Raw genomic sequence first — 45351 nt, forward strand, 5'->3', positions numbered from 1 at the left:
AATATGTCGAGGGGTTATTGGAAGTGCCCACATTGTTACAGCCCAGTTACCCCGCATCCGCCGCGATGCAAACTAGGTCTTAGTTACACCCACCAAAGGATGCGTCAGCTTTATTTCCCAGAAATATGCCCCCAAATCACCCAGGCATTAGTTACGGTGTCTTACCCCCTGTTAGAACGGCACGTCGTCGTCGAGATCGTCGGGGAAGCCGCCGAAATCATTGTTCGATTTGGCCGGGGGTGACGAGCGTCCACCGCCGCCGCCGCCGCCGCGCGAGGACTGGCCGGCGAACTCGTCGCCGCCGCCACTGCCCCAATCGCCGCCGCCGCCGCGGCTGCCACCGCCCGAACCACCGCCGCCGCCGCCCGAGCCGCCCTGCGGCCCGTCGAGCATCGTCAGCACGCCGTTATAATTTTGCAGCACGATCTCGGTCGAATAACGGTCTTCACCCTTGGCATCCTGCCATTTGCGGGTCTGAAGCTGGCCCTCGATATAGACTTTCGAGCCCTTGCGCAGGAAGCGCTCGGCGACGCCGGCAAGGCCTTCTGAAAACACCTTCACCGTGTGCCACTCGGTCTTTTCCTTCTTTTCGCCCGAGTTGCGATCCTTCCACGATTCGCTGGTCGCGATCCGCAGTTCGACGACCTTGCCGCCGTTTGAAAACGTCCGTGCTTCGGGATCGCGCCCCAGATTTCCGACGAGAATTACCTTGTTGACGCTGCCGGCCATGATCCGCTCCGAAAGATTGCGGCACCCGATGGGCGGGCGCACATTGCAGCGCTATAGCAAAGCGATGGCGCAAGTCACCAACCTGAACCGCTTCCGCAAGGCGCGCGACAAGGCCGCCCGCGCCACGCAGGCCGATGCCAACCGCGCGCAATTTGGCCGCACCAAAGCACAAAAGGCAGCCGACGCTGCCGACGTGGCACGGCGCGAAGCCGCGCTCGACGCCGCCAAGCGCGACGAATAAGCGCCAGCCGCGCGGGCGATCAGTCCTCGGCAGCGATCCGAACGCGCATGCCGTCGAGCGCGTTGGTGACCTGTACCTGGCACGCCAGCCGCGAATAGGCGTCGCGATCCGACGTGCTGTCGAGCAAATCGTCTTCGTCGATGCTCATCGGCGCAAGTTTGTCGGCAAATTCCGGGTCGACATGGACATGGCAGGTGGCGCACGAACAACAGCCGCCGCACAGCGCCAGCAGCTCGTCGAAACCGTTGTCGCGAATGACTTCCATCATCGAAAGGCCAGCCTCGCCCATGACTTCGCGCTCTTCTCCGTTCCGGGTCACGACGATCAGCTTGGGCATTGCGGTCTCCTGTACGAACGGCTCAGTCCATGCCGCGTCGATGCGCGCTTCGCAAGGTGCCCTTGGGTGGGCTTGAGCGCCGATCGGCTGCGCGCCGATCTCGATTCGCTGGCGGCGATCGAACCTGCATTTGGCGAGGCGATCACGCGCGCAGGCTATCCCGAGCCGCGAATCCGCCCGCGCGGGCACGAAACCTTGCTGCGCACGATCGTCGGCCAGCAGGTGAGCTATAAGGCTGCCGACGCGGTGTGGAAAAAGATCGAGGCGACGCTGGGCGGCGATGCCGGCGACACCGCCGCCTGGGCCGCCGCCAGCGACGAGATGCTGCGCGGGGCCGGCCTCTCGCGCCAGAAAATGGGCTATTCGCGCAGCCTTTGCGAACTGGTTGCCAGCGGCGAGCTGGACCTGGCGAACCTGCCCGCCGATGATGAAGCGGCGATCGCGCAAATGGTGAAGGTAAAGGGGATCGGCCGCTGGTCGGCCGAAATCTACCTGCTGTTCGCCGAGGGCCGGCCCGACATCTGGCCCGCCGGCGACCTGGCGGTGCAGATCGAAGTCGGGCGGATATTGGGCATGGATGCGCGGCCAAGCGAGAAGCTGACGCGCGAAGTGGCCGAGGCATGGCGTCCCTATCGCGGCGCGGCGGCGATCTTTGCCTGGCACCATTACGGCACCGACATGGCGGTGATTTGAGGCTCCGGCCCTCTTCCGCCAAACGGGAGAGGGTTTGAAAGCAAAGCGAGATGGTTGTTACGCCGACTCAGTGGTCTTTTCTTCGTCATTCCCGCGAAGGCGGGAATCCAGAACCACTGCACTGGCATATGGATTCCCGCCTTCGCGGGAATGACGACCAGAAAAGCATTGGTATCCAGTTGCCATGCTTTAGGAAGAAATAGCTGTCTTCCCGCGCCAGCCGACCCCGGCCGCCGCCTTGCGCTGTCGTGCGGCATAGCTGTCCAGCGCGATCTGTAGCCCGAACCACATGTAAAAGAACGACTGGAACGCCAGGCTAAGGAACAGCGATCCGACCAGATAGATCACATGCGCCGCCTGCAACGCTGCCGCCAATTGCCAGATCCAGCGGTCCTGCGGCGGTGCCTTGGCATAGCGCCAGCGCAGCATCTCCATCCGCACCAGCCCGACCAGGTTCAGCAGCGCCCACAGGATGAACCCCGGCCAGCCAAGCTCGCCCAGCACCTCGAAATAGCTCGAATGCCATGCCCGCCCGGCATCGACGGTCTTTAGCACTTCGACCGGGGCGCTTGCACCGCCCTCGGTCGGTACGGTGGTGTCGACCATCAGCCGGTTCTGGCGATACGCGCCGAAGCCGCCGCCCGAAGGATTCTCCTTCACGAATTCCCAGGTCCAGGCCCATACCAGCACCCGGGTATTGGCTGACTGGTCCTTTTCATATCCCTGGATTGTGTCCATCCGCTTGGTAAAGCTGTCGGGCAGCAGCGGCACCGCCGCCAGGCCAGCCACCGCCAACAGCCCCATATACAGAAACCGCCGCTTGGTATCGCGCAGCAGCAGCACCGCCAGCACGCCGATACACACCAGCCCGGTGCGGGCCTCGGTGCCGATCGGAATCAACAGGCAGGCAAAGATCAGCGCCCAGCCGAAGGTCTTTACCTTCCAGTCCTGCGGGAAGATCGTCTGATATTGCATCGTCCACAGGATCAGCGGGATCATCGCGATCGCCACCGCGCTGATCGTGCTGCCTTCATACAGGCCGGCATTGTTGGTGACGCCAAGGTTCAGCACGCCATAACCGCCGCCCGACCCAAGCGTCTTGATCCCGCCGGTGATGATGATCGATCCAGCGCCCAGGATCATGAAGATCAACAGCGCCTCCATCCGCAACCGCGTTCGCAGTGTCAGCGGCAGGAATATCGCAAAGACCAGGGTCTTCCACACCCAATCCCATTTCTCGGCGGCGTCGAGCGGGAAATCCGAATCCTTGAGCGTCCATCCCGCCCAGCCAAGCAACAGCGTCATCAGCACCTGCCGCCCGCTGAAGCGGGTGCCGTCCTTGGGATCGATCGCGATCCAGGCGAGCAATGCGGCGGCGAAAAAGATCAGCGAGATCGGGACGCTCGACAGCAGATGATAGGAAAGCCGCTGCGGCGACACCAGGTCGATATAGACATAGCCGAGCACCAGGATGAACGGCCGCTTCAGCCCGAAGCCGAGCAGCACCGCCAGGAACGCGACGAAAACCAGATCGCGCATCGCTCAGGCGATCGAAAGGGGGGCGGGCCGGCGCATCGCCTTGGCGTTAGCGCGGCAGGCGTTGAAGCGGCGTTAAGCCGCCTGTCCCCGCGTCACAGCCAGCCCAGCCTTTTGAAACGGGTGTATAGCGCGGCGCAGACGATACCGATCACGCCGAGCACCACGAAATAGCCATAGCGCGTCTTCAGCTCGGGCATGTAATCGAAGTTCATGCCGTAAATGCCGGCGATCGCGGTCGGCACCGCCAGGATCGCCGCCCAGGCGGCAAGCTGCCGCGTGATCGCGCCGGTGCGTTGCTGTTCGAGCAGGTTGCTGAATTCGAACACCGACGTCAGCACTTCGCGCAGGCCTTCGGCGGTCGTCGATACACGCCGGATATGATCGAGCACGTCGCTGAAATAGGGCCGAGTCTCGCTATCGATGCACGGCAGATCGAGCCGTACCAGCTTGCCCGCGACTTCGCCCATCGGGCCGAGCACGCGCTGAAAGCGGAACAATTCGCGGCGGAGCGCGAAGATGCGGTTGATTTCGTGCCGCTCGAGGAAATGATCGACGGTGCGCTGTTCCATCGCCAGCACTTCGTCCTCGATCGGCTCGACCGCCGGCAAATAGCCGTCGACGATGAAATCGAGCACCGCGTGCAGCACATAATCGACGCCTTGCATCAACAGGGTAGGCGATGCCTCGAGCTGCTGGCGAAGCGCGCTGTGCGCCCGCGTCGATCCGTGCCGCACTGTGATGATATGGCTATGCCCGACAAAGATCGCGGTCTCGCCATAGGCAATGTCGCCGTCGATCAGATTGACGGTGCGCGCGGCGATGAACAGCTGATCGTCATAGACGTCGATCTTGGGCAATTGATTTGCCTTCATCGCATCCTCGACCGCTAGTGGGTGCAGGGCATAATGCGCCTGCAACAGCTGCATTTCCTGCGCGCTCGGATCGGCGATGCCGATCCATACGAACTCGGAGGCGTCCCCCGGATTGTCGATCTTCTCATCGATCGACACCTCGCGCACGCGCTTGCCGTTGCGATAGAGATAAGCGGCGACGACGGGCATGACGGCAATCCTGATTGGCAGGTGCAGCGCCTTGGCACCGCTGCGCGCAGGCGGCAATGCCGGTGGCTGCTATTCAGGCAAAAGCTTGCCGTCACCCGCCATGGCAACGCGCATTAGTTGCCGTCGGACACGGTGAAGCCAGGCTGAAGCCGAATATCGGCTGCTGCGCGCAATGCCTCCAGCTCCTGATTGATCGCGCTGTCGATGTTCTGCCGACCAAGACTTTGCCGCGCCAATATCCGGCGGTTGCTCCGGCTCAGCGCGACATCGGTTTTGTCGATCACGGTCGCCGCGATCAAGGTGTCGCCGTTGCGGTGGAAGAACAGCTTGTCCGGCGGCAGTTGGCGAAGGCGATCGGCCAGCGCTGCCGACATGAACCTGCTGTTCCACTCGGTCCTGCTGCGCTGTCCCACCAGGCCCGCCTGCGTCAGCAGCCGGTCGACTTCGGCGAGCGACCCGGCATTCGACAGCCGCTTGGGAGCGGTGCCGCCAGGGGGGAGCGGCGCATCGATCTGGTCGATCTGAAACACGGTATAGCTGGCGAATGCCCCCGGGTCTTTCCGAAGGATCTGATCGATTTCGGCATCCGACAGCGGCATCACCGCATTGCCGATCCGCCGCAGCTGTAAATCCATCAACAGCCGTTCCTCGGCGCGCCTACGCGCCAGGACGAACTCGATCTGCTGGTCCAGCTTGGCGCGTCTTGCCTCCTGCGCCCATAATTTGCGGTCGATCACCTCGCGCAGCAACACCGGCGGCGCCACCGCTTCGGCGTTGGGGCCGCGACTGCGGGCGGCAGCTTCGGCCCTGAGTTCGCCGAGGGTGATTTCTTCGCCATTCGCCACGGCCACCACCTGCCCGCTCGGCACCTTGTCGCCGCACGCCGACAGCGACCAGGCAACCGCGCACCCAAGCACCAAAAGTCTAAATCGAATGCTCAGCGCTTTTCTCCCGGACCATGGCGGCGTAGCTGCAACAGGCAACAAGGACGGTCGCCATGCAGACGGTATATGATTGGGTGACGGTGGCAATTTTCTGCGGCCTGATCACGCTGTATCTTCATCGTTCGGTCGATGAGGACGAACCGGGCGATTCGCTTTGGCAATATCTGGTGGCGTCGACCGGCTGCGCCTTCACCAACTGGCTGGGTAATGAGGGCTATCAACTGGCCGCGATCGGGATGCTGGCGCTTACCCTGGGCTTTATCCACTATGTGCTGGCGCCGTTTCGCTCGATGGGCGGCGGCAAATCCTGACCGGCTCATGGCTGCTGCCCGAACAATGCTCGCTTCGCCTCAGGAGACGCGATCGCCAGCAGCGCGGTCAGGAAACCGCGAAATGCCTTGGCCGCCTGCACGCGGTCACGGCCGGGCACCGACAATCGCACCAATATCCCATCGGGCGCGTTGCCCCTGATGTTCTCTTTCAGAAACGCCCCCACCTGCGCGACATTGGTCCTGGGGAACGCATTGCCCACGCGGGTCCAGTATAACAACTGCTCGGAACGCATCGCCGATTCGGCCAGCACCATCTGCGCAGCGATCAGCGGGGTATCGGCGAACCGCAGATCGACCGGCTCGCTGTCGCTCAGTTTGAAACCCGCTGCGGGATAACAGGCTTCGGGCCGATGCAGCCGCACATCGGCGCGCTGCGACCCGACATAGGCCACCAGCAAGGTCACCGGCGGCGCGACACTCGATTGATAGATTCGCGTCAACAAATCGTCATACGGCCCGCGCGCATTTTCCCCGGTTTCGGTCACCACCACGCCATAGGTGGTCGCAAGCGTCCAAGTGCCGATCTGCGCCGGAATCAACGCCTGCAGCCCGCCGGCGGGCAGTGCGCGCGGCGAACTCCACAGCGCGGTCGAACTGCCCAGCACCGCCCCCGCACAGCAAATGCCGCCCATCAACAGGTCGCGCCGCCCCAGGGTTCGCGCCAAGGGCAGCTCCGTCGCATCGGTCGATTGCAGATCGCTCATCGGGGCTGCGATGCCTTTCGCTGCAAGGCACCGAACACGCCATCGGCGGCGAACATGCACAGCATCGCCACGCAAAACATGATGATCCCCGCCATTTCGTGCGCGACCCCCTGCCCAACCTCAGCCCCGAAATACCAGGTCAGAAGGATAATGATCAGCACGCGGACCAGATTGGCCAGCACCGCGATCGGCACGATCGCCAGCAACAAAGCCGCGCCGAACCGCACCCCGGCATTGCTGCGAAGATGGACATAAAAAAGACCGACCGCACACAGCGTCAGCAGCGAACCCAGCCCGGCACAGGCCTGGCGAACCAGCAATTCATACTGGCCGATCTGAATCGTCGCTCCCGACAGCGCCACCGGATACCCCAGGAAGTGCAGGAAATTGACCGACATCGCTGAAATCCACAGCTTGATCGGCTGAGTCAGGTCGGCAGTAAGGATCACCGGCGGCACGATCAGGAAGCCAAGATACAGGAACGGAAACCAGAATCTACGCACCAGCCGCGGCCCCAGGTAGATGACCGCCGTCAGTACCCCCAGCAAATACACCGCCAACGTTTCCAGCGGCAGCACCTGATAAATCCGCGCAAACACATATGACATCACCAGCGGCAGCAGCAGGATCGGCCAGGCTGCGTTTTTCAGCGGGGCCGCCTCGCGGTACAATATCGTCCGCAATCGCCACAAAAGCCAAATGCCGGTCGCCAGGATGATCGGCCCCTGGGTGCCCTCTTCGGAAGACCAATGATTGCGCGCAACCGAGACGATTGTGGGGACGACAAGCGCAAGCACGCCACCAATGGCGAACCAGCGTCTGCCAGAGATGCGACGATACCAGCGACCGTCTTGAGCATTGTTCATGCGAAACCGGCGTCGATCCCCAGGGCCATGCACAAGATTATGCCGCCGCTACAGCGCTTTGCGACCGCCCAATCGCCTGTGCAAGCCATGTTTGGTTAATGTGCCGTTTCAGCGCACGCCGCAAACGAGGTTTGCAAATTTGGCCGCTAAGTGACACATATTGATTAGCAAAACGTTAACGATTCCTCCGATGGCGCGGAATAAGCGTTGCTGATGTTGGCTTTCGTTTAGGAGTATGGGCAGATGATGGTCGTAACAACCAGGCCGAAACGGCTCTGCGGGAGCTATTCGGCGTGACCACGTCAGCAACCGCAACGTCCCTGACGGACGATCAGACCACAGACATCATTGCCGCGCCCGATTCGCCTGAATCCGGCAAGCTGGCACTGTGGGTTCGCCGGGTCGCGATGGCGCTGGTCGCATTTTCGACGCTGCTCATTGGCTATGCGCTGTTGCCATCGGACGGAAAGGCGTTCGTCACCGGACAGACGCAAAGCGTCCTTTCGATGCTGAGCCTGCGTTCGCCGGGGATGCGCGCCGAAGGCAATCTGCTGTCGACGAAGCCGGTTCGGGCAGCGGCAGCACCGCAGCAGCGGGCACTGGGCAAAGTGTTCGGTGAGCCGAATCAGCGCGCCTTGGGCAAGGTGTTCGCGCCGCCCGAAGACGTCGCCGTATTTGGCGGTGAACCCGCTTTCGCGCCTCCGTTTCAGCCTGGCGCAGCCAATTTCGCCGGTTTGCCAGCCCCCGTGGGTGCAGCACCCCTGGGCGTTGGCGGCCCCGGCGGCGGCGGTGGCATTGCCAATGGCGGCGGCGGCGGTGGTGGCCCCGGTGGCGGTGGCGGTGGCGGTGGCGGCGGCGTCACCGATCCGGTTTCGCCCGAGCCTCCCGTGGCGGCAGTGCCTGAGCCGGGCACGTGGCTGATGATGATCATCGCCTTCGGGTTTAGCGGCTTCATGCTGCGCCGTGGGCGCCGGATGGGCCGGAGCGGTGCAGCGTGTCCTTCGGTGGCCTGAAGCTATCGCTTACGGCGGCGGTGCTGGTCGGGGTTGCAGCGGTAATCTGGCTCTATGCCGCAACCTTCCCCGTGGAAACGCCCGCCACCGGGGCCGCCATGCCCAAGGCTGTAGTCGTTTCGAACGGACGGATTAAGCTCGATCCGCAGCAAGTGGCGCAGACGCGCGACGATCGCCTGTGGCCGACCAAGATTCAGTCGCTGCTGCATGTCGATCATCCGCTGGCCTATGGCGAATGGGTCTGGAACGACCGGTCGGTGCCTGCGGGCAAGCAAAGCATTCGGGTCGATCTGACGACTCAGATCATCTCGGTACTGCGCGATGGCCATGAAGTCGGAACCGCCGTGATCCTGTACGGTGCCGACAACCACGAAACGCCGCTTGGGCGGTTCCCGATCCTGTCGAAGTCCGCCGATTATCGCTCGCGTGCTTATGACGTGCCGATGCCGTTTGCGATGCAGCTCACCACCGACGGGGTGTTCATCCACGGCAGCAACGTCCGATTGGGTAGCGCAACGCATGGTTGCATCGGACTTCCCCAGGAATTTGCCGAAAAGCTGTTCGAACAGGCCCAGCGCGGCGACGAGGTACTCATCGTCCGGTCGTAACAATCAATATCATTAGCGCCGCGCTAACTAGTTTCCGGAACGGCCCGGTTATCTGCCGTCAGTAATGATCGCCTCCTTGGATCGGAGGGATCATGGCTGTCTTTGCAAAAGGGATTCGGCAGGCGCTGTGCGGCTTGCTGATATTGTCCTGGCCGCTACTGGCCGGCGCGACCGACGACCGGGCAAATTTCGATGCCCGGATTTTGGCCGCGCATAATCGCGAGCGTGCTGGGCTTGGCCTGCCGATGCTGCGCTGGAACGTCGACCTGGCGGTTGGTGCCAAGCAATGGTCGGACACGCTCGGGCGAACCGGCCAGTTCATGCACTCCCCCGATGATCCCGATGATGAATTGCTCGGTGAGAATATCTGGGGCGGCGACGTCGGCTTTTTCCAACCAGAGGCGATGGTGGCGTTGTGGGTCTCGGAAAAGCAGCAATTCCGCCAGGGCACCTTTCCCTATACCAGCCGTACCGGCGACGTCATGGACGTATCGCACTATACTCAGATCGTCTGGCGATCGACCACCGACGTAGGCTGCGCGATCAGCCGCGGCGCGAATGAGGAAATTCTGGTCTGCCGCTACAAGAATCCGGGTAACATCATGGGGCGGCGCGTTTACTGATCGCCTTCAGCGCGGTCGGTGTTGTTGCAGAACCCAGCGCGCATCGCCCTCGAAGCCCATCGCAGTCAGCGTACCGAAGTGATAAGCTCCGGTGTCTATCCCGATCCCCCCCGCGCGCTCTTCGACCTGTTCGAAAATCGTGTGTCCGTGGACAATCACCTTGCCGGGGATCGGCGCCCGGCGGCGGTTTCGCAGGAATTCCTCGCGTATCCATCGCAGATCGCTTTGCCGCTGCGCATCTAGCGGTACGCCGGGGCGAACGCCGGCATGCACGAACACATAATCGCCCTCGACGATCATGTGCTCAAACCCCTTCAGGAACGCTTGATGCGCTTCGGGTACCGATACCCATAGCATCGCCGCCAATTGGCCCAAATCGACCGCATCGGCGTCACGGGCGGAAATACCATAGCTCATCATCGTCTCGATGCCGCCGGTGCGCTTGAAGAAACGCAGGACGTCGCGATCTCCAGCCTCCAGCGCCATCAGAAACGTCTCCTCGTGATTGCCCAACAGAAACCGCGTGTCGGGACGCTCCTCGCGCAGCGCAATCAACCGGTCGATCACTTGCGCCGACTCCGGCCCGCGATCGATCACGTCACCAAGGAAGATCATCTGGCCGCGCGGGCCGCCGCGCTGGGCATCGTCCTCATCGATTCGGGCCAGCAATCCCTCTAGCAGCCCCAAACAGCCGTGCACGTCCCCGATGGCATATATCCGCCGCCCCTCGGGTACATTGGCGGTGGCCGCAGCGCTCGATCGGGAAAGCAATCGCGAAAAGAGCGTCATCGTCCTTCATGGCCTCCGCACCAGCCTGCGCGGCTATGGTTAACTACATATACGCAACGACAACGCAACGGGTGTATATGCAATAGCCGAGGTTGGCCCCAACGCCGGGCGACCCTCACGCTTTATAAAAGATTTCCCATTTAGGAACGACGTCGGCCACTAAAGGATTTTCAATGTCGGTGCAGCAATCCCAACCATCCGATCGCCGCACCCGGGACCGCCGCGCCATCGGGCAGGACACGACGATCCGCCTCGATGCCAGCCCGCTCACCGCGTCGGCGGAGAATTTGTCGATGTTCGGGATGGGGCTGATCACCGACGCACCGCTGAAGCCCGGCACGACGGTGTCGATCGGACTACCTGGCTTGGGACAAGTCAACGCCACCATCGCATGGCGCGACGGTCCGCGGGCAGGTTGCATCTTTCATGCGCCGCTCAGCCCCGAGATGCTGGCGCTGGCGTTTAATGGCGAGGTCGTGACCACGCCGGTCATAGAGATATGGCAGCGGCCGTTGCCGGGGATCGACGACAATGACGGCGCGAATGAGTCACTGTCGTACCGAAATCGGCTGTTGCTGATCGTCAGCCTGGGCGCAGCTATGTGGGGTTTGATTATACTGGCCACGCAAGCACTCTGAGTACCACGCCGACCGGCGTAAGCTGGTTGCCGGGGCCTTACTTGCAAACACCATGACTGGCAGCGATCACATCGGCAGCGTCGGATCAGACCCCACTAACTATAGCATCAGGTCCAGACCGCCCGCCGCCGACGTTATCGTCGCGATCAGATGCCGTAATTTACCCCGATCGTACCGCGCACTTCCTGGAAGTCGCCGATCAGCCCCTGCCGGTTCTCACGCCGCGAAACACCGACATTGGCATTCAGCCGCCAGCGCTGGTTCATGAGGTAGCGCGCCGTAACATCTGCCACCGCGCGATCGGACGAACCATCGGCAGCGATGAAGTCGGCGAACTGATAGCCAACGCCGCCGCTGACGATCAAATTCCGCAACAGCTCGTGATCTACGCCCGCGCTGACTTCGGTCACCAACGAAGCCGCCGAAATCGCCGAACCCACGTTTTGCAGACGCCGCCGGGCACCCAGCCTGAACGTCGTCAATTCGGTAGCCAGATATTCCACCGACACGTCCAGCGCCACGCCGCTGATCGCGTCCACATTGGGATCTTTGAACTGACCGCGCAGATAGCCGATACCGATCTGGCCACGCCACAGCGCGTTGGTTTCACCGCGAATACCCGCGATCACTTCGACGACATCGGAATCGCGATTGATCAGCGGATCGCCGTCGAACCGCCGGAGCTCGCCGCCGATCGAGCCGAACACCGTCGCCGCGCCGGTGGTGTAACCCACGTCGACCCGCGCTTCGTAGAAGTTGAAATCACGAAAATCCTGGTCGAGCCGAAGCCCGTCGACCGTCTCCGCTGATTTGTAGTCAAAGCGCCCGATCTGACCATCGAGCGAAACGACCAAGCGCCCCATGGTATTGCGCGCGCCGACCGCGACGCCGGTGAAATCATACCGAATTGGCTCACGCGTCAGCAGTACCTCACCGACCGCACCACGATCGATGAGCTGATGCTCGCGCCGCACGTCGAACGACAGACTATCGCCCCGCGAAATATCGTAGCGCCCGCCGATCCGCCCGGCATAGGTCACCGCGTCTTCGCTGCTGTTGTCGAGATAGGTGCGGCTGTTCACCGCCAAATCGGCATCGATCGCGTGGCGCGTCAGATCCGAACGAAGCGCAGCGGTCGCTCCGATTTCGCCGAAAGCATCGCCCGACCCATCGGGCTGTTTGAAGATATTCGATGTCGCACCGACGTTCGCCGTCACCGTCGGCAAAAACAGGAATGATCCGGTCCGGATTCCCTGACGGTCGAACAACGGCCTCGATCGTCCCGCCACCGTGGTGCCGCGCCCCGAAGCGGTCCGCAGCCGAACGGGAACCAGCTGGCCGCTGGTCGTCGGCTGCTGGCTTGCGCTATCCGCCTGCCGAGCGCCACCGCTGCTCGGAAGTTCGACCGAACCGTCGACGATTTCGTCCAGCACCGGTCCGCGCGGGAGCAGCACTGCCCCGCTGTCACGCACCTGTCCGCCGGGAGGCGCAAGCCCGCCCGTACCAAGCGACGTCGGCCCCACCGGAGAAGGCGGGGTTTCCTGCGCCATCGCCGTGGTATCGGCGAGCAGCGCCAACACGGTCAGACCAGCCAATGCCGTCGACCGCATCTCTAGATAATTGCTCAGAAGTAACGCTCCCCAACTCGCAGCACATCACCTGGCTGAATTTTCACGTCGGTCGCGGTGTCGACCTCATATTCCTGATCGCTCCCGGCGCGACGAAGAAAAATCCGCTTCGTATTCGCTCGATACGTATAGCCACCCGCAGTGGCGATCGCCCCGAGCACCGTCAGATTTTCGGTCGTCGGGTACCGGCCGGGCCGCTGAATTTCACCCAGGATGAAGAAAGGCCGAAAGTCATAGACTTCGACGGCAAGCTTCGGGTCGGACAGATAACCCGCGGCAAAACGCTGGGTCAGCGCTGCCTCGAGTTCGCGCGCGGTCAGGCCGACGGCGCGCACGTCGCCGATCAGCGGCACCGAAACCACGCCATTGCCCGAAACCTGATATTCGCCGCTGAGCGACGCTTCGTTGAACACCGTCAGCCGAAGCTTGTCGCCCAAGCCCAGGCGATAAACCGATCCTTCGGCGCTCATCGCCGATGCCGGCAAAGCGGGCCGGCGCTCCTGCGCACAGGCGGTGATGGTTGCGGTCATTATCAGCAAAGTGGCAAAGCGCTTGCTCACTGAAAGTTTCATCGACAACCCCCTGTTAATGATAGCGACCGTGGCACAATCACGCCGCGCGGGCAATCTGCTTGCGGCCCGCAGCGTCCCAGTAAAGGTGAAGGTGGTAGAATGCTACGGCGAACAACGGTACGCTTCCGGCGCAGCCTGGCGGCAGCATTCGCATTGGCCGCGATATTGTTGTCGGCGGCACCTTGGGTCAACCCGGCATGGCCCGGAGCCAATTCGCTCGCCGCGGCACTACCCATCGTCCCGGGGATAGCCGTGGTGGCGCTGGTGATTGGCGGCTGGCGATCCTTTAGCGGAATCGCGGCGGCAATTGCCGGCATTCTTGCGATCGCCACGATCGCGGGCGAAGCGATGCAGGTGCCAAAGGATGCGGGTGAGGCAAAGCCAGACCTGGTGGTCATCACATACAATGTCGGCCACGCCAATCGCCGTCCTGCGGCAACGATAGCCTGGCTCGCTGCCCAGCGCGCCGATGTTCTGCTGTTGCAGGAAACCGACGGAGCGATCGCGCCTTTCCTCAGCGACCTGCGCAAACACTACCCCTATTACAACGCATGCTCCGATTCCTGCTCGATGGCGATATTCTCGCGGCTGCCGATGGCACGCCCGCGCTATCGCTTCCGCAATTCGGCGGGCAAGCAAATCGGGCCGGCGCTGCTGCAGGCAAGAGTGCGCCTGCCCAATGGGCGACACGTGCAAGTCGCGACCATCCATCTGTCACGCCGCTTGTCCGCCCGGCGAAGCGCCGAACAGCGCCAAAGCCTGGTCGACACCGTGAACATGGCCGCCGATTCGTCGCTGATCCTTGCTGGCGATTTCAACCTGGTGGGGTGGAGCAGCGCGATGCGCGGGCTCGACCGGGGATTGGCGCCCGCCCGGCGGGTGACCCGCGCGCTGCTCACCTACCCTGCCCAGCCATTGCCGCTGGTCGGCATCGATCATCTATTTGCCGGCTCGCAACTGCGCGCGCTGTCGGTCCATCGGCTAATCGCGACGGGATCGGACCATCGCGCCGTTCGTGTAGAACTGGTTTGGCAGCCTAACCCCAGTATGATAGCCGACTGACACAGGCCGGCGGGGGGTCGGCTGCGGGGGGCGATATGGGATTTATTCGCAAGCTGTTGCTGGCGTCTGCGGCGCTGACGGGCGTGACTACACCGGCCAATGCCGACTCATTGGGCCAGGCAATCGCCGATGCCTATCGCAACAACCCCCAGCTCGAATCCCAGCGCGCGCAATTGCGAGCACTGGACGAAACGGTCATCCAGGCCGCCTCGCCCTATCGCCTGAACGCCAGTGTCGTGACGACGATGGTGTATCAGGAACAGGACCAGCGAAATGTCTTCGATAGCTTTGCCACCTTGCGCGAGCGGCAGTCGGGCATATCGCTGACCGCCCGGCAAATCCTGCTCAATGGCGGCCGGACCGCCGCGCAGGTGTCGGCGGCGGAAGCGGGCATCTTGTCGGGCCGCGAACGGCTTCGCGAAGTCGAGAATTTCATCCTGCTCGAAGTCGTCGATTCCTATGTATCGGTCCGCCGCGACATCGCGCTGGTCGCCATTCAGCAGCAGGCTGTCGATTCCTACCAACGGCAAGTTCGACAGGCGCAGGCCCGCGAGCGCGGCGGTGATCTGACTCGGACCGACATCGCCCAGGCCGAAGCACAGCTCCAGATCATCCGGTCACAGCTCGTACAGGCGCAGGCGGCGTTGCAGAATAGCCGTGCGCGCTTCGCAGCGGTGGTCGGTCGCAACGCGGACATGCTCGATCCCGAACCGGCGTTACCCGGCCTGCCGGTATCGCTCGATGCCGCCTATCAGGTCGCCGAGCAGGAAAGCCCGACGCTGTGGCAAGCAATCCTGAACGAGCGGGCCGGGCGCGATCGGATTGCCGCCGAACGCGCCGAACGCAACCCGGTGTTCGCGATCGAGGGAAGCTATGGCTATAACGCACCCAGCTTCCAGACGCGCGATCTGGGCCAGGGCATTCTCGGCCGGGCAACGCTGACCATTCCGATCCTCACTGCGGGGGTTGTCGATTCGCGGGTGCGCGCCGCGATTGCGTCGCAACAGGCGCTGCAGTTCCAGATCGAAGTCACCCGCCGCGCCGTCGACGTCGCACTGCAAAACGCCTGGAACCAGTCGATCTCGGCGCGCGATCAGGAGGTTGCCGGCGAACGGGCGGTGACAGCCGCGCAACAGGCGCTGGAAGGCGTGCGGCGCGGATTCGCAGAGGGATTCCGCAGCAACTTCGAGGTTCTGGATTCAGAGCAGCGGCTATTGAACGCGCAGCTCATCCTCGCCAATGCCCGCTATCTGCGATATGCCAGCCAGGCTAATCTTCTGGCCTATCTGGGCCGGCTCGAAGCGGCGGCAGTCGATGAGGCGGTCGCAATATATGACAAGGCCGTCAATTTGCGGCAGACCCAGGCCCAACAATTCGACCCGTTCCAGCCGATCGTGCAGCCGCTCGACAAATTGTCGCGGTCATCGGACCGCGGCCGCGAAGCAGTGAAGCTCGAACCCGCCACGGGTGCGACCGTCCGCCCGGCCAACGTCCCGCCGCCTTCGGGAGACCTGTCGACGACATTGCCGGTCAACCCCGGCGGTCGGCCAATCCCGATCGGCCGAGACGTGACGCCGCCCAGCGGAACCCTGAAGGGTGGCACCCCGCGCGATCCAGCGAACTAGGCGGCAGCCCCGCCGCCTCGCCCTCCTGGTCCTCCTGGTCCTCCTGATTGCGAGGCTTCCCCCGCTCAGGGGGAGCGTCCCGTCAGATCAGTGGGTGCAGGGCTTTGGCCGAGTCCAATCGATCGGCTTGAAATCCAGCAACTTGCGTTCGATGAAATTCGGGCGATACCCTGTATACGTGGCCGCAGTCACCCCGCTATATACCTTGCCGTCGATGACATAAGTAAACCAATCCTTGGGATTGCCCAGGATTCGAAGCGCCAAATCGTGCTCGGTCAAAAAGTCGCCATTATTGCCCTGCGGCAAGAGTTTAGGGTTCGACGTTTCGGCTATTCTCGCCACCTTGGCTTGATAGGAAAACAAATAGGGCGGCGAACCGAACATCATATGGTTGGTAACCCCGCCCTCGGTATGTAAGTTGCTGAACATCGCGATCGAGCTTTCGGTCTTCAGGCCGACATAGGGCGACCAGCAAGAGACGAACAGAACCACCGGGAACAGATAGAGCCACCAGGGCCGCTTCTCGGTACGCGCGAACTGCCAGTTCGCGGTCGACGCCAATGCCGCGCGCAGGATGAATATCATCGCGATCCCGCCAAGCACGGCCCAAGCCACCAGCCAGGCCGAATGCCACAAGATGCGAAACGGTCGATCGACAAAGCTGTACGACAGCCACGTAACGGTCGCGGTCCCGATCAGCAGCGCTGCCACCAGTAACGCGAAGGTCGCAGCGCCCGCCCGCAACTGGACGACTTTCCGCGCGACCTGGCTTATATCGGCGTAGAGCACCAACGCCGATTGGCGCGGCATCGACAGCATATAGAGCGCGAACACCAGGCTCGAGAAATCCATGTAATAGGAATAGCCCGAAATCGGGATGACATAATGAAACGGCAGGCTGATCAGCAACCCCAGCCAAAATAGCCGCCGTATATACAAACACGCTATCGCAATCGCTTCGATCACAAAGGTCGAATAGATTGCGAGATACCGCCCGACCAGGCTGTCATCGAGCCCGAACTCGCGCGTGAGCGGCACATATAATGCGGTTGCACAGCTGACAGCCGGATCGAGGAAGTCGGTATTGATTTTGTGGAAAATTCCAAAGAAATACATGATTGCCAACAACGACTTCGCGACGAACCGCAAGCGTTCATAGATCAACGCTTCCGAATTCTTCCGGTCGTTGCGTAGTAGCAATTGCGGACCGATCACGGCCACGATCGCCAGATTCATGTAGGTCGCGATCGTCTGGTTGTTCGACGACACCGGCATACGGCTGGCATAGGCAATACACAGCAGCGCCGCGAGTGACAGAAGCGTCGCCAATCGCGACGGCTTCCACATCACATAGAGCGCATTCAGGATAATCGCGATTTCAAGGATCTGGTGCTTGACCCCCTTCAGCCCCAACAGAAAAGGTGTGTGCGACACCGAGCTGAACAGCATCGCCATGCCCCACATCGCGGCAAATACCATCAAGCTATCGCTGGGCACCGCTTGCTGCCGAAGGGCGGCGTTTTTTTCTTCTTCTTGCGAAAAATTGAAAAAGCTTTTGGCGAGCGAGAGCGGCGGCTGCGCGGCGGTCGCCATTAGTTGGGGACTACGCCGGAGATTATCGGCAAGTTTAAAAATGCCACAGAAATCGCCACGATGACTAGCGCAATCATTGCCACCATTACCGCACGCTTCCACAGGCTGCCCCACGCGGCAGCCGCATGTGTAGAATCGATCATGATTGCTTCCGCCCCAGCTCTACGTACTGATATTTCCTATACGTGAAGAACGAAGCCGACGCTAGCTACGACTATTCGCCGACCATCCCGGATTGACGCGATATCGTTCCGTTAACATACTATTTTTACTGGCAATCCGAATATCTTACGGCCCAATCGAAACAAATGCCGCCTGCACGGCAGTATCGGCCACTGGCCCAGGCGTCGCGACACTTGTTTATTTTGCACGTATCATCAGACAATAATCGGCTTGTCGACAACGCGACATCGAAAGCATATGTAGTTTTTACCCGATCAGCTCGGGCAAAGGCCACTTATTTGGGGAATCACTCTAAATGTCGAACCTGATCATTTACGACGGTGAGTGTATATTTTGCCAAAACTATGTGCGGTTCGTCAAATTACGGGAAAATATAGGTCAAGTCGAACTGCTCGACGCACGAAGCGACGATCCGCGTATTTCTGCCTATACCGCGGCGGGCTATAATCTAGACGAAGGCATGATATTCGTTCGCGATGGTCGTGTATTTCATGGTGCAGAAGCCGTTAACATACTGGCGATATTGTCGTCGGACAGGACGATCGCCAGCAGGCTGAATGCGATGGCGTTTTCCAATCAGCGGATTTCCCGCCTGCTATATCCGCTGCTCAAAGCCGGTCGTCGCTTGACGTTACTGGCGCGAGGCAAGTCGCTGATCAACAAGGCCAAGCAAAACAAGTCGCTCGAACTTCACTGACATTCCAGACCACGGCGGCAATCGCTTTGCGGCGACCGCCACCAAGCTGAGCCCCCGCCGTCAGTGTTGGCTCACTGTGGTTCCCATATCCACACCCGCCAGCCTGTCCCCGGCAAGCGCTGCCAGCTGCGCCTGGCCCTGGGACAGTGCCTCACCATTCTTCAGACACTGCGCGGCATCACGGCGCGCGAATCGCGCACAATCCCACTGCACCCGTTCGAACGCCCGTGCCCGATCGCGCAGAAAGCTGAATGCGATCTTCTCCAGCTTCGCCGGCGGCATAGGTAGGGCACTGGGCAGATCGGCACGATCGGTCCAGGCCAACAGTTTGCAATAAGGCCGATCACCGCAAATACGGCTTGCGGCGGCAGCATAGGTCGCTGGATTCTGTGCGGAGTCGAGCACCGTCATGAAGCTGTTGGTGTCATATTCCATCGGCAGCGCCATGACGATATCGGGCGCCGGCAGTTCAAGCGCCGCCACCTCGATCAGCCCCGGATCGGCGACCGCACCGTCCTTGCTATGGCCAACCGACAACATCGCCAATTGCGCGACCACCGGCTCGGCACCGGCATGGTTTCCCCTGAAAGCCGGTGGCGTACCCCACCAACCGGTCCATCGGAAAAACAGGTGCGTGTTGATTTCCGAAATCTTCTCCAGGCTGGCGCTCCAATAGGGGACCACCCAATCGGTATGATAATGCGTTGCCATCCCGACCCGGGGCTCGACTTCTCCCTTCAGAAAAGCTTCGGCAAGCTTTTGCGCGCGGCTCCATGCCGGGGTGGCATAACGCCGCGCCAGTGCCCCATCGCAGGTGAAGGTAAACTGGCACCCTGTATGCCGCTCAGCGCCTTGGAAAACCACACCGCAGACGGTTTTTGGAAAAGCGGGATGCCGCATCCGGTTCAGCACCACCTGCGCCACCGCGCGCTGGCCGACCGGATCGTCGCCAGCTTCGTACAGCACAGCGGCGGCGAGGCAATCGGTGGCACGGACGAAATCGGCGGGGTCGGCCGCTTGCAGCCGATACGGCTTGGCCGCCGGATTGGGCGCGGTCGAGAACGGCACCTGCGCGTTGAACGCGCGAGCATCCTGGGGGGCCAGGCTGATGAACGCCGTCGGCTCGACCGGCGGCAGCTCCGCCTTCCCCACCATCCGCGAGACCACATCGCGATTCGAACCGGTGCGATCGGCTACCCCTTGGCTTTGCGTTCCGACCAAGGCGATCGGAACCACGATCGATACCGCGGAGATGCCGAAAATCACTGTTCGCACCAACTTCGATAGCGGTTGAACAGAATGAAATAGTTGCATGGTCCGACATCAATCCGTCAAAAACTGGGCTTGCGGCCCGGCACGCGCCTGTATCCTATTCACGGGCCAGACGAAAACATCAGTTGCGACCAATAGTTTCCCTATTCAGGACGAATATCATTCGGCCATCTGTTGGCTTAACCGATCGGCTGACCTTCCCGCGCCTATCGATGCGATCTTGGATCGATTTGCCCGCTGGTTGGTACACTTCATCGCCTTGCGGTTGCTTTCCCGACTCGCAGCGGCCTATTTTCGAATGCGATGAACCATTTTAGCAAAATCGCGGTGGCCGCGGCTGGCATCATGCTGGTTGCCGCCGACACCCCCGGGCAACGGTCGGGCCGATTCGCGCCCACCGACGGCGGCCTGGTCGGCATCACGAAAGCGGTGATCGACCTTGGCGGCGCCTCCCCCCCGCAAGCGGCCGATTTCGACGTTTTCGCCAATTTTACCGCCAGGGATTTCGGCACCACCCGCTCGCTCGGTCTCGTGAAGATCGTCACCCCGACCCGGGGCATCAAAATCCGCGATGTCGTGGCCGAAAATGGCTACCGGTTTCTGGATGTCGGGGCGAAAGGTGCTTTGGTCGATGCGTCGATCGAGCGCGTGAGAGCGACGGGCCTGATTCGATCTTTCGCGCGAATTCGGGGCGACAGCCATGACATCGTCATTCGCGATGTCGATGCCACTTTCAGCGCTCAGCCCGCCGAACGGCCGCATCTGCCCGGCGGCATTCAGATCGATGGCACCGCGCACGACATCCTGATCGAGCGCGTAGCCATCCGCGGCGCTAAAATGCGGGTGGAAAAGGGAAAATACACCAATGGCGATGGCTTCTCCACCGAACGCAACAATGCCGGCATCGTCTTTCGCGACACCGCTGCAGACGACAATTCAGATGGCGGCTATGATCTGAAGTCGACCGCGACTCGCCTGGAAAATGTCCGTGCGGCGCGCAACGGTCGCAACTACCGATTTTGGGGCACCGGTGAAGCAACCACCATCACCAGCGAAAATCCCTCCTCGGCACATATCTGGACCGGTCAGGGTGCGAATTGGCGGATCGGCAAGCTGATCGTTCGGTCGACAACGCGGGCGCCGGTCATTCGGCTCGAAGGCCAGGGCGTCTTGCGGATCGACGATTATGACATCCGCGTCCCCGCAGGCACCCCCATGGTCATCGATGAAAGCAAGGGAATGGCGAAAATCGATTGGGGCCGGCGCGGTCCGCCGCCGGGCCTCTAGTGGATTGATTTTGGCATTCGCATCCCGCCTGCGGCACGCTCTCGCTGCGAATGTCAAAATCATAAAATCCACTAGAATCACATAATTGCTAGTGGTCCTGGAGATTCTGACATTTGCTCCTGACTGAGCCGAAGGGGATAGCAAATGTCAGAATCGAACCACTAGCCAGGATCAATTGGGGTCGACGCGGGCCACCAGCGGGTCTGTAGACCAGTGAAACCGAAATTAGTCGAAAGTCAGGTTTCAACCGAACCAGCAAGTCGTGTCGCTAATATTGCTGCGATCGCTAAGCGACGCTTTGGCAAATGGAATAACTTCGATGCTAACGAAAAAGGCTCGCTTCTCGGAAGCGAGCCTTTCCCTGCTACTTAGCCTAAAATTCAGGCCGGAGCTGAATCGTCGAACGTCGGGATCGGCGTGTAGAAATAATAAGTCACACCTCCGACAGTTTCGCTGGCAGTGAACAGCAGGCTGCTTACACCGACCAGGTCGACCTGGCCGCCTGCACCGTTCGGAGCGCCGCCATCTGCACCAGGCAGATCGAGCACGCCATTGCTACCAAAGGTGATGAAGCCATCGCCGTCGCTGTCGTACAATGCCGAAGTGGTAATGATCAGATCGTCAACGCCTAAACCAGTGATCGTATCACCGCCCAAATTGATGCCAAGCGCAGTATCGTACAAGAAAGCCTTTTGCTTTCCTGCGCCCACGCCGGTCGCATCAAACGTGTCGTTGCCTACCGTACCTTCAACAACCCGCATACCTTCCGTGCCGAAAGCGGCTTCCATATACCGGCGCGTGAACGAATCGGCATAGACATGGCCGCCATCCTTGGCACCCAGGTACCGCAATTCGGTCACGTTGCCGAAATCGCCCTGCATATCAATCGAGTCGGTGCCGGCGTTCTTCTTGCTCGTACGGTCGATGTCCAGCACGCCGTTTTTACCGAACTGAATATAGCCGTCATTATTGCCGTCGAAAATCTTGACGGTGTTGATCAGCGTGTCGTTGCGGTTGAATGCGTTGATGATGTCATCACCAATCATGCCATCCTGAACAACGAAGGCGTCGGCACCGGCGGTGCCCATATATACGGTGTTTGCGCCATCCGCTGCCATGTTGATCACGTTGGCTGATGTGATCAGTGTCGAATTTCCACTTAAAGCCACGTCCACCTCCATCGGGTTCGGGTTGACGAAAACCCCCACTGGCTTTCGTCTCCTGGCGGCGACTTGCTCCGAGATTAACGATTCGTCAACCTTGTATGGCAATCAGTCCGAAGTGAACATGTACGACCGTTAAGCATAATCAAGTCGATTAACTATCTGATTTGTCGATTCCATACTATACGCCGTCTCGTCATGGGATTTTCGGCTTGGGTCCGGCGCGCGCTATGTCGCATTGCGGGACACGCTCTATAATTTTATGTGGGGTCCAAGCGGCCGCAAAATGCCCGCGCCGCGTCTAGCGCGATTGACCTTCGCGATCGGAATTAATCGCGACTCGCACCATTAATTCGGGCAAAGTCAAACTCGCCCTCACCCTGTGACATGCCGCGGGCAAATTTGAGCATCGGTGCGCGAAGCAAGCCGGTGCCCAGCGCGACCATGATAAACGCCGCGCATCCCTTAACCGTCCAATGCTCGCCGAGCGAGCGCCGTCCCAGCCGAAGCGCCATCGCGCGATCGCCGCCGACCCATAGCATCACCGCTGCACGGGCGAGGCTTTTGGCGATAGTGGCGTCGGGATTGCTGAAATAGGGATACAGCAACGCAAACTGATCGAGTTCGTCCTTCCCGCCCGCATCCCCCGCTGCCAACGCTTGCTGATGAGCCGCAATGCTGATCGCGGCCAGGATTTCGCGTTTGGCAACCTGCTCGGGCTTGGCGTTCACACCGTCCAGGCGAAGATAGCGACGGTACAAAATGTCATCGACATAGCCGAAATCGCCCAACCGGCTCATCCGGCGAAACAGGTCGCTGGCTTGCCCCACGGTGAAGGCCGCACGATAGCCTCCTGCCTGCAGATACGCGTCGCGCCGAAACATCACTTCGCCGTGCGAGATGGCGAAATCACCCGAAATCGGCCCTTTGCGAACTAGCTTGGCCGGCCGCACTTCCCAGCATCGACCCGTCAGCTCATCGACGTTTTCGATACCGCATCCAACCGCCACCACCTCGGGATGCGCGCGCAGAAACGCCACTTGCGCTGCCAAACGATGGGGAAAGCTCTCGTCCCCGGCGCCATGTACCGCGATGAATTCGCTAGTCGCCTCGGCGCACAGCGCAATCATCGTGCGGGTAAAGCCGATATTTGCCTGCCGACGGACCTCGATCCGATCGGACGCATGCCTTTGCAAAGCTGGGAACGTATCATCGCGCGACCCATCATCGACGATGATCGCGCGAAACGACGGAAAATCCTGCATCGCCAATGATGTAACCGAAGCATCGACACTGTCTTGCCGATTGTAAAAGGCGGATACGACCGTCACATCAACCGGCATCGGCGAACCCCACAACGTTGCAAGCAATTATCAGTAACGATCGGTATACGGCAAAGAAAGGGCCGCGCCGTCAAACGGCGGCGCGGCCCGGCAGAAAGAGCATTTTATACGGCGAGCGGCCCTATCCTGTGATCATATCCAATCCTGCCGCCGAACCATCCAGGCTGTAGACGAAATACTGGATGCCATTGATGGTTGCACTACCGTCGAATTCGATCGCATTCACCGCGCTACCGCTAACTTGCACGCTACCCAAGCTTTGACCCTGCGTGGTCAGCGCCAGCTTGCCCGCATTCAGGGCGATCGTCCCGCTGGCGTCGGCACCATCGAGCTTGCTTGTGGTGACGATAATGTCTTCCGCGCCGAAATTCGCCAGCACGTCGGAACCAAGCCCCCGCATCAACGCGGTGTCGAAGAAGAACATGTCCGATTTCACGCCTGCCCGATCGCCCGACAGACTGTCCGATACGGTCAGTTTGCCCTCGATCGCGCCCTTTGGTCGCACCGCTGCATCGGCATAGACAAACCCTTCCTCGGTCTGACCCAAGACCCGCAATCCATTCGAGCCCAGTCCCGAAATCGAAACGACGCCGGCTTGGTCGCCTAGGTTGAAACCGCCCTTGCCGGGGGTGATGAAGCCATCGCCATTGCCGTCGACGAATGCCTTGGCCAGGACAATCGCATCATTGGAGCCAAGGCCATGAACGGTGTCATTGCCTAGCTTGCCGATGCCGGTGTCAAAGACAAATGTTTCGCGCGCCGCGCTTCCGACGAACGTCTCATTGCCGGTGGTCGCTTTGTGGGTGGTAGCGGTGGTCGCCGCATTAGTGGCTGCCGGCGGCTGCGGCAGCCCCGACCCCACCTTCCAGACCGCGGCACTGCCATAGACAAAACCGCCATCGGCCTCACCCAGCAATCGTAACCCAGCGCTCAGTCCATCGATCGCCAGCGATCCGCCATTCTCCATCTGGAGAATCTTGTCCTTGCCGAACGTTGTCACCCCGTCGCCATCGACATCGCTGAGCTTCTTGGTGAAGACTACCAGGTCGTTCACCCCAAAACCCTTGATGACGTCGAACCCGCTTGCGACATTCTGGTCAAAAACGAATTTTTCGGCGGCGGTTGTGGCCATGAACGTCTGGTTCGCGGCAGTGCTGTGATGAAGAACCCAGTTGCCCGGCGCAGCGTCCCCCGTTGCCGGCGGCATAGGAACGACCGGCGGGGTCGGTGCCGGTGCCTCGGGCGTCGGCTCGGGCGTTTGGGGCTCGGGGATCTCGGGCTCGGGCTCGGGCATCGGAGGCTGGGGTGCCTCGCCGCCCGCGCTGGCGGCAGCCTCTGCTTCGGCCCTGGCAATGGCACCATCAGCCAAATGGGGCACCCGTTCGCCGATCACCGGCACGACTATGGTACCGTCGGCATAAAGCTCACCCTGTGATGTCGCCCCCGTCGACGCGACGTGCGTGATGGTGGCGCTCGCCATGCCTGTTGGCCGAATCCCGACCGAGGTGATCGCGTCGCTTGCATGGATTACCGTCGCACCGACAATTTCGAGTGACCCGCTATTGTCGAACACCCGCGTGTTGGACCCGGCATCGGCAAAGGTACCACCGACGATCTTTACCGACGCACCATCGGCCACCCACACCTGCAACTGCGAGCTGGTACCGCCGCGAAGATGCGGATTGAGGCCGACGGCGTCGATCAGTTGAACATCATCGCCCCAGAAACGGAAGTTGCGCCCGTTATCTTCGGCGACCGCTCTTACCATCGTCACGTTATTGGACTTCAGATCATAACCGCCATCGGTATTGCCCCGCGCGACGGTATCTTCAAAATACAGATTGTACGTGCCGCGCTCCGACGAAAATCCGTCGGCATTCCAATATCGGCCGGTGCCTGCGTCCTGCGTTGCATTGTCCATCGTCACACGGCGCAAGACGATATCGTGCGCGGTGCCGGTTATATGAACGCCCATCGTAAAGTTGTCGCCGTCTTGCCGACCGCTGTCGGCGCGAACATCCTCGATCAAGACATCGTTGGTGTCATATTGAATGCGGATCGCGTTCTTAGAAAAACCTTCGACATCAACGTTCTGAATGGTCAGACCGTCAACCGACGCAGTCTTATTCGTTCCGGCGCGCAGCGTATCGAAGAAGCGTTGCACGTTGCTGGAATCGACATTCCTGATCGCCAGGTTGTCGACATCGCCGACAACGCGGAACGCCGTGCCGACATTGTCGATCTGCAGACCTTCGAAGGTCAGGTTATCGGCGTCCTTCTGGATTCGAAACAGCTCGTTGCCCGAAGCTGCCCCCGCAACCCAGTCAACTGCGCGCGTTCCTTCGAAATGCGCTTCGCCTGCGGACCCATCGCTGTTAACGCCCTTGATGGTTACGCCAGACCCTGTTATGCTGAGCGGTGATTTGACGATGTAAACACCTTGGTCCGCCGCCAAGGCAACAGTACCACCATCCCCTGCCTTGCGTATCATTGCGTCAAGGTTGGTGATGCTGGCTGCATTAGACCAGTCCGAACCACTTTTGTCACCAGCGCCCGTAGGCGAAACATATACCGTTGCCATTGCGTGCCCTACCCGTACGCGAGGAGGCAGCGCCGCCCGCCGCGGTCGCCAACTCTTCCCCACGTATTTGGTATAGATGCGCTACTATGGCCGTGGCGTTTCGACACACGGCTACTAGATCGTTTACTATCATAATGGTTTTATCTTGCTTAGTGCGACGGATTCCTTTCCGGCACCCGCCCTCAGCCGCCTTTCAAAACTTGCGTCTCGACGGGCACCAGTTGACCCTGATAGGCCGGTGCGCCTGCAACCTGCCATGGGTGAATCTCGAAGCCGGCCATTCACCGAACCGGTGCCTGAATGCCGATCCAGAATGTTTACCTCGGCCCCATATCAAGCAGTGCAATATAGCATTATGAGCGCCAAAGATTCGTGCAGGCAGCAGCATGCAAGCAAGAGGGACTAAGATGGATTTCTCGATCGTCGTGCCGCTCTATAACAAGGCACCGCACGTCGCGGATGCGATCAACAGCATTTTTTCCCAAAGCCTTGCTCCTCGCGAGATCATCGTGGTCGATGATGGATCGACCGATGGCGGCGACGACATCGTTCGCGCGATCGAGGATCCCCGGCTCATCCTGCTGTCGCGTTCGCCGCCAGGGCCGGGCGGCTATGCCGCGCGCAACCACGGCATCCGCCATGCATCTGGCGAGTGGATCGCTTTTTTGGATGCCGATGACCGGTGGCACGAATCGCACCTTTCCGACCTTGCGGCGGCAGTGGAGCGCTGTGCGGAGCCTGTGGGCTGCGCCTTTTCGCGATTCGAGATCAAGCAAAGCGGACGCGACCGGCCGCATCCGGTGGACGAAAGCGTGCTGGTCCCGGGAAAAGCACTCGATCTGGCGACGATTCTGAAAGCGTGGATCGCCCAGAAGGCGTGTCCATTATGGACGGGCGCTACCGCGTTTCGCCGCCAGGTGCTGATCGACGCCGGACTGTTTCCCGAAGGACGGACACGGCGCGGCGGCGACAAGGACATGTGGCTGCGCGCGGTTGCGCATGCGCGCACTGCCTACGCGCCGCAAATCAGCGCTGAATTTCATCAGGAAACCGTCAATCGAATGTCCCTGAGCACCGCCCATACGCAGTTGCCGATCTTGGTCGAGACGATCGCGACGCTTCTGGAAACGGCGACCGATGAGGAACGGAAGTTGCTACGCATGTTATCGAACCAGGAGGTCCGACATTATGCGCGGTACGCAACCGGCGCGCGCGCAAAATCGGGCACTGATTTTTTGCGGTCGATCTATCTACCCGAGGGCGGAGTCGATTTTACCTGGGTCGCCGCTTATATGGCGGCGCAACGGCTCCTACCGAAGCGGCGTCAGGCGGCCAAGCCGCGCTGACGTACCTCGCCGGGTACGCGCCCCGACGCGCGAACCCGGCCTGTGCCGGCCTGCTGGCGATAGGCGAATATGGTGTAGCCACATAGCACGCCATAGAAAATCATGCCTTCGATCATCCACATCGGCATTGTCGCCATGTTCAGCATGAAAAAGCTGACATGCCCCGCCAGCAGCGCGGTTTTCGCACTGCCCCTGACACGAGCAGCCAGAGCCAGCATCCAGCCCCACAGAAACAGCATCGCAGCGATGCCGAGCACGCCGATTTCATACAGCGACGACACCAGCGTGTTGTGGGCATAGAGGCGGAACTTATCCGACCAGCTCTCCATCCCATACCCGATCAGCTTGCGCGTTGGCGATGCGTCGATCCAGCCATAGATATAGCCGCTCCAGATCGCCGGCCGCCCCGACAATATCCGCTTTTCCTCGACCGTATACTCGGCTGGGCGTTTGATGATGTTCGAGCCCCGGTTCGCTGCACTGCCCAGATCGGCAAAGCGATCGCCACCCGACATCGCACCGATGCTGAACAAGACAGCCCCGACCACGACCATCATGCCAAGCACCAATCCACGCTGGCTACGCACAAATCTGGCCGGAACATCGATCAACAGGGCAACCGCGACCAGCGGCAATATCCCCAGAATGGCCGTGCGATAATTGGCCAGCACGATCGCTACCAGCACAATCGCAATGAGCGGCAACTGCGCCAATAATGGCCGATCCCGCACCGCGATGATGACCATGCCCGCGCTTGCCAGCAGCATCGAAAAGCCGCCCTCATGAAAAAAGCCGCCGATATAACTGGCTGATCCGTCCATCTCACCCGCTTTGGCGATGCCCAGCACGATCGACAAAAGCTGCATCAGGAACGGCAATGCGAACGCCCACAGCAACGCTCGGAAAAAACGCCCCGGCCCAATGTCTTCGATCGCGTCGACCGTGGCCAGCAGAACGACGATCGCATAGGCGTATTTGGTAAGGACGGTCGCCAGCGGAGCAACTTGGCCATTGTACACGCCGCTGATGATCATCACCGCCAGCAATGGGTAGAACGGTATCAGTGCCGGATCGCTCAAGCGCCGCCAACGAACGATCAATAGCCCGAAAAGCGCCATCGCGACCGATCCCAGCGCGTTCCAGCTCAATCCGAGAGGCGACGGATCGAAGGTAAATTCGTGCAGGGCAGCCAAAAGTGCGCGCGCCCAAATCGCTACAAAGACGAACCGCGCGGCATTGCTGGGCGTCCGCCGCAGAACGACAAACATCACGATAGTCACCAGCGCAATCGCGGGCAGTGATGCGTAAACGGGGAGCGAGCGGCTTGCTTCTTCCATATCGTCGCTTGCCTAGAGTGTCGGCGTGTTGACCGCAATGTTCGGAACCCACTTTGATTCCCAGGCGATCGCGGTCAATGCAGCGATCGCCTCAACCCAAGCTAAACCCTGCAGGCACCGGCCCGACAAACGCGCCGCGACAGCGCTCCATCAAATGATCGGGAACCTGCTGATTGATATAACCCGTCGATCCGCCGCTGGAGAGCAGCTTAGCAGGCACCCCGCCCACCACCCCACTTTCGGGAACATCCTTCGTCACGACAGCGTTCGAACCAATCGAACTGTCACTACCAACCAGTATCTTGCCGACAATTTTGGCCCCAGCACCGACAAAAACACGATCGCCAAGGATTGGACTTCCAGCGCGTGGCCCGCGATTGGCCTGGCCCAACATCGTCCCATGGGTAATATTGGCGTTGCAGCCAATCACAGCGTCACCGTTCATGTAGATGCCGCCGAACCGATTTATGAAAAGGCCAGGCCCTACCAGCATATATTCAGGGATTGCGATACCATATTTGTAACGGCTCCGGAGCAGTGCCCATTTTGTCAAGGGATACATGCCGAGCGCATAAAGCGGCTTGGTTTTCAACCAGCCGCACGCCCGCATCTGTACTGTATATTTATATCCAGGCGTAAACATGTAATGCTTAAAAAATGATATCAGGTCGATCTGCCCCCCGTATCTATACAGATCTGCTGCCAGTACTGATTTCAACTTCGAGAATGACGTAATGCAACCTCGCTGATGAGGTTTTCCCATTTCACCAACAGAATATTGCTCCACCACTACCCAATTCTCCATCGTCAGCGCCCGCCCGCTGCAAATGTTACCACCAGCCTAAAAGTTCCATCGCCAAGCTAAATCGCTGGTTTATCATATAACCAATATCTTGGGACATCAATGCTGATGTCTTTCTACCCATCCGGGCAATCGGCTGCGCGCATTGCTTGAGGTACTGGGATCGGCAGCGCCAGGGAAACAATGAGCGCATCCGCCGTGAGTTGCAGCTGCCCGTTTCGATCGCGGGTTTTGAGGCAGCGACGCATTTGACGGGCAAAGTCGTTAACCAATGGCGGATCCCCCCCCCCTCACGGGCAATATTCTAGCGATTAACCAGCCTCGCTAACACCCCCGTAAAGCACGATGATTAGGGCCTGTCCGGCAGAACTGCCCAAGGGGATCCAGATGCAGAACGCTCGACGGGTGCAGCCACCGGCACCGCCATTGGCCCAAGCACCAGCCGTGAATCCTGCAGCGCTGGACATAGGCGACCATGCTGCAGCCGCGTCGCCCGCCCTGGCACTGCAGCAACGGCTGAGCGAGGCGGCGCTGCGCGGTTTCTACACCCCCACCGTCACGCCGCGACGCCCGCGCTATGCCGCGATCGCCGCGATGGCGGCAATCGCCTTGGGTTGCTGGGCCGCGGTCTTCGGCTTTGGAGCGCTTCTAGCCAGCTGATATACCCGCAAGAGCCTTGCCATCACCCAACGATGCCGCCAGAAGGCAGCCGGTATCGGACGACTGGAAGGGCTGACGCGGATGCATCTATCCATCGTGCCGATGGCTATCGCGCATGGCTAAGCCGCGCATTTTGTTCATCCTCAATTCGCTGGCGGGCGGCGGTGCCGAACGGGTGGTGCTGTCGCTGCTCGACCTGTCGGCCGATCTGCGCGACCGCTATGATTTCAGCCTCGCCCTGCTCGATCGCGAGACGCCCGACTACAGCCCGCCCACGTGGCTCACCGTGCACCAGCTCGACGCTCAGTTCGGCTTGGCGCAAAGCGTCAAGCAGTTGCGCGCACTGGTGGCGCAGGTGCAGCCCGACGCGACCTTCGCGTTCCTCGTCCGATCCAATCTGGCCAGCATCATCGTTGCTCGATTGGCGGGGCACAAGGCGATCATCAGCGAACGGGCCAATACGTCGGGCCATTTCCCGACCGATCTGAAGGGGCGGCTGTCGCGGTTGATGGTTCGGCTGCTCTATCCGCGCGCCGACCATATTGTATCGGTATCGGCGGGCATTGCCGATGATCTGGTGCAGAATTTCGGTGTGTCGGCGGATCGTATCACCACCATCCCTAATCCGGTGCGCGCCGATGCCATTCGCGCATCGGGTGCGCAGGACCCCGCCTGGACCAGCGAACGGCCTTATGCCGTGGCGGTTTCGCGCCTTGCCCCCAATAAGAATGTGGCGCTGGTGCTCGATGGCTTGGCGCGCGCCGATACCAATGTCGCTTTGGCGGTGATGGGCCAGGGGCCAGAGCGCGAGCGGCTCGAAGTGCAGGCGGCGGCGCTGGGCATCGCCGATCGCGTCCATTTCCTGGGGTTCCAGTCGAATCCCTATGCGATCATGGCCCGCGCGGCCTTTTATGTCAGCGGCTCCAATGCCGAAGGCTTCCCCAACGGCCTGGTCGAAGCATTGGCGCTCGGCATTCCGGTGCTGTCGACCAACTGCCCATCGGGGCCGTCGGAGATCCTTGCCGACAGCGCGCGCGAGGCGATCAGCGGCCTCACGATTGCGCCCTATGGCATTTTGACGCCGCCCAACGATGCCGATTCGATGGCGCGCGGGATGGAAGCTGCGCTGGAGCCGGGGCTCAGCGCCGAACTGGTCGCGGCCGGCCCCAAGCGCGCCGCCGAATATGCGCCGTTGCGGGTGCGCGACGCCTATTGGGGCATCGTCGAGAAAGTGCTGGCCAAAAAGGGCGGAAGATCGTGAGCGGCAAAAGCGAGATGCGGATCGCCGTGACCGGGTTGCGCGGCATCCCCGACGTCATGGGTGGGGTCGAGACGCATTGTGAGGAATTGCTGCCGCGCGTTGCGGCGCGCGCGCCCGGCGTGACGATCGCGGTGCTCGGGCGCAAACCCTATCTTCCCGCCGAGCCGCGCCAGTTCAAAGGGGTGGCGGTCGTCCCGCTCGCCGCGCCCCGCAAGCAGAGCATCGAGGCGATTGTGTCGACCTTGGTCGGCATCCTTCATGCCCGCCGCCATCGCTATGACGTGGTGCACATCCACGCCATCGGCCCCGGCCTGCTGACCCCGCTCGCACGCCTGCTCGGGCTTCGCGTCGTGATGACTCATCACGGCACCGATTATGATCGGGCGAAATGGGGCAAGCTGGCCAAGCGCATCCTGTGGTGGGGCGAGCAGGCGTCGCTGCGCTGGGCCGATCGCGTGATCGCGGTGTCGCCCTCACTCGCTGACATGCTGCGCGCACGCTATCCGCTACAGGCGGCAAAGGTGCGCTATATACCCAATGGCGCGCCGACGATGGCGCAGACCGATGCCTCGCGCGCCGAAGTGCTGGCAAGCTTAGGCTTGAACGCGGGTGGCTTCATCCTCGCCGTCGGTCGGCTGGTCGAGGAAAAGGGGCTCGATTATCTGATCGAAGCGCATCGCCAAAGCGGCATCACGCTGCCTCTGGCGATCGTCGGCGCATCGGATCACGCCTCGCCTTATGCCAGCCAGTTGCTGGCAAAGGGGAATGACCAGGTCCGTTTCCTGGGGCTGCAACCGCGCTCGGTGCTGCGGCATCTGTATGAAACGACCGCGTTGTTCGTGCTGCCCTCCTTTCACGAAGGGTTGCCGATCGTCGCGCTCGAGGCCGCGCGCAGCGACGCGCCGATGCTGCTCAGCGACATCGCCCCCAATCGCGATGTCGGCCTGTCACCGAGCAATTATTTTCCCGTCGGCGATGTCGGCGCGCTTGCGGCTGCGCTTAGCCAGCCGCTCGATCGCTACCGGATCGATGCCGATTCGGTACGCCGCCGCTTCGATTGGGACGCGATCGCCGATCAAACGCTGGCGGTGTACCGCGAAATCGCCTGATCGCCGCGCGCCTTAGGCCAGCATGACGCAACGCGAACCACAGCATTTCTGTAGCATCGCCGGGCTGGTCCGGACCTATTCCGAACCAGCCCGGTCAATTGCCTAAGCGTCAGCCGGCGAAGCCGACATCGCCCACGCCTACCGACGATCCGATCGCCGAATAGACATAATAGGTCACGCCGTTGACCTCGAACGAGCCATCGAACTCGATCGATTTGATGGCGCGATTGTTGGTGCCAGTGATCATCAACGTGTCACCATTGCCAAGTGCGAAGACATTGTCGCGGCCGGTGGTGATGATACCATCGCCGTTGCCGTCATTGATCGCTTCGGTGAGCACGATCAGGTCGTTGGAGTTAAAGCCGGTAACCCGGTCCTTGCCCGTCCCCGGCGCGGCATTGGCACCATCGATGAACACGATATCGGTCATGCTTGAATTCAACACCAGCACGTCATCATTGACCGTGCCTTCGATCACGCGCTGCCCCCGCTTGGCATCGGGACGAACCGATGCGTCGGCATAATAGAACATGCCATTTTGCGTGCCCAGAAACCGCAGTCCCACGTCACCGTCGAAGTTTTCGAACGCGATCCGGTCGCCGCGACGTTCCAGGTTCAGGATGCCGTCGTCGCCAAAGGTGATGATGCCATCGCCATTGCCGTCGTTAATCGCCCTGGTCACCGCCAGCACGTCGCGCGAATCGAAATCGGCGATGGTGTCGAATCCGCTATCTCCGATCGGATCGACCATGAACAAGTCGGCCCCTTCACCGCCGATCAACAGGTCGTCGCCTTCGCGGCCCTGCAGCACGTCGTTGCCGGCATTGCCGCGCAGCACGTTGTTCGCGGCGTTACCCAGCAATACGTCGTTGCCCGAGCCACCGCTGGCGTTTTCGATCAGCACGCCACCGGCGATGGTATAGCCGCCCCAGATATCGTCGACGAACGACACCACGCCGCCGCCGGTCGCCGAATAATCGAGCGTCGCGGCGGTCAGATCGATCTGGGTTGCCCGTGCGCCATTGTACTGGATTTCATCGATCCCCGCCGAATCCCAGATGGTCTGATAAAAGGTACCCTGGTCGTTCGCGTCGCCCAGTACATAGATATTGTCGCCGGTTTCGCGCTCGACCACGCCATAACGCGCCTGGAGCACCGCAATATCGAACGCGCTAAGCGTGCCCGACCATCCGCTGTCGATGTTGGAGCGCGCGAATGGCGTCGGGCCATCGGGGTGCAATTGCCAGGCATCGTTATACGACATCACCGAATACACGCCCTGGTTCAAATTAAAGAACCCAAGCGAATCGGACCCGGTTACCCCGATCATGATGTCCGAACCGCCGCCATTGTCATGCGGATGCGCCAGCCCGTGAGCGTGACCGAATTCGTGCAGGATCACGGCAAAGGAATAGCCCCCTTCCTGCAGGCTGGGTTGCCCCGGAATGCTCCAGCCACCGCTCAACACATTGAAAACGCCGACGCCCTGGCTTGCGCCATAGGCCGGATCCTGCGGGAAGAAATACGCGCCATACCGCTCGGACTCGGTTTTCAGCAGGCGGAAGGTCGCCTGGCTCGAATCCTCGGTGATGACATATTCAATGCCCAGGATCCGGGTATATTCCTCCAGCGCCAGCATGACCTGCTGCTTTTCATACGCATTCCAGTCGATGGTAACCATCGGACCGCCGGAATCACCGGTCTGATTGAAGTTCTCGTCCGAATCGCCGAAATAGACATAGGCCGTCTCGACGCCGTTCACCAATACCGTCGGGATGGGATTTGCCGACGCCCAATCAATCGAATCGAGCGGATCGAGTTCGGCTACGTCAATCTCATTGATTTGCAGCGTATAGCCGCCCGTCTGCTGCGCATAGGCGAGGGCATCGAGATAGTAGAAACCACTTTCCTGCGCCAAAAACGAAAAACCAGAACTGATGTTGGTCGGATAGGCGATGTCGTCGTTAAAGCCGATAAACGTGCCATCGGGGGCATATAGCCCCAGCACGGTATCAAGCTCCCCTTGGGGAATATTCAGTGGATCGGTGTTGAGATCAGCCCCCCCCGAAAGTTCGAACGTGTAAAGCTTGCCCGCTTCCAGAAACACTTTGTAGGTGTCGATGTCGTTGCTGGTCTCGATATGGCCGAATGTGGTGCCGACCTGGATTTCGACGGCACTGGCGAAAGTATCGGGCACTTCGTCGGCCGCGGGCTTGGCCCATACGTCGATCGTATAGTCGCCGAAATCGCCCGCGCCAAAGGCCTGCGCGGTCAGGAAATACGAGCCGGTCGTGGTGGCGGTAAAGGTGAACAGCGAAGTGAGCCCTGCACCGCCATCGTCGTCGAAACCCACCAGGGCACCCGCCGCATTGTACACCGCAAGAAGCGGGTCGACCAAGCCGTCATCACCGGCACCGCGAAGCGCAACCGAATAGGTCTGTCCGGCGACTACCGACAGCAAGAAAACGTCGGCAGATTCGCCAGGCTCCAGCGTACCTGAAAGCTGCGCATCCGAATCGACCCGGATGCTGCTGGGCACCGTTCCAAGTACAGTTGTAGGTACATCATACACGAAATCGCGCAGAATTTCGCTTTTACCCTGGCACATTAGGCAGCCGCACGCCGCTATTTCTGCCGGGAGCAACTTTTCTTCGCCGAGCGCGTAGGTATCGATATACATAATCATATCCCCCTTGGTTTTTTTGATTCTGGTGCCCTTATCAACTCGCAACAGATCACGAACAAAGGTAAACGGCAATTCATAATTGGTGCGCCGACAGGTAAACCGTTCAGGAATTGGGCCATGAAACACGCGCAATGGTGTATTTCGGCATTATGCGTCGCGGGGCTCGCTGCGGGAACAGGGTGGATAACCTACACCGCCGCTGCGATGCAGAACGCACCCGACCGCCAATGGGTGAAAAATCTGAAAAAGGACCACAGGGTGGCGCAATCGAACGCGGCGGGGGCCGGGATCAGTAACTTGCCGCATGCCAATGGCCGCAGCTTTCAAACGCTCGACCAATATCTGACGTATCTGAAAACCTATGCGGCGCCGATCGACCAGCCTTGGTATCGTGAAGTTCGGCCGGGCGCATATCGGTTGGAAACCGGGTTGCTGAAACCTGCTGCGGCACCTGCCATCTATACCCGCGAAGAGCTGATGCGCCGCTTCGGGTTCCGGGAATGATCCAGCGAAAGGCAGCACGCCTTAGGGTGATCGCCGATGGCCAATAACGCCTCGGTTTACAGGTGCCGTGCTTTCGGCAATATCCTTACATGCCTAACGCATATGTAACCGAAACCGATGATCGTCTCGCCACGATCGACCTTGCCGAGCGCGCGCTTGCCCAGCTGCAACAGTCGCTAGCGGGCAAGGACGATCATGTTAGCTTCGAAATCGACACCCGTTCGCTGCGCGGACTTGCCAGCGTGATCGAGGCGACGCGCCGCGAAATAAGCCGATGCGCTGGCGAACGGTGCATGGGCCGGGCGGTCGATGGCGTGAAACTTTGGGTGGCGCAGGCGCAATTCGACGTCGAACGCACGCGGGCCGAGCGGGCCGAAGCCCGCCTGGCTGGGATGGAAGCCGCGCTGGCGGCGATTGCAGCCAGCGCCGATCATGGCGAGGAAGCGTTGGGCATGTTGGTCGACTGGCAACAACATGCGTTGTGGATGCAGCATTGCGCGGCCTCGGCGCTCGATCGCGCCTGATTACTTCCGATTGCGGCGCAGCTTCTGCAACGGCAGCGCGCGCATCAGCATGTCGAAATCCGACCGCCGATACCGCATCACCTCGAACACACTGAACCCGGTGACCCGCGCATAAACACCCAAATAGCCAACCGCCGCCACCATGTAGCAAAGACTGGAGACAAGCGCGGCACCCAACGCATCGGCACGTTGGATCGCCCACCAACCGGCACCGATGTTGAGTGCAAGGATCGGCAGCATCACCGTCATCGAAAGCCACGGCTTCCCGCGTCCAGCCAGGTCGATGTTCAAAATCTTGAACAGGATAAACGCAGCGATGCCGGGCAGCAGCGCGATGCAGACGATCCCGCTGCCGGCAAAGTCAGGCCCGAAAACAAACGGAAAAAACCACGGCGCGATGATGCCAAGGCCGATGCTGATCAGCACCGCGACGAAGAATGAAATTCGCGCCAGCACCTGAACCTTGATGGAAAAGGCCTGCTCGTCCTTCGCATTCACTGCGCGCGACAGAACGATCGCCGACAGCGAATTGGGAATTTCCCAGATCAGCTCGGCGATGAGAATCGCCTGCGCAAACAGCCCCACTTGGTCGAGCGTGCTGTAGCGGCTCAGCATCAGGATCATGATCCGATAATTGAGCATCAAAATCATCAACGATGCAGCGTAGCTGAATGCCTTGGTCTGCAGCATTCTCGCGACGCTTCGATCGAATCCGATACGAAGCGGGGCGGAGCGGCGCAGCAGGTACAGCGCATAGGACGCAGCGACCAATGCGCCCGCAAGCGGCGCGATCAACGCACCGCGCGGATCGAGCAAGCCCAATGCTGCCAGCAACGAAAGAACCGCCAGGCTGGCGACCGCGGGCCGCCAATTGGCCTTGCGATATTCGGCGATCCGCTGCTCGCCAAGGAACACGCCGGTACTATACGCGCTCACCAGCCCGATCGGAATGATCGCCACCGCCAGCGCGCGCGCGGTCCAGTCCTGATCGGCGATGCCGGCGAATTCGAAATATAACAGCGCTGCGCCGATGCCGATCCCGCCGGCGATCGGCACCATGCCAAGCAATGTCGGCACCAGCTGCTTGGTCGTCAGCAATCCGCGCCCGAGATGGAACGCGGTCGATTGGCGGATACCAAGCTCGGAAAAGTTGATCGCGAGCTGGCTCGGCACGGTGAGCGCACTGATCAACCCGCGCCCTTCGGGGCCAAGCACTCGCGCGATGATGATATTCGAGATGAACCCCGTCAGCCGCAAGAAGATACGGCTGATGGTCATGCCGATCGCGTCGATCGCGAAGCTGCTCTGCTTTTTGGGCGATCCGCCCATGCCGGCGCGTTCTTCGTCGATGGGCGGGGGTTTCTCGTCACTCATCGGGTGATGCCCCTAACCCATATCCAGTGCGGCGGGCGCTGTCGCCCGGGCGCTGTTTGCAAGCATCCGGGCGGATTCGCAACCCGCCGATCCAGCGCCGGCCGCGAATTCAGCCCCCCGATTTCAGAAATCGACGTCTGCCACCCCGGCATTGGTGCCGATCCGGCTATACACATAGTAGCTGACGCCATTGTCGACATATTGGCCATCGAACTCGAGCGCGGTGACGATCTGATTCTCCGGGGTCGAAACCGCTACCTTGAGCGGCCCCAGGTTCATGACCGACCCCTTGCCGAAAAGGATAATGCCGTCGCGGTTGCCATCGGGCAGCGCCGCGGTTGTCACCAGCACATCGTTCAGACCGAAATTGGTTACCGACAGCGTGCCGGCAAGCGTACCGCTGGCCGTATCGATCAGGATCGTATCCGACCCGACATCAAACGCCTCCCCTTGATAGGGTGCCGGGGGGTTGACGGTGACGGTGACGGTGAAGTTGGTGGTTATGGCCAGCCCCGCATTGTCGGTCGCCTGACCAACCAAGGTGTAATCACCCGGCACCAACGCCGCCGCGGGAGCGACCCGCACGATGCCCGTTGCCGAATCGACGACGAAGCGACCGCTTGCGTCGTCGACCAAGGCATAGCGCAATGTGTCGCCATGATCGGGATCGGTGGCATTCAACGTGGCGGCGATCGTGCCGGCGGCGGCATCCGGCGCGATCCGCGCCCCAGATGCCCTGATACCGGTCGGTGCCTCGTTCACATCGGCAATCGTGACATCGAAGCTGGTGGTCACCGCGACCCCCGCCGCATTCTGCGCCGACACCGTCACTTGATGCATAGCAGCCGCTTCGTAATCGATGATCGCGCCGGCAGCCACGGTCAACGCCCCGCTGACCGGGTCGATCGCGAAACGACCACCCGCATCCGCCGTCAGCACATAGGTCACCGATCCTTCGGTATCGGCAACGATCGTCGCAACCTGCGTACCCTGACCGGCGTTCTCAGCTATCGTGCCGCCGGTCATCGCCAGCGTAAAATTCGTCGGCTGACTTTGCGGAAACAGGTCCAGCTTGCCGGCAACACTGCCGATCTTGCTATACACGTGATACGTCACGCCGTTATTCACCACCGCGCCGTCATATTCCAACGACCACATGGCCGCACCCGTCGTCGAGGTGATCGACAGCTTCGAAGTGCCGACATCGATCGTTCGGGCTTTACTGTTACCGACGATAATCCCGTCGCCATTGCCGTCGACGATGCTGCGGGTCGTCACGATGATGTCGCGATCACCGAAATTGGTGATCCGTGTGGTTGCGGCCAATCCGCCAGCGGCGTTATCGACCAAAAAAACATTGGCCCGCGCATCGGGATTGTCGCCGTCAAACGGATTGGGCGCAGCCCTCACCGTAATCGCGAAGCTTTGCGCCACGCTTTGCCCGCCGGCATCGGTCGCCGCTGCGGTAATGGCGTAATTCCCCACCGCATGGCTCAGCACCGCACTGGGCGCGACCCGGATCACCCCGGTTGCGGCATCGATCAAAAACCGCCCACCGGCATCGTCGATCAACGCATAGCGCAGCACGTCGCCTTCGGGATCGATCGCCGCAAGCGTGCCGACCAGCGCGCCGCCGGGCGCACCCGCCACGGTCGAACCGCCCGACAAGGATAATCCGGTCGGTGCCTCGTCGACGTCGCCGACGATGACGACCATGTTCGCCTCGAACGACAATCCGCCGCTGTCGGTCGCCAACAGGGTCAGCAAATGACTGGCCGCCGTTTCATGATCCAGCACCGCGCCGGCAGCCACCCGTATTTCGCCCGAGCTTGCATCGATCACGAACCGTCCATCGGCATCGTCGAGCAGGCTATAGCCGATGACATCGCCCCGATCGCCATCGAGCGCAGCCACCGTCGCGACCAGCGATCCAGCGGCAGCATTCTCCAGGATCGTACCCCCGGCGATGTCGAATCCGACCGGAGCCTCGTTCACATCGGCGATCGTGATGTCGATCGATTCGCGCCGCACCAATCCGCCGGCATCGGTAGCCCGCACGACGATCGTCACTACCGGTTCGGACTCATAGTCGAATACGGCACTCGCCCCGACGCGCAGCTCGTTCGTCAGCGGATCGAGGGTGAAACGTCCTCCTGCATCACCTTCAAGCGTGTACTGCAACACATCGTCGGTGTCGGGATCGAACGCAGCGATCGTTCCGACGACACCGCCGGCCGCGCTGTTTTCCGCCAGCCCGGCCGTTACCAGCGTGAGCATGACCGCGCCGGGTGCTTCGTTTTCGTCCTCGACCGTGACGGAGAAGCGCTCCTCGATCGTTGCACCGCTTGCATCGGTCACCGCAACGATGATGCCGTGCTCGGACGCGGTTTCGTAATCGAGCACGGCGCCATCGGCGACCGTGATCGCGCCGCTGCGGGCGTCGATGATGAAGCGTCCCCCGGCGTCGTCGATCAGCGTGTAGCTGAGGACATCGTCGGGGTTGGGGTCTTCGCCGATCGCGATCCCGACCAGCGTACCCGCCGCTGCGTTCTCCTTGACCACCAGGTCAACCGCCTCGATCCCGCTGGGCGGCGCGGGCGTGGCGAATATGGTGAGCTGTTCGATCGTCCAGCGCACACCACCGAAGTCGAATTGCTCGACGCCGCTGACGGTGTCGGTGCCGTCGGGCGCCGCTTCGCGCAGGTCCCGGATCGACAGCCCAGCTTCGACCAATGTCAGCCTATAATCGGACAACAGCCCCGAATATTCGGCCAAATCTTCGCCATCGCCGCCATCGATCGTATCGTCGCCCGCGCCACCGCTGAGGATGTCATCGCCACCGCCACCCCAAAGTCGATCAGCACCAGCACCGCCATCGAGCCGGTTGGCACCTGCGTCGCCGGTAAGCCGGTCGGCGCTGGAAGACCCGATCAGGTTTTCAATACTCACCAGCACGTCACCATAGGCGTCGCCGCCGAAGGCAATTCCCGTCGCCAGGTCCACCGTAACGCCAACCAGGCTGCTGGCGTAGCTGGCCGTATCATTGCCCTCGCCGCCGTCGAGCAGATCGCCGCCCGCGCGTCCGGCCAGAACATCGTCACCAGCCATGCCATATAGCCGGTCGTTGCCGCTGCCACCGGTGATGACATTGGCCGCCGTATTGCCCGTGCCCGCAAAGTTCAGGTTGCTGGTATGGGTCAGATTTTCGAAATGCTCGAGCAACGTATAGGCCGACAAGGTCGTCCGTATCGTATCGATACCTTCGTTCGCATATTCGATCACGATGTCGGCAAGCTGCCCGACGATATAGATATCGTTCCCCATGCCGCCGATCATTGTATCGGCACCGGCGCCGCCATCGAGCAGGTCATCACCGCCAAGGCCAATCAGCGTGTCATCACCGCCGCGCCCGTACAATATCTCGTCTCCCAAATCGGTGCCGGTTATCGAGTCGCTGAAATTGGTGCCGCTGACGCTGGTGATTTCATAGAGAACATCGCCCTCGGCATCGCCGCCGGTGCTGATGTTCGTCTCCATGTTCAGGACGATCGCGACCCTGGCGCGCGAATAATCTGCATTATTCCTGCCCAGCCCGCCATAGAAGGTGTCCGCACCGGCAGAACCGAAAAATTTGTCGTTCCCATCTAAACCGTAAAATGTCTCAGAGCCGCTCGACCCTGTAAACACATTGTCGAGTGCGTTCCCGACGCCAACGAACGTGCCGGTCCCCAGATACAACAGATTTTCCAGCGTATCGGACAAGGTGTAGCTATCCAGCGTCGTGTTCACACGATCGATGCCGCCGTCGGGCATTTCGATCACGACGTCGCCAATATCATCCACTACGTATTCGTCGTTGCCGGCACCTCCGACCATGCGGTCCGCACCCAGCCCGCCATTCAGCACGTCGTTGCCGTCGCCGCCTTCGAGCAGATTGTCGCCGTCGTCGCCGGTCAGCCGATCGGCGAAGGCAGATCCGACCAATCCTTCGATGCCGGTCAGCACATCCCCCGCGGCATCCCCTCCGGTGCCGATGCCGGTTGCCAGGCTGACGGTAACGCCAGATAGGCTGCCCGAATAATCAGCGATGTCGAACCCGTCACCGCCGTTCAGCCGGTCGGCACCCAGGCCGCCCGTCAGGCGATTGTCGCCGGCGTCGCCGGTGAGCGAATCGTTGAACGCCGTACCGATGACTGCTTCGATCTGTGTCAGCAAATCACCTTCGGCGTCGCCTCCGCTGCCGGTGCCCGTCAGCAGGTTGATCGTGACGGCTTGCGCACTCGCCGAATAATCCGCCGTGTCGAAACCGGCCCCGCCGACCAATATGTCACTGCCTGCGGCACCGATCAAAACATTGTCGCGCTCATCGCCGATCAACACGTCGTCCAGCGACGAACCGATCAACCTGGAAATATCCCACAATCGATCACCTTCGGCATCACCGCCAAAGCCGAAGCCCGTCGACAGATCGATCGTCACTGCCGCGGCACTTGCCGAATAGTCAGCCGTATCGAAACCGCCGCCGCCCGCCAGGGAGTCTGCCCCGGCACCGCCGATCAACACGTCATCGCCCGTTCCGCCGGTCAGCGTGTCGTCGCCCTCGCCGCCCTCCAGTCGATGAACGTCCCCGGCCGCGACAATCACATCGTCATGCGCGGAGCCTCGAACAATTTCGATGCCTTCCAGAATATCGCCCGCCGCGTCGCCCGCGCTTGCGCCGGTGCTCAAGTCCAGGACGATGCCTTCGGCGGCGTCGCTATAGTCGGCGGTATCGATGCCCAAACCACCAATCAGCCGATCAGCGCCACCACGCCCAATCAACCGGTCGTTACCATCGCCGCCCTCAAGCAGATTGTCCGCAGCGTCGCCCATTAAGACATCGGCGGCGGCGGTGCCGATCACGGCTTCGATATTCACCAGCCTGTCGCCTTCGGCATCGCCGCCGGTGGCAGTTCCCGCGGCAAGATCGACCGAAACCCCGGTCAGGCTGGCGGAATAGTCGGCAGTATCAAAGCCGGCCCCGCCGTCCATCATATCGGCACCGGCCCCTCCGACCAGGCGATCATCGCCCTCGGCACCGTTCAGGAAATCATTGCCTGCACGTCCTTCCAGCGTGTTCGCGCCTGCATCGCCGATCAAGCTATCGTCGAATGCCGATCCGGCCAGAGTTTCGATCCGGCTTAGTCGGTCGCCCTCGGCATCGCCATTCTGGCCGATTCCGGTGGTCAGGTTTACCGTGACCCCCACCGCGCTCGTTGCATAATCTGCCGTGTCGATCCCGTCGCCGCCGTCGAGCCAATCCCCGCCGGCACCGCCGACCAGAATGTCGTCAGCCGCGCCGCCGATCAGCGTGTCGGCAAAGGCTGAACCAATCACTATCTCGATATCGATCAGCACGTCGCCGGCGGCGTCACCCGCCGTCCCCCGACCGGTCCCCAGATCGACCGTTACCGCCTCGCTGCTCGAGCTATAGTCGGCCGTGTCTATTCCGTTGCCGCCATCGAGAATGTCGGCTCCCGCGCCGCCTGCCAGCACGTCATTGCCATCGCGTCCGAACAGCACATCGTCACCGCCGCCGCCAATCAGCCGATTTGCGCCTTCATCCCCTTTAAGGAAGTCGGCGAAATCGGAGCCGATGACGCCTTCGATCCCGACCAGCATGTCGCCAGCGGCTGCCCCCGTCGGCGCGCCGGTCGCCAGATCGACCCCGACCCCGCTGTCGGCATCGGAATAATCCGCCAGATCGAAGCCCGCGCCGCCGATCAACATATCGGCACCCGACCCGCCTGCCAGAATATCGTCGCCTTCGCCGCCGATCAGCAGGTCGTCGCCGGCATTGCCCACCAGCACGTCGTTCCCCGCCCCACCGTCGACGAAGTCATCGCCCGAACCCGTCACGATTATCTGTGCCGAGGCGTCGGCGCGGATCTGCAAATCGGTCTCGGACAGGCTCTGGTCGATCTGCAACGCACCGGCAATCGTAGCCACCCCGGTCTGACCGTCGATCGTGATCGACGACTGCCTGCCCTGCCGTACCAGCGTCGCTCCGTCGGTCGCCACGGTCGGGTGGAGCACGGTCACCCTTGCGCCTCCTTCACCGGCGTCGAACACCACCGTTCCGGTGCCGCCGCCAACCGCATGCGCGTTGATCAATGTCGCCCCGGCATTCTGCCCGAACCAGAAATGCGCGCGGCTGGACGATCCGCCGAGAAGGACGGGCGTGATGCTGACGACGTCTTCCAGAACCGCATCGTTAGCCCATATCCGGAAATTGCGCCCATTGCCCTCGGCAACCGCGCGGATCAGCGTCGTGCTGCTGGATTTCAGATCATAGCCGCCATCGGTATTGTTGGCAGCCACGGTGTCTTCGAACAGAATGTCATAGACGCCCCGCTCGGTCGCGAAGCCATCGCCGTTCCAATAGCCGCCCGAGACACTGTCATAGGCGTTCACCATCGAAACGCGCCGAAGCACGACATCATGCACAGTGCCGTCGAGCACCACCCCAGTCGCAAAATTGTCGCCGTCGATCGCCTGGCTGTCGCCGCGAACATCTTCGATCAGGACATCGTGGCTGTCATATTGGAGCCGAATCGCGCTCTTTGAAAACCCATCGACATCGATGTCGCGCAGCGTCAGTCCGCTGATCGTCGCGGTCGTGTTCGCGCCGGAGACAAAGTTCTCAAAAAACCGCTGAACGTTGGTGGCATCGACATGCTCGATTGTCAGGTCGGTGATGTCTGCACCAACCCGAAATGCACCATAGCCGATATCGGCGAAGCTCAGGTCATTGAATTGCAGATGGTCGGCACCGCTCAGCAGGCGGAATACTTCCTCGCCATTTTCCGCCCCCGGCGACCATGGGTCAGCGCGCGATCCGACGATTTCCGCCCGCGCGGGATTGCCGCTGGAATCGACGCCACGAATGACGACCGGCGCGCCCAGCTCGCCACCGGTCACGATCGAAAGCGGTTCGCTCCCGACGATATATTGGCCTTGATCCGCGATCAGCCGTATTTCACCGCCTGGGCCTGCGGCGGCGATAAAGATGGGAATATCGGCGAAGGTACCCGCATTCTCGATCGAAGATCCATCCCGCAGGCCAGCACCCGTTGGCGTGATAAACAGGACCGTACCGTCGGACATTGGCGAACTTCCAAAAACAACTGCTCGCGATAGGCGGGCATCAATAAAGTAAACGCTTTATAAAGGATTCGAGCCAAAATCGCAACGAACAGCCAGTGGGCAGAACCACGGCGCACCAGCTGACCTAAACGCCAGAATTCCGTGCGAGATATCGTTAATAAACGGCCCCTGCCTCAAAAAGGCACAATCCCCGCGAAAATATCTCAAATGAATTAGCAGATCACAATTGAAAGAATTGGGTGCTATCTATGGATAACATGGCTCATGGTTAACCAATAGATGCTACCATTGTCGAATTAATACGCCTACCCAATACCTCCTGAAGAAATATGTTAAAGACTTGGAGGAATTATTTGCTCTTTTCGGTCAATTATGGACTGTTCATATCTTGGAACCGATATTTTGTTTTACCGTTGGTACGGTTTCGTGCCGCATCAACATCTACCGACGGATTAGCAGGCTGCTGAAAAATCCCACGG

39 protein-coding genes are annotated in these 45351 nt (G+C 60.9%); 19 read left to right on the plus strand and 20 right to left on the minus strand.

Translation table 11 applies throughout. The annotated features are described in order from the left end of the window. Positions 1-171: 171 nt before the first annotated feature. Complete coding sequence (gene ssb, locus QU44_RS11880) at positions 172-729, minus strand: single-stranded DNA-binding protein (RefSeq protein WP_033922483.1); 558 nt, start codon at positions 727-729, stop codon at positions 172-174. Here ssb and QU44_RS11885 point away from each other — a divergent pair. After that, positions 728-970, plus strand: a complete 243-nt coding sequence (locus tag QU44_RS11885; protein WP_331377467.1) for a DUF4169 family protein — start codon at positions 728-730, stop codon at positions 968-970. The genes ssb and QU44_RS11885 overlap by 2 nt on opposite strands. Before the next feature lie 19 nt (positions 971-989). On the opposite strand, the gene QU44_RS11890 is transcribed toward QU44_RS11885, so the two are convergent. Further along, positions 990-1307, minus strand: a complete 318-nt coding sequence (locus QU44_RS11890; RefSeq protein ID WP_033922451.1) for a 2Fe-2S iron-sulfur cluster-binding protein — start codon at positions 1305-1307, stop codon at positions 990-992. Positions 1308-1373: 66 nt separating this feature from the next. Here QU44_RS11890 and QU44_RS11895 point away from each other — a divergent pair, with 66 nt between their 5' ends. Further along, positions 1374-2000, plus strand: coding sequence for a DNA-3-methyladenine glycosylase family protein (locus tag QU44_RS11895; RefSeq protein ID WP_033922453.1), 627 nt, complete (start codon positions 1374-1376; stop codon positions 1998-2000). Positions 2001-2189: 189 nt separating this feature from the next. Here QU44_RS11895 and QU44_RS11900 read toward each other — a convergent pair whose 3' ends face one another. From QU44_RS11900 to QU44_RS17495, 3 genes are all read right to left on the minus strand, one after another. Continuing rightward, positions 2190-3539 (minus strand): DUF5935 domain-containing protein, encoded by a 1350-nt coding sequence (locus QU44_RS11900; RefSeq protein ID WP_033922454.1) that lies wholly within the window; start codon positions 3537-3539, stop codon positions 2190-2192. Positions 3540-3631: 92 nt separating this feature from the next. After that, positions 3632-4600, minus strand: a complete 969-nt coding sequence (gene corA, locus QU44_RS11905; RefSeq protein WP_033922485.1) for a magnesium/cobalt transporter CorA — start codon at positions 4598-4600, stop codon at positions 3632-3634. 113 nt (positions 4601-4713) lie between these two features. Then, positions 4714-5517: a hypothetical protein gene (locus QU44_RS17495; RefSeq protein WP_131602506.1), complete on the minus strand. Its 804-nt coding sequence runs from the start codon at positions 5515-5517 to the stop codon at positions 4714-4716. An 80-nt stretch (positions 5518-5597) separates the two neighbouring features. Between QU44_RS17495 and QU44_RS11915 the strand changes: the two genes are divergently transcribed. Beyond that, positions 5598-5855 (plus strand): XrtV sorting system accessory protein, encoded by a 258-nt coding sequence (locus tag QU44_RS11915; protein WP_033922455.1) that lies wholly within the window; start codon positions 5598-5600, stop codon positions 5853-5855. 5 nt (positions 5856-5860) lie between these two features. On the opposite strand, the gene QU44_RS17500 is transcribed toward QU44_RS11915, so the two are convergent. Then, positions 5861-6580, minus strand: a complete 720-nt coding sequence (locus QU44_RS17500) for an exosortase C-terminal domain/associated protein EpsI (protein WP_052134752.1) — start codon at positions 6578-6580, stop codon at positions 5861-5863. After that, positions 6577-7446 carry an exosortase gene (gene xrt / locus QU44_RS11925; protein ID WP_081988011.1) on the minus strand — a complete coding sequence of 290 codons (870 nt, stop codon included), beginning with the start codon at positions 7444-7446 and terminating at the stop codon, positions 6577-6579. Before xrt ends, QU44_RS17500 begins: the two co-directional genes overlap by 4 nt. Before the next feature lie 293 nt (positions 7447-7739). On the opposite strand from xrt, the gene QU44_RS18505 reads away from it, so the two are divergent. The 3 genes from QU44_RS18505 (at position 7740) to QU44_RS11940 (ending at position 9690) form a co-directional block, all read left to right on the plus strand. Beyond that, positions 7740-8459 (plus strand): PEP-CTERM sorting domain-containing protein, encoded by a 720-nt coding sequence (locus tag QU44_RS18505; RefSeq protein WP_033922460.1) that lies wholly within the window; start codon positions 7740-7742, stop codon positions 8457-8459. Further along, positions 8441-9067 carry a L,D-transpeptidase gene (locus QU44_RS11935; RefSeq protein WP_231621726.1) on the plus strand — a complete coding sequence of 209 codons (627 nt, stop codon included), beginning with the start codon at positions 8441-8443 and terminating at the stop codon, positions 9065-9067. Before QU44_RS18505 ends, QU44_RS11935 begins: the two co-directional genes overlap by 19 nt. Before the next feature lie 92 nt (positions 9068-9159). Then, positions 9160-9690, plus strand: coding sequence for a CAP domain-containing protein (locus tag QU44_RS11940; protein ID WP_033922461.1), 531 nt, complete (start codon positions 9160-9162; stop codon positions 9688-9690). A gap of 6 nt (positions 9691-9696) precedes the next feature. Here the strand turns inward: QU44_RS11940 and QU44_RS11945 are convergent, their stop codons facing one another. Then, a complete protein-coding gene (locus QU44_RS11945; RefSeq protein ID WP_231621727.1) occupies positions 9697-10389 on the minus strand; it encodes a metallophosphoesterase in 693 nt (230 codons plus the stop codon). A 7-nt stretch (positions 10390-10396) separates the two neighbouring features. On the opposite strand from QU44_RS11945, the gene QU44_RS18885 reads away from it, so the two are divergent. Together QU44_RS18885 and QU44_RS11950 are read left to right on the plus strand one after the other, a co-directional pair. Beyond that, positions 10397-10522, plus strand: coding sequence for a hypothetical protein (locus QU44_RS18885; RefSeq protein ID WP_269429173.1), 126 nt, complete (start codon positions 10397-10399; stop codon positions 10520-10522). A 130-nt stretch (positions 10523-10652) separates the two neighbouring features. After that, on the plus strand, positions 10653-11117 hold the full coding sequence (locus QU44_RS11950) for a PilZ domain-containing protein (RefSeq protein ID WP_033922464.1): 465 nt from the start codon (positions 10653-10655) through the stop codon (positions 11115-11117). Between the two features lie 146 nt (positions 11118-11263). On the opposite strand, the gene QU44_RS11955 is transcribed toward QU44_RS11950, so the two are convergent. Next, a complete protein-coding gene (locus QU44_RS11955) occupies positions 11264-12712 on the minus strand; it encodes an outer membrane beta-barrel protein (protein WP_197054305.1) in 1449 nt (482 codons plus the stop codon). Positions 12713-12741: 29 nt separating this feature from the next. Then, positions 12742-13317, minus strand: a complete 576-nt coding sequence (locus QU44_RS11960; protein WP_033922467.1) for a polysaccharide biosynthesis/export family protein — start codon at positions 13315-13317, stop codon at positions 12742-12744. A gap of 99 nt (positions 13318-13416) precedes the next feature. Here QU44_RS11960 and QU44_RS11965 point away from each other — a divergent pair, with 99 nt between their 5' ends. Continuing rightward, positions 13417-14379 carry an endonuclease/exonuclease/phosphatase family protein gene (locus tag QU44_RS11965; RefSeq protein ID WP_081988012.1) on the plus strand — a complete coding sequence of 321 codons (963 nt, stop codon included), beginning with the start codon at positions 13417-13419 and terminating at the stop codon, positions 14377-14379. Positions 14380-14414: 35 nt separating this feature from the next. Then, positions 14415-16004 carry a TolC family protein gene (locus QU44_RS11970; protein ID WP_033922469.1) on the plus strand — a complete coding sequence of 530 codons (1590 nt, stop codon included), beginning with the start codon at positions 14415-14417 and terminating at the stop codon, positions 16002-16004. Positions 16005-16091: 87 nt separating this feature from the next. On the opposite strand, the gene QU44_RS11975 is transcribed toward QU44_RS11970, so the two are convergent. Beyond that, entirely contained in the window at positions 16092-17501 is a 1410-nt protein-coding gene (locus tag QU44_RS11975; RefSeq protein WP_156141126.1) for a thiol-disulfide oxidoreductase, read from the minus strand. A gap of 574 nt (positions 17502-18075) precedes the next feature. On the opposite strand from QU44_RS11975, the gene QU44_RS11980 reads away from it, so the two are divergent. Continuing rightward, the gene (locus tag QU44_RS11980) at positions 18076-18477 is read left to right on the plus strand and encodes a DCC1-like thiol-disulfide oxidoreductase family protein (protein ID WP_033922470.1); all 402 of its coding nucleotides are present in this window, start codon (positions 18076-18078) and stop codon (positions 18475-18477) included. A 60-nt stretch (positions 18478-18537) separates the two neighbouring features. Here QU44_RS11980 and QU44_RS11985 read toward each other — a convergent pair whose 3' ends face one another. After that, positions 18538-19752 carry a cell wall hydrolase gene (locus QU44_RS11985; protein WP_231621728.1) on the minus strand — a complete coding sequence of 405 codons (1215 nt, stop codon included), beginning with the start codon at positions 19750-19752 and terminating at the stop codon, positions 18538-18540. Positions 19753-20052: 300 nt separating this feature from the next. Between QU44_RS11985 and QU44_RS17505 the strand changes: the two genes are divergently transcribed. Next, positions 20053-21036 (plus strand): hypothetical protein, encoded by a 984-nt coding sequence (locus QU44_RS17505; protein WP_052134758.1) that lies wholly within the window; start codon positions 20053-20055, stop codon positions 21034-21036. A 380-nt stretch (positions 21037-21416) separates the two neighbouring features. Here QU44_RS17505 and QU44_RS11995 read toward each other — a convergent pair whose 3' ends face one another. The 3 genes from QU44_RS11995 to QU44_RS12010 all read right to left on the minus strand — a co-directional run bounded on the left by QU44_RS11995 (position 21417) and on the right by QU44_RS12010 (position 25517). Then, complete coding sequence (locus tag QU44_RS11995; RefSeq protein ID WP_156141128.1) at positions 21417-22244, minus strand: hypothetical protein; 828 nt, start codon at positions 22242-22244, stop codon at positions 21417-21419. Between the two features lie 284 nt (positions 22245-22528). After that, positions 22529-23530, minus strand: a complete 1002-nt coding sequence (locus tag QU44_RS12005) for a glycosyltransferase family 2 protein (RefSeq protein WP_197054306.1) — start codon at positions 23528-23530, stop codon at positions 22529-22531. A gap of 133 nt (positions 23531-23663) precedes the next feature. Further along, on the minus strand, positions 23664-25517 hold the full coding sequence (locus tag QU44_RS12010) for a hypothetical protein (RefSeq protein ID WP_156141130.1): 1854 nt from the start codon (positions 25515-25517) through the stop codon (positions 23664-23666). Here QU44_RS12010 and QU44_RS18270 point away from each other — a divergent pair. Both QU44_RS18270 and QU44_RS17510 read left to right on the plus strand, forming a co-directional pair. Next, a complete protein-coding gene (locus tag QU44_RS18270; protein WP_156141132.1) occupies positions 25506-25964 on the plus strand; it encodes a hypothetical protein in 459 nt (152 codons plus the stop codon). The genes QU44_RS12010 and QU44_RS18270 overlap by 12 nt on opposite strands. A 566-nt stretch (positions 25965-26530) precedes the next feature. Further along, positions 26531-27469, plus strand: coding sequence for a glycosyltransferase family 2 protein (locus QU44_RS17510; protein WP_052134759.1), 939 nt, complete (start codon positions 26531-26533; stop codon positions 27467-27469). On the opposite strand, the gene QU44_RS12020 is transcribed toward QU44_RS17510, so the two are convergent. After that, positions 27448-28806, minus strand: coding sequence for an O-antigen ligase family protein (locus QU44_RS12020; RefSeq protein ID WP_033922476.1), 1359 nt, complete (start codon positions 28804-28806; stop codon positions 27448-27450). The genes QU44_RS17510 and QU44_RS12020 overlap by 22 nt on opposite strands. A gap of 91 nt (positions 28807-28897) precedes the next feature. Beyond that, complete coding sequence (locus tag QU44_RS12025) at positions 28898-29611, minus strand: serine acetyltransferase (protein ID WP_052134762.1); 714 nt, start codon at positions 29609-29611, stop codon at positions 28898-28900. 384 nt (positions 29612-29995) lie between these two features. Between QU44_RS12025 and QU44_RS12030 the strand changes: the two genes are divergently transcribed. From QU44_RS12030 to QU44_RS12040, 3 genes are all read left to right on the plus strand, one after another. After that, entirely contained in the window at positions 29996-30268 is a 273-nt protein-coding gene (locus QU44_RS12030; RefSeq protein ID WP_156141134.1) for a hypothetical protein, read from the plus strand. 115 nt (positions 30269-30383) lie between these two features. Then, on the plus strand, positions 30384-31529 hold the full coding sequence (locus QU44_RS12035) for a glycosyltransferase (RefSeq protein WP_052134764.1): 1146 nt from the start codon (positions 30384-30386) through the stop codon (positions 31527-31529). Beyond that, positions 31526-32638 (plus strand): glycosyltransferase family 4 protein, encoded by a 1113-nt coding sequence (locus QU44_RS12040; protein ID WP_231621729.1) that lies wholly within the window; start codon positions 31526-31528, stop codon positions 32636-32638. Before QU44_RS12035 ends, QU44_RS12040 begins: the two co-directional genes overlap by 4 nt. A 109-nt stretch (positions 32639-32747) precedes the next feature. On the opposite strand, the gene QU44_RS18890 is transcribed toward QU44_RS12040, so the two are convergent. After that, positions 32748-35177 carry a M10 family metallopeptidase C-terminal domain-containing protein gene (locus QU44_RS18890; protein ID WP_052134766.1) on the minus strand — a complete coding sequence of 810 codons (2430 nt, stop codon included), beginning with the start codon at positions 35175-35177 and terminating at the stop codon, positions 32748-32750. 264 nt (positions 35178-35441) lie between these two features. Between QU44_RS18890 and QU44_RS12050 the strand changes: the two genes are divergently transcribed. Together QU44_RS12050 and QU44_RS12055 are read left to right on the plus strand one after the other, a co-directional pair. Further along, positions 35442-35828 carry a hypothetical protein gene (locus QU44_RS12050; protein WP_156141138.1) on the plus strand — a complete coding sequence of 129 codons (387 nt, stop codon included), beginning with the start codon at positions 35442-35444 and terminating at the stop codon, positions 35826-35828. Between the two features lie 89 nt (positions 35829-35917). Then, a complete protein-coding gene (locus QU44_RS12055) occupies positions 35918-36352 on the plus strand; it encodes a hypothetical protein (RefSeq protein ID WP_033922480.1) in 435 nt (144 codons plus the stop codon). Here QU44_RS12055 and QU44_RS12060 read toward each other — a convergent pair whose 3' ends face one another. Together QU44_RS12060 and QU44_RS17520 are read right to left on the minus strand one after the other, a co-directional pair. Next, positions 36353-37726 carry a lipopolysaccharide biosynthesis protein gene (locus tag QU44_RS12060; RefSeq protein WP_033922481.1) on the minus strand — a complete coding sequence of 458 codons (1374 nt, stop codon included), beginning with the start codon at positions 37724-37726 and terminating at the stop codon, positions 36353-36355. Positions 37727-37849: 123 nt separating this feature from the next. Then, a complete protein-coding gene (locus QU44_RS17520) occupies positions 37850-44872 on the minus strand; it encodes a cadherin domain-containing protein (protein ID WP_052134768.1) in 7023 nt (2340 codons plus the stop codon). Positions 44873-45351 lie beyond the last annotated feature (479 nt).

Origin of the sequence: Sphingomonas sp. 37zxx, from assembly GCF_000786205.1 — a bacterium.
GTDB lineage: Bacteria > Pseudomonadota > Alphaproteobacteria > Sphingomonadales > Sphingomonadaceae > Sphingomonas.

Excerpts from the sequence above, each read along its gene's own strand:
- QU44_RS17505 (WP_052134758.1), top strand. The coding sequence starts at position 20,053 with ATGAACCATTTTAGCAAAATCGCGGTGGCCGCGGCTGGCATCATGCTG.
- QU44_RS12050 (WP_156141138.1), top strand. The coding sequence starts at position 35,442 with ATGAAACACGCGCAATGGTGTATTTCGGCATTATGCGTCGCGGGGCTC.
- QU44_RS18270 (WP_156141132.1), top strand. The coding sequence starts at position 25,506 with ATGAACGCCCATCGTAAAGTTGTCGCCGTCTTGCCGACCGCTGTCGGC.
- QU44_RS17500 (WP_052134752.1), bottom strand. The coding sequence starts at position 6,580 with ATGAGCGATCTGCAATCGACCGATGCGACGGAGCTGCCCTTGGCGCGA.
- QU44_RS12025 (WP_052134762.1), bottom strand. The coding sequence starts at position 29,611 with ATGGAGAATTGGGTAGTGGTGGAGCAATATTCTGTTGGTGAAATGGGA.
- ssb (WP_033922483.1), bottom strand. The coding sequence starts at position 729 with ATGGCCGGCAGCGTCAACAAGGTAATTCTCGTCGGAAATCTGGGGCGC.
- QU44_RS11950 (WP_033922464.1), top strand. The coding sequence starts at position 10,653 with ATGTCGGTGCAGCAATCCCAACCATCCGATCGCCGCACCCGGGACCGC.
- QU44_RS18885 (WP_269429173.1), top strand. The coding sequence starts at position 10,397 with ATGGCATATATCCGCCGCCCCTCGGGTACATTGGCGGTGGCCGCAGCG.
- QU44_RS12010 (WP_156141130.1), bottom strand. The coding sequence starts at position 25,517 with ATGGGCGTTCATATAACCGGCACCGCGCACGATATCGTCTTGCGCCGT.
- QU44_RS11890 (WP_033922451.1), bottom strand. The coding sequence starts at position 1,307 with ATGCCCAAGCTGATCGTCGTGACCCGGAACGGAGAAGAGCGCGAAGTC.
- xrt (WP_081988011.1), bottom strand. The coding sequence starts at position 7,446 with ATGAACAATGCTCAAGACGGTCGCTGGTATCGTCGCATCTCTGGCAGA.
- QU44_RS12030 (WP_156141134.1), top strand. The coding sequence starts at position 29,996 with ATGCAGAACGCTCGACGGGTGCAGCCACCGGCACCGCCATTGGCCCAA.
- QU44_RS11885 (WP_331377467.1), top strand. The coding sequence starts at position 728 with ATGATCCGCTCCGAAAGATTGCGGCACCCGATGGGCGGGCGCACATTG.
- QU44_RS11900 (WP_033922454.1), bottom strand. The coding sequence starts at position 3,539 with ATGCGCGATCTGGTTTTCGTCGCGTTCCTGGCGGTGCTGCTCGGCTTC.
- QU44_RS11970 (WP_033922469.1), top strand. The coding sequence starts at position 14,415 with ATGGGATTTATTCGCAAGCTGTTGCTGGCGTCTGCGGCGCTGACGGGC.
- QU44_RS12020 (WP_033922476.1), bottom strand. The coding sequence starts at position 28,806 with ATGGAAGAAGCAAGCCGCTCGCTCCCCGTTTACGCATCACTGCCCGCG.
- QU44_RS11940 (WP_033922461.1), top strand. The coding sequence starts at position 9,160 with ATGGCTGTCTTTGCAAAAGGGATTCGGCAGGCGCTGTGCGGCTTGCTG.
- QU44_RS17520 (WP_052134768.1), bottom strand. The coding sequence starts at position 44,872 with ATGTCCGACGGTACGGTCCTGTTTATCACGCCAACGGGTGCTGGCCTG.
- QU44_RS11980 (WP_033922470.1), top strand. The coding sequence starts at position 18,076 with ATGTCGAACCTGATCATTTACGACGGTGAGTGTATATTTTGCCAAAAC.
- QU44_RS12055 (WP_033922480.1), top strand. The coding sequence starts at position 35,918 with ATGCCTAACGCATATGTAACCGAAACCGATGATCGTCTCGCCACGATC.
- QU44_RS12035 (WP_052134764.1), top strand. The coding sequence starts at position 30,384 with ATGGCTAAGCCGCGCATTTTGTTCATCCTCAATTCGCTGGCGGGCGGC.
- QU44_RS12060 (WP_033922481.1), bottom strand. The coding sequence starts at position 37,726 with ATGAGTGACGAGAAACCCCCGCCCATCGACGAAGAACGCGCCGGCATG.
- QU44_RS11915 (WP_033922455.1), top strand. The coding sequence starts at position 5,598 with ATGCAGACGGTATATGATTGGGTGACGGTGGCAATTTTCTGCGGCCTG.
- QU44_RS11965 (WP_081988012.1), top strand. The coding sequence starts at position 13,417 with ATGCTACGGCGAACAACGGTACGCTTCCGGCGCAGCCTGGCGGCAGCA.
- QU44_RS17510 (WP_052134759.1), top strand. The coding sequence starts at position 26,531 with ATGGATTTCTCGATCGTCGTGCCGCTCTATAACAAGGCACCGCACGTC.
- QU44_RS11960 (WP_033922467.1), bottom strand. The coding sequence starts at position 13,317 with ATGAAACTTTCAGTGAGCAAGCGCTTTGCCACTTTGCTGATAATGACC.
- corA (WP_033922485.1), bottom strand. The coding sequence starts at position 4,600 with ATGCCCGTCGTCGCCGCTTATCTCTATCGCAACGGCAAGCGCGTGCGC.